Source organism: Paenibacillus sp. MDMC362 (genome assembly GCF_003269305.1).
Classification (GTDB): Bacteria; Bacillota; Bacilli; order Paenibacillales; family Paenibacillaceae; genus Paenibacillus_AQ.
On record NZ_QLYT01000017.1, the window covers coordinates 1 to 57,671 of the forward strand.

A 57,671-nucleotide genomic window follows, 5' to 3' on the forward strand; every position below is an offset into this window, starting at 1 on the left:
TCTGCTCACGAATCGTTCATGGCAGAGCTGTCGCACTTGGCTTGACAATCCGTCATATACATAAAAAGAAAAGCCACCCGCTAGGATGACTCTTCTGATGAAGCCTTGGATATCGGCAGCCGTTACGGTTTTATGCTCTTGTCGCAATAAAACGGTTCGCATAACGGTCCAACAATTTCTCGACTCCGAAGGAATCCTCGTATAACCCGGCAACCATAAATCCGGATTGGATCTGACCTCCAATTTGCTGTTAGAATCACGGGCATTATTCTATATTCATGGACCTTTGAACCAGCCAGGCCTGAAACTGCTCCGGCGTGCTTACGTTCTCTTCCAGAACCGCTGTATAAATATCAAAGCTTCGCACGGTGTTTCCATATTCAGCACGGCTTGCCCAGTTATTTTTGATTCTCAAAATAGCTTCCCGGCGTTCCCGAGTCAGCAGATCAGGCATCGTTATGATATGTTTCAAGTCGGGTTGTCTCTCCGGTTCATCCACGAACCATATGTCCATCTTCCACTCCTTCCCTTGCTGAGACTTATACTTTAGGCCAATGTACAATCCATCGGGATAAGCGGGATTCGTATTGTAAACTCCGGTATCATTGATGAACTTCAGCTCCCGCACACCAGCACGCAGCATGAGTTCCGATGCGATTTGTGCTATTAATTGTTGATTCAGCCGAGAACATTTTACCGTCATGTCCAGATCTCTCCATACCATCAACCCGAGTGCTGAGCTGCCGACTCGAACCGGTTCGCCTGCTTGACTTAATAACTCATGAAGTTGAAGTTCATCTGCTACCTCAGAAGCCTCATCCTGGAGAGCTTTTTGTTGCAGCAAAAGTTTGCTTTGTGCCATACGGTGTTCACCTCTAATCCTTAAGTTATATATCACATATGGTATCACCCGATCAGCGTGCTGACCAAGGGATTGAATGCTTATAAATATCTTTCACGAATATCGTCTGAGCCGAAATTAAGTTATACGGAATAAAATATGCGTTCACCCGACAAATAAGGCGTACAGTAATCGGCGCACAGCTTCGGCATTCGTTCACGCATCCATGCATGCACGGATTCGTTCTCCATCTGAAAGACATAGTATCCGATAATGGCCAGCAGCATGAAACCTTCTAACAGAACAAGCTTTTCTTCTCCCGTGTGATCATGGCCATAATACCCTTTCAGGAATATATCCCGAAGCTCTGAAGGAACCATCATGGCGCCCATTGCAACATCCGTGTAATCATACCCTGGTCCGAAAAAACCAAAATCGATAAAACTCAGTTCTCCATCCGGGGTCATGATGATATTCCCCAGGCTTAAATCACCGTGGATAATCCCCCAAGCCTCAGCGTTCCTATTGTCCTCAAGGCGCGCATTAACCAACGATATGGTTTCTTCAATGATGGAAACATCGGAGGAAGTAAACAAACCTTTTGCTAAACCTTGCTGTATAACCTCAATCATATATCGATTGTAGGCAATCCCCTGACTCGGACGCTTATCGAGGCCCTCCCGCTCGTATTTGCTATAGAATTTGTGCAGCTCTGCAATGCGTGCCCCAGCTTCTCGACCAATACCGGATCGCTTACGTCATCCTTCTGCAAGTCTCTTCCTTCCAGCCAGGTAAGCACGGAGCTGTTCCAACGCTTCCCCTCGTGTTCGATGACCGTGATCAGTTCACCTTCCCGATTACGCACAGGCCTTTGGACAAGCAGATGATTTCGGGTTGACAAGTGCTCCAGCATTTGCAGCTCACCCATTAGACCATCGTAAGTATGCTGCTGACCTGCCATGCCGTCTTTGATCGGTTGATGAATGCGCAGCAGATATGTACTTCCGTCATGGCTTTTTACCTTATAAGTTCGATTTTCATTATGCCGAATAAACGTAATCTCCGCATCACGGATATCGTATTCATTTAACATTTCCTGCAGCTGTTCATTTCGCATGTCATGATTCTCCTTATGGATAAAGATAAACGTTCAACCTTCCAGGAACGTATGGTCGAAATATGCCTTGAAATCCGGATATAAAAATATCAGCGACTCTTTAAGCTTGGCATGATCCGTTCGTTCCTCATCCAGATCAAACAAGGTTTCATGTTCGATCTCATAGATCGCTCCGTAACCCTCGCCTGCGTCCTCTCTTAGATCGATACACCATATCTTTCCGTACTCTTCGTCCCATGTAAAAGGAAGGTATCCCAGCCGGCACAGCAAGGGATTGTACATGTTCCTGACATTATCCAGCGGCTCGTCAACTGCTTGTTCAGGTATGATGTCAAAGTAATGATGATACGTGGAGATGAATGCTTTATACCACTCCGGAAAAGTCAATCCATACTCTTCTTCCATCGCCCCAATATGATCTTCATTCACAACGGAAGGGACCAATTTCCATATGGACCACTCCTCATCGGTATCAACGACTTTCATCTCTGCAGGAACGTCGGGACGCATCCACCTGCAGAATCCCTCCTCCGTAACTTGACTATATTTGGCGTAATAGGTCTCAAACCCTTGTTTAATATAATCGCGTATTTCCATCTAAAAAGTCTCCTTATGTAGAAATTTGTTATTATTTCATATCACTATAATCTATTTCTGGGTTATTATTAGATTCGTGCTATTCTATTTTGTTTACAATTCAGAAACAACTCCGAGATTCTACCGATATAACTCTCTTATATACTCAGAGATAGCTAACGAGGAGGGAATTCACATGCACAAAAAAATCGTAAAATCCATCATACCCACAATCATCATCGGTTCCGTTGTCACAAGCCTTGCCTTATCCAGTTTTCTAACCAGCACCGGCATTGATAAGGCGGAAGCCGCCGCTGCAGCTTCTTCCAGCTTATCATTTACCGCGTTTTTGAAAAACAACGCTCCTAACCGGACTATAAAAACGGTTCATGGTTTAAATACGGTCACCAATCTATCAAGCACCGTCGTACTCGTCAACAAGCAAAGAAATCTACCATCGAGTTATGTTCCGCAAGACTTGGTTGTACCCCGCATTCCATTCAGCTTCTCGGGACCCAGTCCTAAAAAACAGATGAAACGAGTAGCGGCAACCGCCCTCGAAAAATTGTTTGCGGCAGCCAAGAAAGACGGGATCGATCTCAAAGCCGTGTCAGGCTACCGATCCTATGCCACCCAGAAGGCCATATTCGAACGCAACGCTCGTAATAAAGGCGAAGCCGTCGCTAATAAAACAAGCGCTCGTCCTGGACAAAGCGAGCATCAGACCGGGCTGAGCATGGATATATCCAGTGCTTCCGTAGGGTATGCGTTGGAGCAAAGCTTCGGAAATACCAAAGAAGGCAAATGGCTGAAAGCCAATGCGCCGAAGTATGGATTTATCATTCGTTACGGAAAAGGCAAGGAGAAATTAACCGGCTATTCTTATGAGCCCTGGCATGTCCGTTACGTGGGCGTCTATATTGCAGGAGAAATCACGAGGCAAAACCTGACGCTTGAGCAGTATCTGGGTCAATCCCATTAATCGAAAAATCAAGAAACGGACCATAACGGGTCCGTTTTTTTTGCCTTGGTTACTTCCCGACTTCAACTATTGAGGTACATCCGCATATTTTTCGTTGGTTCCGACGGACAATGTACTTGGCGTGGACTATGCACGTACATTAACAGCAGTAGAAAGGTTCGTTAGCTTATGATTTTTGCAAATGGGGTGAACAACGTGCCTATTAAATCGGGAAAGCAGTATATCGAACGGATTGACCGGCAAAAGATCAACATTTGGTATAAAGGTGAGTCTATCAAGGGACCTTTATCCGAGCATCCTGCATTTCAAGGTCTTATTCAAACCCAGGCCGATTTATACGATATGCAATGTAAATCAAGCTATATCGAACAATTGACTTACCCCTCACCCGATACGGGAGAACGGGTAGGCTTGTCTTTTCTCCCCCCAAAGAATGCTGAGGATTTGCAGAAACGCCGAATCATGATGGAGTTATGGGCGAGGCGGCATCACGGCTTTTTAGGGCGCTCTCCCGATTATATGAACACCGCGATCATGTCCTTATATACCGCTGCCGATATTCTGGAGGAACATCATCCGAAATATGCGGAAAATCTCAGAAACTATTATAAGTACTGTCGTGATCATGATATTACATTATCTCACGCCTTCATCCAGCCCTATGCATGTAAAATGTCCGGTCAGCAGGATGCTGCTGATGACTCTATCGCGGCTAAAGTCGTTGAGACGAATCATGAAGGAATGATTATAAGCGGCGCTTTCTTGATGGCCACACAAGGGGCCACTTGCGAAGAAATGCTGGTATTCCCAACCCCTTCGCCAACAATGTCCCAGGATGTAAATCCTTCTGCGTTTGCATTTGCGGTTCCCAACGATTTACCGGGGATGACTTTTATTTGCCGTGAAAGCTATGGTGCCACTTCTTCCTATGATTATCCCCTGAGTGCCAGATACGAAGAGATGGATACGCTCGTCATCTTCGACCGCGTGCTGGTCCCTCATGATCGAGTATTTTACTACGGGGACGAGACTTACGCCGGACGTTTATTCGGGGAGAGTCACTTTCATACGCATATCGCCCATCAAATGGCCGTCCGTTTTATCGTAAAAACCGAATTCATGCTCGGCTTGCTGGAATCCTTGGCAGATGAACAGAACATTGGACTCGAGCCCCATATGGTCTCGAATGTTTCGAAAGTGATTACATTTCTGGAAACCTTCAAGGCATTAAGACTGGCCTCCGAACAGGGCGCCCGCCATGATAAATTCGGATATCTCGTACCAGCTGCCAGTCCTCTTATCGCATCCAGCATCCTCTTCCCCAAATTCTATCCCGAGATGGTAGAGATGATTCAACTGCTAGGCTCCAGCGGCCTGATTATGATCCCTTCCGAATTGGATTTTCGATCTGAGTCAGGCCCCTACCTTAATCAATATTTAAAAGGGTCAACGACGGATGCTCGGGATCGCATCGCATTGTTCAGGCTTGCATGGGAGCTTGGTGCAAGCTCGTTCGGTGGTCGCCAAACCCAGTTTGAACGATTCTTCTTCGGAAATGCGCAGACGGCTGCCTATCGGATGTATAACCATTTTGAACAGCATGAGCAGCTTCGGAGCAGGATCAGCGATTTTCTTTCCCAAGAGAAACCTTCTTCATAGCTTGACCGGGGGATGATCCAACAATAAAAAAGATGCGAGTTATAAACTCACATCTTTCGGTTTGTTTCATGATCAGATGACTCACGAATGAGAGTGCAGGCTCAATCTGAACCGATAATTCATATCATCCTCGAACCACATCATGAAATTCGTACCCCATACGTTGTTATGCAGATTGAAATGAAATCCTCCGGTCAATGAAGCATACGTATTGTCAAATTGCAGCAGCCGCGGTTCTCCCGGACAAACAAGCGGCGCGTCCAAGGTTTCAATGGCCGCCGTTCCGTCCGCTCCCTCATAATATAGGCCTGCGTTGATTCCATGCATGTTCCGGTTGCCGTCCTTTACGACGAATAGCGGAGATATGCGCTGTCCGAGCTTATCCATCTTCCAGGCGTTAAGGTTATCCACAAGAGGCGCAAACGAAAACCAGCTTGCTTCCGGAAGTCGGCATGCTGGTTTGCCCCTCCAGCTTAGACTTACCTCAATGACGGGCTCATTCGCATGGAACGTATAGATCGTTTTCAGTATGCGTGGAGCTCCATACTGATTGCCGAGATTCTCAGGCAGCTTCAGTTCGGCAGTTACGATATCATAATCGGCGTACCTCTCCAGATGCAGGGTCCGCAAGGATGCCGTATACTGCCGATGCTCCGGCCGCGGTTTGACATATTCAATGCCCGGCTTGCCGAAATCGTTGTCCGCCCAGCCATGATGAATTTCTAGATTGGTCATGTATTCCTTAAAGAAACGATCGTAGTTTTCTTTGCCGAAGGTTTCATACCTATACGTGCCAAGCCTCTGATGCTCGTTCGCCCATTCCTTCCCGGATCGATCCATCAATCGGTTGATCGATCCGTCGGCAGCGAAGCTTACCTGAAACTGCCCTAATTCGTAATGCTCGTTCGTTTCAATCGTCTGCTTATATTGCAACGGCTCCAAGTCTTGGACGGTATCATGCTGACTCATCCGATCCAGCTCCATTCTCGCTTCGGCTGCCAGCGCTTTCGGCAGCGACTGAACGGCCTCTTCAAGATAATCCCGCTGCTCCTGCCAAGCGCTCTCATAATGGCTGTACGACCTGGTATCATTCGCCTGATGGCACAGGTAATCGTATTTTCTCCGTTTATTGTCTTCTACGATATCCCGTGCTCTTGCAGCGGCTAAATCCGAGGAGGAATAATTAACATAATCGACGAGATAGACCGAATTGTTCAGCCCCCAGGTATGCTCGGGGATCAACATCAGACGGTTGCAGAATCGAGCGTACGCCTCGCTGTCCTTATCCAATTGACCGGATTCGATCCAGCGATCCCGAAGCCTTAGCAATTCACGGTAGCGAGCGATTTTCCAAGGATCCGAGGCAATCCCGTGTATCCACGAATCCCCAATCTCTTCACTCACGACAGGCAATCGATCTTTGACGGTACGCAGTCGCTGGGCAAATGCATCAAGTGTCGAGGCCATGATTTCCGCCCCTGGATAATCCCGCTCCAACTGTTCAAACAATGCCCGGATCTCCTCTAGCGTGGATGGACCATGGTTATCATGCGTATGGGCAAAATACAAGGCATCCTCCAGCCCTTCCATTTGAAACGGTTTACCGTAACTATCCGCATAATGGACGATGATCTCCGAGCCATCGGAAGCGCGCCATACAAATACTTCCGGCACCTTGGGATTCTTGGATACCATATTAACGCCCAAATGCAAATATTGTATGCCGTGTTCTGCCAGCAGAGGGACCATTGCAAGAGTATGGCCCGGAACATCCGTCATTTTAGCGGCGACCGTGGATTTTCCATACTTTCGGTCCAAGTCGCCCGAAATGGACATACCGAATTCGAATAGCCGGGCATCCATGATTTCCGTATGCGTTGTAAACGGCAGCCCATGCCAAGCAATGCGCCCGTCCTCTATCGCTTTTTCCATGCGCGCCCGCATCTCAGGAGAAGACGTTTGCAGAAATTCATGGATTAACCACGAGCCGGTTGTCCATATGAATTTTGCGTTCCCCTCTTCATCAGCCAGCTGTTCGGACAGCTCCAAGGCCTGGGGGATGAAATGCTTCATATAGCGCTCGATTACGATCTTTCCCAAATCGGTAAACCCGATGTCCAGATGGGTCTTAAATACGACATGAACTCTTTTGATTGATGCTGTCATGCTCACTGCCCCTTTCCATCATAAATGGCTAACGCCGAACTTTGAGGCCAATTTTACAAGAGTGCAACGAACAAGTCTTTGCATGAAAGGGTCATGCTTTTGCAAAATAAGGACACCTGATCGTAAATCAGGTGAAGACCAGACGTACGAATCAATCGGGCCAAGGAGGATCTGCGGAATACGGACATTTGCTGAACCTTGATTGAGCCTCGGCAGTTAGCTGAACTATCTTTAATTAAACTTATCATGTACGATAAATAGGAATAACACTTGCTCCGGAAGACCAAACGGACCCAAGGGAGAGATTGGAATCGATATGCGCTTATTCTCATACTTAAGCTCCTTTATAAACGCTTGGCGTGATTACCCGGCTGAAGAAAATACGGTTCTGGGGAATCGTTACATTGTTCAACAGAGGATTGGGGAAGGAAGTTACGGCATCATCTATAAATGCAGGGATCAACAGAGCGGAAACGTGGTGGCTGTTAAACAGTCGAGACCCAGCAAAGGCGATTACGCCAAAGAATTGCTGAACCGTGAGGCAGCGATATTACGTTCTCTCCAGCATCCGCAAATTCCGGCATATCGGGATTTTTTCACGGACAACCGCCATGCTTATCTGGTCATGTCTTATATGAACGGTGATACGCTTGAAGATTTAATATTTGAACAAGACATGAAATACGGAGAAGACGAATGCATCGAGATCACGCTGCAGCTTCTGAAGCTGGTCCGATACATACACGACCAAGGCTATGTTCATCTTGATCTGCGGATTCCGAACGTACTGTTCAAGGATGGCAGGATCCAACTTATTGATTTTGGACTCGCGAGAAGGATTGGGGAGCCCCCTCCGCTCCAAGTACCTGTACGGAAAAAGTTCAAGGCAGACAGCTCGGCGTCCTCTGTCCAATATAAGGACTCGAAGGAAAGCGAGGATCTCCGGGACATCGGTCACTTTATGCTGTTCATGCTCTATTCCACCTACGAACCGGATCGCAACCGTGGCGCAACCGTGGAGCGAAGCTGGCAGGAAGAACTTCATCTCTCGATTGGACTGCAGAACATGATTAGACGCTTGATGCAATTGAGTGAACCTTACTCAAGTTCTTTGCAGTTCATGCACGAGCTGCAGTCGCTCGCTAATGCAAGAAACCACCCCTCTGATAAGAAGGGCAGCCTTTAATTTGATTATAGGGTTTCATTTATGTTACGATCCGATTAAATTATATGGAATGATGACGAACAAGAAAGGAGGATGTTTCCACATGTTAAGAAAGATCATGAACAAGCTTCTCCACTCTACATCCCATAGTCATGGCCGAAAGCGTTACAGCAGTTCCGCGAAGAATTATGGAAGAAAATACAGCAGCAGTCATGGCTATTCGCGTCGTAAAGGTTCCTCATCCGATTACAAACACAGGCATGGCAACCAAGGTCATGGCTATTATAAGAACAGAAGAAGAAGCTCGAGCTAATCATTTAACAGTATCATGGAGTACTTCACTTCATCCCTCAAATTTTTTTGAGGGATTTCTTTATGGCTTCATACAGTAAGGAGTCTACGCTGCCCAGCATGTCATCTGATCGTGAAGTTAACCCCGTAATAGGACAACCCTGACTTATTGGCCACTCTCCGGGAAGAGCGATTTTCCCATAAAGTGCTGTACAACGCCAGCGCGCCCATCTTTTGCACCTCTTGGGCCCACCCGGCAACAACAGCAGCCGCATAACCTCTTCCGCGAAATTCCTCTAACGTTTCAAGCCCAGCTTCGTGAGCTCGTTCAGTAATCCGAACGCTGCGGCAAACCGATACCACCCTATTCTCATGAATAAGCCCAACACAAGGCTGGTCATAATCGATTTCCGTGATCAGCCATTCAAAACCGGTGAGCGAATATTCACGAATATTTTCCGGGTTGATCCTTACCGTCTGTTTGGCCTGCGTTGTTTGATCAGGTATCCGATAACAAGGTCCGCTCGTATAGTGCTCAGCGCGAAGGAGGTTCATATAAGCTGCAAAATGTTTAGGCATCGTCTGAACCTCTTCGGTTACGATCGGCTCATCTTCGACCAAAGCTCTCAATTGCCCGGTAGTTCTTTCGGGCACATCATGGCGAAACCTGCAGATCGAAGAGCCGTCTATCGTTCGACCCATGAAAAACCTCGGGGCAAGCTCCTCTCCCGGCCAAGGCTCATTGATGGTGCGAATTCGCATATTCCCGTCATGCGTAAACATCGCCCGAACATGCAATTCCATCAAGGCCGCAGCGGTTGGCTTGTTATGTTTCCTATGGTTCATGCTAATATCCCCTCCCGTAAGAATGAATCCGCGATGTTGGCTGCGCATCACTTTCCATCATATCAGTTGAATCGAATAACAGGCTGGGTATAAATTGCTTTAATCAAAAAGACCCTGTCTCCCCTATCCGGGAGGCAAGGTCAACTGAGGAACAATGTTTCTTCGGGAATCCTTAGATCTTCTTGCCCAGCGAGTTCCGCTGTAATCGCGGTATCAAGGCATAGGCAAATGTAACGAGCGGGCTTAACCACAAGAAAGTTGCATACGGCGCATATTCAATGACCGGAATTCCAAGCGTAGCAGCGAAGAAGGCACCGCTTACCCCCCATGGAATCAGTGGATTAACAAGCGTACCGCAATCCTCCAATGTACGGGACAACGTCTTCGCCGGAAGTTCTCGGCGGACATATTCCTCTTTGAACATTTGACCAGGCAAAAGGATCGATAAATACTGCTCACCAGTCATGCCGTTGACCGCAATCGCGGATGCCCCGGTCATCAGAACGATGCTGCTCTTCCGCTTCAGCGGCTGCATGACTTTGCGGAAGAACGCTTCAATGACGCCGCAATGCTGAAGCAGCCCTCCCAAGGATAACGCAATCAATATGAGCGATACGGACCCCATCATCGATTGCAATCCGCCGCGGTTGACAATGGAAGCAACGGTTTCGTTGGCGATCGTGCTCTTGTAACCGCTCTGCATGACGCTGAACCAGACATCGATTGCCGTCTGCTGCTGAACCAAGGCCGTTACGATGAGTCCGGTAACAATGCCGACAATGAGTGTAGGCAGGATCGGAATCCGCTTGATGGAACAGGCAATGACCGCAAGCGGCGATAGCAACGTTAGCCAATGAATATGGAATCCTTCATTCAGTGCAGCCTTGATTTGAATTATCGATGTTAAATCCAGGCCGTTCGCCGTTGGTGCCAGCAGGAAAAAGATCGTTGTCACGATCAGGGCCGGCACAGCAGTGTAGATCATGTTGCCAATGTGAGTGAACAAGGATATGCCGGCGACCGCCGGAGCAAAGTTCGTTGTGTCGGACAGCGGCGACATTTTATCCCCAAAACAAGCCCCGCAGATCACCGCTCCTGCTGCCAGTGCCGGAGAAGTCCCGGTCGTTACAGCAATCCCCATGAAGGCAACGCCGACCGTACTGATCGTCGTGAAGGAGCTTCCGGTAAACATCGATACCACGATGGTCACGTATAACGCACTCACGGCAAAATAATGCGGTTCAATATAATCCATTCCATAGAATAAAATGGTCGGGACGGTGCCGCTCATCATCCATACCGCAATCAAAATGCCGATGAGCGAAAGGATGAGAATCGGCATAATCGCCGTTTGAATGCCTTGAATGATGGCGGATTCTAGATGTTTCCAGGAAAACCCGAACAACCGCAGCAAAGAGGCGATACCCACGGTTGTAGCCAGAAGCGGTATATGCGGCTCTGCCTTAAGAAGAAAGATAGAGACAAACAGTACCGCCAGTATAAACACAATAAGAATGATGCTTTTTGAGAAACTGAGATGTCGTTCCATGGTGCTAAGACTCCTTATACTTGGTCGTGACAGGGCATCTTCCCGTCCACTTGTTTTATATAGATGAACTTTTTCGCTTTTATGCTTTTCGGCTTCTTTGCTTTTTTGCATTGAAGCGCGAATTACACTATATACGATAAACACGAACTTCGTCAATGTACGAACCATGAACAATGACCACAAAAAGGCGACTGCATCAGCAGTCGCCTTTACTTTAAGAAGCATAGTTATTATTTCGCTTGAATGTAACCTTCGGCTTTCAGCAGTTCAGCGATCAGAACAGCTCCGCCAGCCGCGCCGCGCAGCGTATTATGCGAGAGTCCTACGAATTTGTAATCGTAGAGGGAATCCTCGCGCAATCTGCCCACCGATACGCCCATGCCGCGCTCGATGTCACGGTCCAGCTTCGTCTGCGGGCGATTCTCTTCTTCGAAGTACGTAATGAACTGCTTAGGCGCACTTGGCAGATTCAGTTCTTGCGGTCTTCCCTTAAATTGCCGCCAGCGGTCCAGAATCTCATCCTTCGAAGGCTTGTTCTCGAACGATGCAAATACGGTGGCTAAGTGGCCATCGGTTACGGGAACGCGAATGCATTGCGTCGTAATCAATGGCGACTCGGCTTTCACGATCTCACCGTTCACGACGCTGCCCCAAATGCGGAGCGGCTCCTGCTCGCTCTTCTCTTCCTCCCCGCCGATATACGGGATCACATTGTCCAGCATATCCGGCCAATCGGTGAAGTTCTTACCGGCACCGGAAATCGCCTGATAGGTGGAGGCAACAACCTGGGTAGGTTTGCAATCAAGCAAAGCGTGAAGCGCCGGTACATAGCTCTGAATGGAGCAATTCGGCTTCACCGCAATAAAACCGGTGGTCGTTCCCAGACGTTTGCGCTGCGCGGCAATCACGTCAATATGACCCGGATTAATTTCCGGAATGACCATCGGAACGTCAGGCGTCCAGCGATGGGCGGAATTGTTGGAAATGACGGGCGTCCCCGTTTTGGCATAAGCTTCTTCCAATGCCTGTATCTCATTCTTCTTCATATCAACTGCGCAAAATACAAAATCAACCTCTGCAGCTACCTGTTCCACTTCCGAAGCATCCTGCACAATAATGCCCTTCACCTGCTCGGGAATTGGCGTTTCAAGCTTCCAGCGGCCCTGAACCGATTCTTCATACGTTTTGCCGGCTGAGTTTTTGCTCGCAGAAATGGAAGTGACTTCAAACCATGGATGCCCATCCAGCAGTTGCATAAAACGTTGACCGACCATACCCGTTCCACCGACAATACCGACTTTAAGTTTTTCAGACATTCGTTACTCATATCCTTTCAATAGTGGCGTCATGTTCCCCATACATCGACTTTGATCTACCGTACGGACAAAAGCATGCAGTAAATGAGCTTCTTCTAGATAACTATTCAAACCGGCGTGATTCGTGTAGGTATCCTACCTTGAACCATCATATTTCTTTTGATGTAACAAAAAAATCCCACCCCCAAGACCATAAGTCTTAGGGACGAGATTGTTATACTCGCGGTACCACCCCAAATTTGCCAATATGTCACCATATTCGCCTCATCGAGTACGGCATTACCCGGTAATGCAGATACTCTAGCTCTATAACAGGAGCTCCTGGCACACCATCCGCCTCTCAATGAGGGTTCCATGTGCTGCTCTGAGTCTTTTTTCAATAAAGAACGCTTTGCCCCTTTTCAGCTGCCGGAGCTCTCTGTACAAGAATTCGTTTATTTACTCATCTCTTCATCGCATTTGTTATGATTATTATATATAAAACCATTTCGGCGGTAAACCTTATTTATTAAATTTTCGGAAAACTCGGTTGATTTCATGAGCTGTTACATCGATCCACTCCTGTCAGAACCATTTTATGGATAGAGTTGCACGGCCTACAGTTCCAATTCCCGGCGGATCGCCATTTCCAACCTCTTTCTTAATACTATGTATTGATTCACCGCCGGGTGATCGTATCCCTAAGCATGTTGGATCCCGCCAATCATGGAATCATCTTCATACTCGTTGCTCCATGCTTGCAAGTTAAACGGCTATCGGTCTATCCGGACTTTCATTGCTCCTACATATTCTCCCCGCGGGCGATAACTCCCCGGTTTTTAGCACGGAGTCCTATAGGTAATTTTCCTACACCAAACCACAGAATCTCAACTAGTGCGATGGCACCCGCCACGTCCAGCAGGACATGCTGTTTCACGAATAGCGTGGACACAATGATCGACCAAGCAAAGATATGCACCGCCACCCGAACTTTATTCGTAAAGCCTGCACTAGCTGCTGCCCCTTTTATCATCAAGTAACTGGTCAAAACATGGATGCTTGGAAAACAGTTGTACGGATTGTCGGTGCTGTACACCAAATTCACCAACCGATCAAGAACCCCTGTGCCTATTAGCGGAGGCCGCTCTACCGTCGTCTGGAACAAGAAAAAGATAAGGTAACACGCGATGAGTCCAATACACTGGGTCAACAGTGTTCGATAATATACATTTCGGTCTCTGGCACAGAACAGAAACAGCATAATAATGATAAAAGGGTACCATACCAGATATGGTATAATGAATATCGGTACAAACGGAATTGTAGAGTCAAGATCCGTCATTAAGCTTTTTACCGGCGTATGTGCATGGTTTAAGATCCCATAAAAAATGTTGAGCACAGGAATGGCCAGGATCCATAGCAGCGGGAGATATGTTCTCCATTTTAAGTTCATTGGCTTCCTCCCTTCTTCGACTCTTCAGTCTCTTTAAATATATGAAACAACGACGCGATTGCGCCTGTTTTTTCACACTAACCAACGATTTAGCGTATATCCTATGGGTTGAATGTTATTCCGGATAACCCATGTTCTCTAATCTCCACCTGCACTTTGCTTAAATCATCCCCGCATGCTGTGCGACGTTTTTGCCGGCAACTTCACAATATACCATGTCGTCAAGTAAGGCTCAAGTCGATAACCCATCTTTGTATTATTAAAAATCATCATAAATACAAATCGAGCACGTCCTTTGCTGGACTGCTCGATTGGATAAGTTACTGCGTATAACCGATTTCCCCGTTCACAATCGTCATTCTGATCTTCGTCATCAGCAGTTCATCCGGATCCATAGCATCATGCAAGCAACGATCCACAACGGTAAAATCGGCATATTTCCCTATGGCTATCGTTCCCCGCTGACCTGATTCTCCCGCCGCCTTGGCGCCGCCGAGCGTAAACAATTCAATCGCTTCCGTTAAGCTCAGCTTCTCCTCCGGCAGATATCCATCATGTTTCTCTTCCGGCTTCCGTCTCGTCATTGCCGCATGAATCCCGAGCAGCGGACTCAGCGGCTCGATGGGAGCATCGCTTCCTCCGGAACAAGGCAGTCCGGAGCGCAGCCACTTCTTCCACGCATACAAATAGCTTGTCCGATCAGGGCCCACACGCTCCAGCACCCAAGGGAAATCGCTGGCTACAAACCGGGGCTGCAGGTCAACGGCCAGATTCAGCTTACTCATTCGCTTCACCGTATCCGGGTGTACAATTTGGGCATGGATAAATCGGTCCGGAAGTTTCGCATCCCGGCTTAATGGATAGAATTCAAGCACATCCGTCATTGACGCTGCCGCGCCGTCCCCAATCGCATGAAAAGCAACGGGAAAGCCCAGCTGACGCGCACTGCCAACAATCTCCCTTAGCTCTTCTAAAGTATGCATGGACAGCCCCCTAGTATGAGGCGCATCATGGTAAGGCTCCTTCAGCAGTGCCGTTCTTCCGCCAACCGCCCCGTCCGCGAATAATTTGACGGCCCCAATACGGTTCCAATCGTTGCCGCTGCCCGGCTTAAGGCCCAGCTCTTTCATTTCATCAAGATAACCATGAAACATCAGCTGATGGGTACGAAAGTGCAGTCCCTCCTCTCTTAGCTCTCTATGAACCCGCTGCATCGCTTCAACACTCCCAAGCAATCGGAGATCCTCCGTATGAGCTGCCGTAAGGCCTAAACGCAGCGCATCACGGCATGCCTCCAGCATCGCTAATTTCAGGCTGGCGGAATCAGGCTTCGGCTGCACCATGGCAAAAGGTATCGATGCATTCTCGTAAATGCGGCCGTTTAACCGGCCATCGGCATCCCGGCCAAAAGCGCCGGACTCCGGATCTGGCGTGTCTGATGTAACACCCGCTCTTTGGAAGGCTTCCGAATTACCCAGGTAAGCATGGAAACAGGTCCTGGTTAGATAGACTGGATGTTCCGTTGTAATGTCGTCAAGTTCCTGCATGCTCGGAATTCGATGGTCTGGAAAGTTGTGTTCATTCCAGTTCAACCCCATGATCCACTCGCCAGGCTGCGTAACCGCGACCCTTTCCCTAAGCATAGCCAGCATCTCTTCCTTGGAGGTCGCCTCGGTGAAGTCAAGCATGCCAAGCTTCAGTCCATGCATACCGAGATGCATATGCGCATCGACCAGGCCAGATAAAACGAAGGCGCCATCCCAATCCACCGTTCGATACTTCCGATCCGCCAGCTGAAGTCGCAGGTCGGCTGCGCTTCCAATAGCACGAATGATTCCGTCTTCCACATATATCGAATCCGCTGTTGAAGCGCTATGGGGTAAAAAGAGATTTCCGTTCGTAAAAAGAACTGGTTGCATGTTTCCTGATTCCTCCGGATTTTTCCATCCATTATACCAAACGGCATGCAGCTCGTCAGCCGGACAGGACTAAGCCAACCTTCTTCATAAAACAAGCAGCCCCTCACGGAGCTGCTTGTCCAAGTTAGTTAATTTTGGTGAACATCCATTTCTGCGCATCCGTACCATTATCCGTCCACTGCTGGACGACCGCCCCATCTGCTGTGGAGGCACTGGCTACATCGACTGCCAGTCCGCTTACTTTGGACACAAGTTTGTAATACCCTCCGCCAACATCAACGATCCTCCATCGCTGCGCATTCGATCCATTATCGTCCCATTGCTGCAGCTGAACGCCGGTGGCTGTGGACGAACTCGGAACATCAAGAACCTTGCCGCTGTGCACGGCTGTGAGCTTGTAGTACCCGTCTCCGGTGCTTTCTACCCTGAATCTTTGATTATTGGCGACGTAGTTGGTCCATTGCTGAATCTTGGCTCCGCTTGCCATGGAGACATCCACAACATCCATCACTTTGCCGCTCGCCTTGGAACCGATCGTGTAAATCCCATCACTGATCACGTTCGATGCGCCACTGTCTTGATACACGCGTACATAATCCACCAGCATCTGCGACGGGAACGGCGTGGAATTGTTCGGACTTCCAGGCCAATTTCCGCCGACTGCCAGATTCAATAATAGAAAGAACGGGCGCTGGAATTCCTCGGTATTGCCGGTTCCATTCTCAATATAGAATTCATTGAACTGCTGACCGTCTACAAACCAACGAATATATTTGGAATCCCACTCTATGCTGTAGACATGGAACTGGGAGAAATCCAAATTGCCGGATACTCGTCCATATTCGGCATGCCCTCCTGCATCCCAGTGTACGGTACCATTCACGTAAGGGTTATGGTTTACCCGTTCCATAATGTCAATTTCACCGCTTTTCGGCCAACCAACCGAACTGATATTGCTTCCCAGCATCCAGAACGCCGGCCATAGACCTTGACCCGATGGCAGCTTGATCCGCGCTTCTACTTTCCCGTAAGTAAAGCTCTTCAAATCCTGGGTTTTGATCCGGGCAGAAGTGTAATTCATCCCGCCGTAGGATTCCTTCTGCGCGGTAATGACAAGGTTACCGCCAGTTATCTGAACATTCTGTGCCCGGTCGGTATAATACTGCAGCTCATTGTTTCCCCATCCGCCGCTGCCGGTACCGATTTCCGGTGTCCAATTGGCTCTGTTGAGCGAGGTCCCATTGAACTCGTCACTCCATACCAAATTCCAGTTCGGTGCGGCATTAATTTTGTTGACAGGCAATAGAACGACCAGAAGACTGAACAGTATAACGACACTTATTCCTTTTCTTAGCATCATGTTCCCTCCTAATTATGATCGAATTAAAGGCTTCATGGATACCAGTGCACCTCATAGCTGTTCTTCTAGCGAACCGTCTACTAAGCTTCGTGTCACCTCTCTTTCTCGTTCTCTATGATTTGCCATACAACCTATCTATGATGGTGAATCCACTTGTTGTTCAAGGATATCACAAAAAATAATGCGCTTACATTTCCATTATAAGTTCATTATATACCACTATCAACCTCAATTTATATTTTTTTACATTTATAATTTGTATTCCATAGATCCTATCCTATCAAAAAAGCCGGTGCAAGCCCCGGCCTAAAGTTTCCCTCGATCTCATTCTGTTATTCCCACCAATGTTTTTTTCAGTGAATGGAACATCCCAAAGCTCAACTTACCCTTTTTAAGTAAATCGTAATCTCATGTATGGTTTCAAAAACGGGTTACTTATTCACGGCATATCATAAGTTTGTTTCCATCGGGATCCTTTATGACGAACCAATGATGATGTTCAATTTCTGTCACGAGTTCCACTCCGAGCTTTTTCATGTAAGCTAACGATTCTTCCAAGTCCTCTGTCAGCAGCATGAACGAAGGAGTATCGATAGATGGGGCTCCCCCCGGCTGATCTCCTCCCCACTTCGGCATGGTATCCAGAATCACGCCCGTTCCTTCCATGGGCAAAGGGCATAAATGACCATTCATCACCGGGCAATCATCTTCCGCTATTCCGAGTACACGGCAGTACCAGCTGCGCGACCTTTCGATATCCCGAACCGGGATGAATATGCTGCCCACTTTGTTCTTAATCGGACTTACCTCTGCATGGTTTTGATTATCCTGCACTTGTTCGCTCATATTTTTGCCTCCATGTATCATTTTTAACACGCGTGGCGTCGTAAACGGACGATACCCTTCCGGCTGCACTCTTTCGATAGGCAATCGGCCCATGAACTCCCTCCATTCTTATGCTCATGACATGATTTGAACAGGAACATAACACTTCACTCTGATCATCCCGAGATCCGCCTCTTCTTTAGGCAAATAACTCGCATACCAGAAGCGTCCTGGATCCGGCCTATACTCAGTTGACATATCGAGCCATCGATCCACTCTTTCAAGTACACCTGTCATCGTGCCAGCGGCACCTGACTCCAGACAGGCATACATTCCACCTTCCAGCTCAACTTGTAGATCTGCTTCTTCACAGGAAGGAAGAAAGTCCTCAGGAGGAGCTATATAAACCTCATAAGCAGAGCATTCGTCCAGCAGTCCACCGTCACAGTGCATGAATACGCGGATTCGCGAATCTTCCATCAATCCATTACGGCATAACCAGGCAATGGAGGCTTCATCCGCTTGTTTGACGCAATCTATACCCGTCCTTCGAAAGCGCATCACCTTAAGCGAAGACAACTGCACGATTTCAATGGGTTTCACCAGCTTGCTTCGTTCCACCGGAAGATAAAGCTTCATCCGACCGATTTGATCCCGGTTCAGCGCATATTCTTCAATGAACCCATGCTTACCTTGCTCAAACACACTGCGGGGCAGCCACTCGGAGAACAAACGGTTCCAGGTGTTTTTAATAATGTCTTGCGCTACCGACGGCGTTCTGACCACTGCATACAATCCGCCCTCAAGCGTCAGGGAATAAAGTTCCGAATGCTTCATGATCTCGGCTTGTTCCATCGTACCTACAGCCAGCAGTTGATAACCGAAGGGCTTGGTTTCACCTTCCATGTCCACGTTCCAGCCGAAGAGCCTCAGCCCATTGAGATCGATACGGTGTGATGACAACCGTTCGCGAAAATGATCGATTGCAGCGGTCTCTATACCCTCCTCATACTCGGAAACGAATAGATGGCCGATCCCTTGCTGAGGATTCAGACGGATAACCCTTACTTCAGGAAATCGTTCAGATAAGGCCCGCTCTTCCAAATAGCTTACATGCTCTTTCAGATTCATCCGTTCGAAGCTGTAAACCACCTCAGATCTTCGATATTGTCCTGGAGTCTGTCCCGTGAGTCTCTTGAAGGTTTTGATGAATGTCGGATACGACTCAAATCCGCAGCGGTACCCGATATCGAAGGTCGGCAAGTCGCTATCCCGCAAGCAGTTGGCGGCTTCGTTGATTCTGCGTTTACGTATGTATTCCTTAATGGGGTGTCCCGTCAGGCTATGAAACAAACGGTATAAATTGGGCAGCGACATGGCCGCCACGCCGGCAATCTCCTCAAGTGTCAGTGATTCCGTCAGATGATCCTCGATATAATCAATGGCGCATTGAACGATTTCACCGCTTTGCATGTCAAGTCTGTTGCCCCCTATCTATGTGGATTGGCTATGAGGTCATCATACCAAATTCCATGCAGCATGAACTGTACTTTTTTATCAAAAAAAGTGAGAAGAAGATTGTTTAAAACAGACTGCGATTTTATTCGTAAATTTGGTTACTGGATAAAAAATGCAACAGTCTTTCATCAAAATTACGAGCATGTTGTCCAATCCAAATCAAATGTCCCCACGAGTCGAGCACGTTAGCTTCTGCATGTGGAATACAAGATTGAGCTTGATCATCATGAGTTAAGGGGACAACGCTATCATTTTTACTATGCGAATCAGAGTTGGTGCATGTATACTCCTTAATTCGTTCGTATAATCGGTTTGTGTCTGTTCCAAATCAATGAGAATCCTGAATAGTAAAACGGAGCTTGGAAAAGGATGGCAGCATTAATTTGAATGTAGTCCGTGGCAGTATACTATTTATTAATGCAATCATGCTCCACGTTTTTTTCTCAACGCCGGGTTTAAAAATACGACGTACCAGTTTATATTCTTTGTCTTGGGTTTTCTCAAGTCCTGTACCGGTGAAGTATGGCCGTAGCCTGCTCTTGATGGAGTAATAACCGAATACCCGGAGGACAACAATGTCTGGTACCCGAATTCTTCAATGCAGCTTGAGTGTCCACCATGAAATACTAGTATCTTCACACCTCTACCAACAACGGTATATTCCAAAGTTATTTCCCCAACGCTCAGACGTTTCACTACCCGATCCAGAAGACTCACAACCTCTCAATACACCGTTCTTAATGAGATTATAGTCCATTTGTCCAATCATCTTCAGTGAGGTGCGCTTCCACCGTTTCGTTGATTCCATGGCAATGCCTTTGCACAATCCATCCTTGTAACACGCATGCAGCAAGCATGGCTTAAACAAATGCCATAACCTAAAAAAGTGCTGGCATTCACGCCAACACTTCCTCTCGGGATATTCTCTCATGATTGAGCATTAACAATATTAGAAGCAATTTAACGATCTCGATTTACCATGTAATTTAATAAGTGCTTGAGAAACGCAGTATTGCGCGGCATCTCCTGCAGCGCCTCCATAGCCAGGCAATAATGCTCCCACATTTCCCGACTGGCGCCTTCCTGACCCAAAATGCTCACAAAGGTCGATGTATTATTCTCCGCATCCTGTCCTCCGGGTTTCCCGAGCTGCTCCATATCGCCCTGCACATCAAGCAAATCATCCTGAATCTGAAAGGCAATGCCCGCATGGTAGGCGAATTTCTTCAATATCGCAATTTCGGTCTCCTTCACCTGAGCGAGGATAGCAGGCATAACGAGAGATGCCTCGAAGGCAATGCCCGTCTTGTAATAACATACCGTATTCAGTTCCTCCAAAGACAATGCCTTCCCTTTTGAATTTAAATCCATCGCCTGGCCCGAACACATATCTCCCGCTCGCTGAGACGAATATTGAATCAGCTTTAATACCGTTTGGGGATCAAACCCTTCAAGGGACGATTGCTCTTCGATAGCCTTCTGAATCAGGAACAAACCGGTGATTTCCGCCGTGGCGCTATCATGAACCCGATGCAGGGTCGGTCGTCCTCTACGGGTAGAAGCGTTATCCTGGGACGGCAAATCATCGAATATCAAGGAAGCGGTGTGCATGTATTCAAGCGACCTTAGCAGCGGCACGATGGCGGAAGCTTGCAGACCGTATTCGTTGACGGCCATGACCCACGTCAAGATAGGTCTTAGACGTTTGCCGTCCCCATCGAGCGTATAATTGGCGGCGTCAATCAGCGACTCTTTCATGGGTGGTATGCCAAGGGGCTTCGCGATTTGCAAGCTGTTGTTAATCTCATTTCGAACGGTTTTAATGGTATCGATAAAATAATCCTTTTCTTTCCGCTCGTTTCGAAGCACCGTAACCATCTGGTCACGCAGCAACTTATCGAAGAAATCCACCTGATCGGCTGTTCGAACCATTTGCTGGACAAGCCGATTGAATTCCGGGTTACCGGATGCAAAAATATCCATGATTTCGTTATATTTCTCAGCACCGACCCGTGCCTTACAACGCTTCAGGCCATTAATGGCCCGGTCCAGCATCACCTCTCGCGTCTTGGCGTCCGAATGATACACTTCATGAATCAGATGGGAAATAACCGCCCAGTACATTTCAAAAGGATTGATAAGATCCGTACGCTGCCTGCGATATTTTAAATAGTAAGTATACGGAGTTACCGCTCCGTCTTCCATATCCTGAAACATATCGGCAAAATCATCGGCCAGCTGGTTGTAGATCCCGTAGAAGAAGGTCCGGTCCTCAAAGCCTTCATCCGCCGAAGCGCTGATAACGGAACGGACGATCAAGCGGGAGGACGATGATTTCAGGATGATTGGCAGATATAGCTCCTCGTTACTGTAATGGGGATTGCCCAGATCTTTAATGCGGTCAATATGCTGGGAATGAAAAAACACATTAGACTGCTCGAAAAAAGCACGCTGCGTTTCCGGGCGTTGGTGTCCCTGAATATACTCAAATGCATCCCGAAGCTCTTTATGAATGAATTGAACGAGATCCATGTTGTTCCCGCTCCACTGCCGAAGCTCCGGTACCGTTCCAGTAAGGAGCGCCTGAGATATCATCTGAGAGTACTGCTCCTTCTCTTGAGCGTTAAGTACCCTTGAATCGAGCAGATCATCTATAAAAGGATAGGTCAACCCATAGGAATATCCCAGCCGGATAGCATCATCAAGGCGGGCTGAGCGCTCCGCAGGCGACGTCTCGACACTCATATCCTCGATGACGTGCATAACAACGCCTACGATAATTTTAATCAATTTGCGTTGAGCTTGGTCCGCATCCATCTCCTCCGGGATATGGGTCGCCACGAGCTTCAGTTTGTTAATGACCCAAATCACGGCATTCTCGATGCCTTCCTTCTGGGCCCATCGGTACAGCCCGGCCAAACTCATGTAATCCGGCGTACCTCCACCGTTCCTATTGGTAGGGCGAAGCAGAAGTTTTTTGGTATCTTGGGCAACGCGCCGAATTCGGGCCTTCGTGTCAGGCGAATGCAGGTCCATCCCCAAATCCCTCATATAAATATAGGAAATGCTTCGATCCAAGTAATCATCCAATTCACCTGTATAATGAAGCCAGCCAATATACTTATGATAATCCCGGCTATCCGGTTTCTTCTTTCCCCGCGATAAAAAAGACAGCCATGAAGGACGATGAATATGCTTCCTTTTCCATATTAGAATGTCCTCTGTCAGGGTCGGCACATAACTCTTTTCCTTAACCTGTACATAAAGTGATGCAAAATACTGAGCTGCCTTCTGCTCAGCCCGCCGATATCCCGTATCGGCATAGTCTGTATACGCCACATTCATATGATGGAATCCCTCAACTTCTTTAAGTGTTTAACATGTACCCATGTTTATAACCTATATACGTAGAAGTTTCAATCGGGTTACATTTCAGTTTCAGCGTTGAAACGAATCGAGGCCCTGAATCCAGAGGTCCATCGCTTCCGTCACCTCGATCAACTGCTCTGCTGGGGTTAAGGAAGCTTCGTTGTCTCCCTTTTGGAAACCGTAAGAACCGAATTGTCCGTGATTGCCTCCCGAGATATCCACGTATGTCGTATCGTCCGGCAGATTCTTTCTTGCAGCTTCCCACTCTGTTCGATCAAGAACGCCATCCTGCGTACCGGTGATTTGAAGCGCGGACATATTCAACCCGTTTAGCTTGCCTCCGTCATCCGCGTAGGATGCCATGAAGTAAACCCCGTCAATGACATCCGCATGTTCAGAAGCATATCTTGCAGCAAAAACACCGCCTAAAGAATGCCCGCCAATGACAAAACGTCTGTCTTGATGCTCCGATATGAAGGAATCCGCCTTATTCTGTCCGAAGAAGGCGAGATTCAAAGGCATGGATGCAATATACACGCGGTGCCCCTTCTCCGCCATTCTCTTGGCAAAAGGCGCATAACTTTCGGGCTCCACCAATCCACCCGGATAAAAAATAATGTCGGGCTGGATCGCCTCCCCGCCCAACGGCTCGAAACGATAGCCGTCCTTGAGGTGTTCGACAGCTACTTTCGTATCACTTTGAAACACCGCTTTCGCTTCATCGAGCGGTTTGCAAGTAAGCGATTCCAGTAGGACACTTGCTGCTATGATCATAATGGCTAATATAGACAAGGTCCATAAGCCAATCCTGAGCCCTCTTTTGCTCCTTGGTTTATTGGTTTGCTTCATTTCCATCACGGTCCCTTCCATCCATTATGCCGATTATTTAATTATACCGCAGGGTTAATTAAAATTCTATCGGTCCGTTCAGATGAACCTTACCTCGATTCATAACAAAAGAAGGCTGCCGATTGGATCAGCAGCCTCGATCACCCCTTGCATTATGGACCGGATCGTACAAACCGGAACCAGCCAAAATCAAACTGGCTTCCCGGCAGGAAGATGAACGTCACTTTCTGTTTGCCGTTCACATGCTCCAGATCGAACACTTGCGCTTCGTATCCATCAGTCTGCGTAAATTCAACAAGCTGATTGCTTTCTCCAGCCGAATTGGCAAACCGGATATGAATCGTATTCTTGTCTATGGCCGAGCGCCCGTACACAATCAGTTTTGAAGTGCCTGCTTCTGAGAAATCCATTAGGTCAAACTCGAGGGAAACATTATTTCCTATACCTTCAACCGCCTTGTCATCCTTAATCGTAAAAGTATCTCCGTAGATTCGATCACCATCTGCGGCATAATTCTGCTCGAAGGCTCGATTCCCCGCTTGAAAATAAAACCCTTTGATGTGCACCTTCTGGCGCAGGACAAAGCATATTGACGTGATGCCGCGCAGCTTTTTGGATAACCGGTAGGTTTCTTCCTGATATACGTTCCACTTGGACTCTTTCTGATATATGCAGTCGGCCAGCAAGGAGCTGCCCTCCTCACCCGGCATGCCTTCCCAGATTTGCAGCGAGTACGCTTCGCTTGAGAGTGCAAATATCGGAATGGTGATCGTATCGGAGCCATAGGGACCGAAATCGATGTCCCGAAATCCGACTTGCGTCTCGCCGTCTCTGCTCGTAGCTACACCTCTTTCGTTCCCGTTTCCCACATCCCCTTGACTGTAATCATACAGTCCTGCGGAAATGAAGGAGTATGGGTCTTTGTAGGCCGCACCCAAACCGTCAACTCGAAATTCGAGCTGGGAGATGAGCTTGGTTTTATCCGTCCCGTTCCGACTCGTACATCTCAAACGAAACTCGCCGTCGCCAAGAGCAGTTACGAGGGCTTCATGACCATTGGCTTCCACATTGGCGATATTGGATTGAATGCCGGCATCATTCACGACAGCCCATTCGACCTCTTGATAAGAGGTTTCCGGCGGATGTAACATGGAACGCACCACCATTTGCCGATTGGTCGGATGAAATGATCGCCCCCCTTTGCTGATCAATTCAATCTTGCGAAGCGGAAGCTCGGGCATGTTCCCCGTGAGGCAAGGCCCCTCTTCGTTATTCATGCTTGCCGATATGCCCTTTATCATTCCACCCTTCGCTGGGATGGATGTCAGATGTAGACATCGGCTCTCCAAGCCATTGGAAGACACTTCGATTCGAATTGGGCCAGGCTCCGATGTGGCCCCGATGATTGCCATCAGCTTGCCGCTGAACAATCTTCGGCTCCTGCCTTTGTACGGATCGTCATCCGTGCTGTCTCCGTTATCGAGTCCAAGCAACCGCCCGGCACCCGTAACGTGGACCTCCACCCGGTTATTCGCGTTCTCGACGGCATGGCCGTCCTCATCTTCCATCGCAATTTCCAGGAAGATGAGGTCTGTTCCATCGGCTGTTAATTCTTCTTTATCCGGGCACAAAACAATACGCTTGGCGTCGCCAAAAGAGGTTCTTGTACCCACAGCCACGATGCGGCCAGCTTCGTCATAAGCGATCGCTTTCAATTCGCCTTTTGCATAAGGAATCTTCCACCAACCCACCAGCTGTCTTCCGTGTGCATGGTCAATATCATGCTTACCGATGGTTTCCCCATTAAGCTGCAGCTCGACGCTTGGCGCATTGGAGCAGATGCGAACATCGATCATTTGACCGTCGTTGAAATCCCAGTATGGCAGCAGATGCACCATCGGCTTCGTTTTGTAATCCGTCCAGGCTGCTTGATAGATATAATAAGAATCCTTCTTGAAGGTTGCCGTATCAATCTGTCCGAAATAAGAGTTTTTGGTATGATACGGCGTAGGTTCTCCAATATAATCGAATCCGGTCCATATAAACTGTCCAAGCGAGAAAGGCATATCTCGCTCAGCCAGAATGCAGGCCTCCGCCGATTTCGCCCCCCAACTTGTCGAGCTGTTTCCAAGGGAGGAACACTGCTCGTCGTCATCCGCCAGAATGGACTTTTCAAACGGGAAATGATAGATGCCTCGGCTCTGTACAACCGATGCGGTCTCGCTGCCATAGATGATCCAATCCGGATGTTCCTGATGATGCTTCTCGTAATACTTCTCGGCATAGTTATAACCTGCCACCTTTACGATATCGGCACATCGCTGAGCGTTCTCCCAAGGCATATAATTCGATCCGATGGTAACGCTTGCATTATACTTGGGATCGTATCGCTGGACCTCAGCCATTAGCATCCTTGTTAATTCCTGACCCCTCTCATCCGCATGGGTATCATATATTTCATTCCCGATGCTCCACATGATAAGGGACGGATGGTTCCGATCCCGTTTGACCCAGCTCTTCACGTCGCGCTGAACCCAATCCGGGAAAAACCTTGCATAGTCATAAGGCGTTTTCGGTCGTTCCCACATATCAAAGGCTTCCGATACGATCAGCAGCCCCATTTCATCCGCAAGATCCATCCATTCCTTAGCAGGCATATTATGAGCGGTGCGGATCGCATTAACTCCCATGTCTTTCAGAATTGCAAACCTTCTGGCTAAGGCCGTTTTGTTAAACGCCGCACCCAGAGCTCCGAGATCATGATGCTCGCATACCCCGTTCAATTTCAGTTTGCTGCCATTCAGGAGGAATCCCTGATTCGGATCAAGCTGGATATGGCGGAATCCCACGTTATGCGATACCGATTCTACAATTTCATCGTGCAGATCTGTCCGACGATCTATTCCAGCTACCTGCATCTCGGTAACCAACTGATACAGATGAGGTTCATCCGGGCTCCAGAGCCATGGACGCTCAACAGCTAGCGTTTGTGTATTCGTTATTTTGCCAGTGCTGCTAGCGTTGACGCGATTGCACGCCTCCGCGATCCTCTCACCACCCTTCAGGAGCGTGTGGTTGATGACCATATCATCTACGATATTCATTTCTGTGTCGACTTCGACCAACCATTCATTTTCCTGACATTTTGTTGATATATAAATGCCGTCTGTTGCGATATGGTTCGCTTCCCTAATCTTTAACCACACATTACGATAGATGCCCGCGCCTGAATACCACCGGCTGTTCGGACTTTGAAACACTACCTTCACGATGAGGTCATTCTCATCTTCTACCAGGAAATCCGTGATTTCGTGTTCAAAGGAGGAATAGCCATACTTCCATTCACCCACGCAAAGACCATTGACATAGACGGAAGAATCCATATACACCCCGTCAAAACACAGCAGAACCTGAGCTCCTTCGCCATTCCACGACCATTGCTTCCGGTACCAGCCCATGCTGTTTTCATACAAATTCTCCGTGTTATAAATAAGCCAATCATGGGGAATGTCCACGGGTTGGAATTTAAGATTCGCCGAATCCGTAGGGTCAAGACTGCTTTTTGCAAATGTCCATCCATCATTAAATAATGTTTTTTTGTTCATGGGTGGGTATCACCTTCTTCATTTATTTAATTGATCCAAGTTGGCACATACTGAAGCCAGTCTATCCAACTATAGCAGGATGTTTTAACATTTGAGCCCGCTCTTACGAAAGTTCTAAAGTTTTCAAAGGATATTCTTTAATCCCCCCTGCTCTGTTCACCCATACAAAAAGGAGCCCCTTGACTGCAGCAAACGTCAGAGCTCCTTGCTTGTTATGGTGTAACTATAAAAAAGGGGTCAAGCTAACTTGATCTCCTCGTTAACGCCGAGTATCAGTGCAAGTACCCTGTCTCCACTTCATCCAAGACTTTTCGTGCTTGTTCAATCCACATCTCGTCCACCGATGCGTCCGGGTCGATCGGAGCCTGGAATTGATCAAAGAGAGCTCCTAATAAACGAGGTGCTGCATGCTTGTCGGTTCCCGTATTGTATATATGTCTAAATACGAATGGACGGCCGAGTTTTATCGTAGCATGGCAACCGCCGCATTCGCCATCCAAGCTGCCTTTGGTTACCAGAAAAGGGATGCGAAGCCACACCATCCGCTCCTGATCCAAGCGCCTGTCCAGATAACCATGCTTATAATCCCAATTGCCGGCTAACGTAAACTCATGTTTACATAAATAGGTATCTATATTCACAAAACGGTCTTCGATATTCTCCAATCTCGATTCCAAATTAATCATGTGCTCCCACCTTATGTTTTTGTTCTTAGGATGGACTTGATTTCCAAACCGTATTCAAGATGTGGTTTTCGATCTCATGATGTTCATCATTATAAACAGTGACACAAGGCCATATCGAAGCCAAAAACACAACTTTCTTCCTGAGTAGTTAGCCTTAAGCTTGTTCAAATTCATATAATTTATATGATTTAGTTATATTTCTCCAAATGTAGCGTAGTTCCTTTTAAACCGATCGTTTGTTCGATGTATCTCTTGCCACCTGTCCCGTAAGAACAAGGTCTCATCTTTTTTTGAGGCATCAATGCTATAATAACCCCGTTTACTAAATAGAGAATACGTGGAGTTCTCGCAGAGAAACGGAGGGAAAACATGAAAGCAAAAGGTTACCCGATGCTTGCCGGCCTGTTGGCTGTCATGCTTCTGGTGGGGCTTCAAACCCCGGCTTATGGAAAAAATGCTACAACAAAAGCAACTTGGATCTGGCAGACGGATCTGATTCAGGATGGCGGCGAAGAGCTGCTTGATTTTTCCCGCGAAGAAGGAATTAATCTAATCTTCCTACAGATTGATCGTCAAATGCCGTCCGAAGTTTACGAGGCTTTTATACAGCGTGCGCATGAGAATCAAATGGCTGTGCATGCTTTAGGAGGAGATCCAAGATGGGCCCTCACCGAGCATCGGGAGGATATGCTCGGACTCGCCGATTGGGTGATCAACTATAATGGCAAGGTTTCGATCGGCTCCCGATTTGACGGCATTCATCTTGATATAGAGCCGTATGTACTTGCCGAGTGGGAGGATGAACAGGACATAATCATCAACACCTGGGAACAAAATCTTATGGTGTTCCTGAATCAAGTATCCGGGAGCGACCTGGAGCTCGGAATTGACATCCCCTTCTGGTTTGATCAATATACCTTGGCTAATGGAACCGGTCTGAATGAATGGCTGATCGGTACATTTGACCATGTTACCGTGATGGCCTACCGGAACGAAGTAGAATCCGAACATGGCATTCTGGATCTGACGCGAGATGAGCTTGAGCTTGCCAACAGGCTGGGCAAGCAGATTCTTATCGGGGTTAACACGAAGGAAATGCCGGGTGAGCCTCACACCAGCTTTTATGGACATGGTAAGGAGAGAATGAACGCGAAATTAGAACATCTGTCCGGTGCGCTCAGTTCCTATGCTTCCTTTGCCGGAATCGCTATCCACGATATTCGCAACTGGCAAAGCATGTCTAATGATGGGAGCGTACCGCCAGACGATAAGGAGCCTGATTCCCCAGCACCGGCACCGGACAACGATCCTGAACCGGGAGAAGGCCGCGTGCCCGATGCGGATCCCGTTACACGGGACTCTATCGTAAGAGGCACATATATATGGGAAGCCCATGAAGTAATTCAAAACAGTCAGGAAATTCTTGATTTTGCGAAAGAGAAAAACTTGAACTGGCTGTATGTAAGGCTGGACCTGGAGCAACCGTACAGTTCGTACTCGTCATTCGTTAAACAAGCGGCTGCAGCCGGAATCGAGGTCCATGCCATGGGTGGCCATCCGATATGGGCACTTGAGGAGAACCGGCCCAGAATGATGCAATTGGTCAATTATGTGAAGAACTACAATCGTGCTGTGGAAGGCAATGAACGTTTTCATGGCATTCATTTGGACATTGAGCCTTATGTGCTGCCTGCATGGAGGGAAAATTCGCAGCAGGTTATTTCCGAATGGACCGCGAATTTGGATGCCTTTGTTACGGAATTGAATAAAGATTCCAATCTGGAAGCCAGCATGGATATGGCCGTGTGGCTGGATAAATACAAAGTTCCCGGACAAGATATGTCACTCAGCAAGTGGATGATCAACCGAATGGACCATGTTTCTCTCATGGCCTTCCGGGATACAGCGGAAGGATCGAACGGAATTGTTGGCGTCGCTAAGGAAGAGATTGCCTTTGCCGATGAGCTGGGCAAACCGATCAAGATTTCCGTAGAAATCAAAGCCAGCCATGAAGGCGATCATATTACCTTCTATGAAGAAGGAGCAGCTTACATGGAGAAAGAGCTTGCCAAGCTGCCTGATTTATTGAAGGATTCACCTTCCTTTACCGGTAGCGTTGTACATGCGTATGCTTATTGGAATAATGCCAAGCCTTAAGAAAATAATCAGCCCCATTGCTTATTTCTAGCAATGGGGTTATTTTATTGACGCTCCAGGCGGCGTGATTCGCTTCTATTAACCTGAATCATAATCCAGGTGATTCAGGGCAAGGCACTTTTATTACACTTTTCGATATGAGCACATCTATAAACCAAATCTAGTCCCCCCTCTCTATTTTATGAAATATAGAATGTCACAGTACCGATCTAGTTCACATGCAGGTCAACAATCGCGGAATATCGCGCGATCAAGGCAAATCCATTAGAGCAATGCCAGTCCTCGATACATATAAATAGAGTATATCTATCTACTAATTATGAATGGTAGGTATCATCACGAAAAGTGAATAAGTCAAAGCGAGGAGTGATATTTGTGATCGTACTCATTGTTATTTTACTGGCAGGCTGGGGGCTTTACACTCTCCTAACGCCTCCTAAACAACTCCCTATGGAGTCTGTTAAGGATGAGGCTACAAGAGAGCAAGTTGCTTTTATTAGTGTCGTGATCCCCGAAAAGAAAGATTCCTAATTAACTCTTACCATCAATGATAGAAGGGAGTGAGACACCCCATGCTCAGTCCAGCAGTGATCACACTGACAATTGCAGCTTTTATTATCGCAATGGTTCTAATCATATGGCGTCCAAATGGCTTAAATGAAGCCATACCCGCTTCCGTTGGTGCTGCAATCGTTGTACTATGCGGGAGCGTATCGTTACCGGACCTCCTAACGATCGGGTCAACCATTAGCAGTGCTGCCATCACGATCATAGCAACCATTGTCATGGCCATCATACTTGAGAGCTTCGGTTTTTTCAATTGGGCTGCCGAGGGCTTGGCAGCCAGGGCACGAGGGTCGGGAATTCGCCTTTTCTGGTATGTCAATTTATTATGCTTTCTAATGACCCTGTTCTTTAACAACGATGGAAGTATTCTCATTACGACTCCGATCCTGCTTATTCTGCTCAGGCGACTTGGACTCAAAAATCATGAAAAAATCCCTTATCTACTCTCAGGTGCACTCATAGCCACTGCATCAAGTGCACCTATAGGTGTGAGTAATATCGTAAATTTAATTGCTCTAGAAATTGTAGACATGGATCTTTATATGCATACCGTTATGATGTTTGTTCCAGCAACCCTCGGGCTTTTGTTACTCGCAAGCCTGCTATTCCTCTGCTTCAGACGTCAGATACCGCGTAAGCTTCATGTGAAAAAACATATGAGCAGTGGAAAGCATCCTCTTAGCGGTACTATGATTTCTCCAGAAGATAATCACAAGCGCAATAAGTTTATGCGTAATGTTCTGCTGTTTGTTTTTACTGTTCGAGTCGCATTGTTTGTCGCTTCCTACTTCGGGATACCTATCGAAATTGTAGCTATCCTTGGCTCAACCATTCTATTGTCCTGGAGATGGGCTGTTTTGAAAATCCCCCCAACAGATTTATTAAAAAAAACACCCTGGCATATCCTCGTTTTTGCGTTTGCAATGTATGTGCTCATCTATGGACTTCATAACATCGGTTTGACGGAACTGTTAATCCAATTCTTTGAGCCTATCGTTGCAACAGACCTATTAAACGCCAGCTTGTTGATGGGCGGCCTTCTTTCTTTATTATCGATCCTATTTAACAATCACCCCGCTCTGATGGTAGGCACCATCACGTTAACCAATATGAACCTTGATCCGCTAACTCTCAAGATTGCTTACCTGGCTAGTGTAATCGGCAGTGATATTGGAGCGCTGCTTCTCCCGATGGGCACCCTCGCTTCCTTAATATGGATTCATATTCTGAAACAGCACCATGTCAAAATCAAATGGAAGGATTATATCAAGGTCACGATCTTGACCATCCCTCCCACCCTTTTATTTACGCTGGTGGTTCTGGCCTTTTGGGTTCAATGGCTATACTGATGCTTATGCGACAACTCGAGGAGAGCATTGAAAATGATGTGCGCGCCGTTCATCGTTCTTTATGAAAGATGAAGAATACGCACATCATTCATTGCTCTCTCTTTTCTGTCCAATTAGTTCCGCTGACTATGTACATATCATGATTCGAACGAATATCTGCATTCCGTGTGTGTTCGTACAGACCTTTCCACAACCCTATGAATAATGTGTTACTAGAAAGGAGTTGATAGAATATGAAACAACCCCGAATCGTTATCAGCATACTTGGTAGTTCTGGCGGAGTCGCTAAAGCAATCCTCTCGGTATTAGAGAAAAGCCTTGGAGATATCCATGACCCCATTCATTCCTTTATAAAGCACAGCAAGATTCATTTAGTAGACCTGAATCAGAGAGATGCGGCTCATTATCGATCATTCATGCCGAAACTGCTAAAGCATGCCACACTGCACCAATTCGATTTGAATCATTTGGAACTGTTCCGTCAGCATTTGCGAAATACCAACACCACGCACGTAATCGATGTATCCTGGGCTGATACGGTCGATATGCTTACCTGCTGCCAAGACACCGGTGTGCACTACATTAATACCGCGCTCGAGAATCCGAAAGTGGATGAGAATGAAAGTCTTGCAGAATATTCACTTTTGGAACGTTACCGGATTTTTCAGGAAGGCCGGCAGCAAACCGCACAATCAGCAGCTATTATCGGCTCCGGTATGAATCCTGGTGTTGTACAATGGATGGCCATCAAGTTAATGAACGAAACACCTGACGAGAAACCGATTGCCTGCTATATCGTTGAACATGATACTTCACTATATAAAGACCCTTCACTCGTTAAAGATCGTACGATTTATTCGACCTGGTCACCCGAATGTTTTCTTGATGAAGCCATACTCAACTATCCGATGTTTATGAAACATCACTTTCCGTTCACAATGCATCTTCCAGTATACGAGCTTGAATTCAAGGTCACATTGGGAAATAAACAATTCTATGGCTCATTAATGCCACATGAGGAAGTATTGACCCTCGGCAAAGCATTCGATATGGAGACAGGTTTTATCTACCGCGTGAGCGACTATACCATTCATTTAATCCGTTCCCAACTTGAGGATATCGACGAAATATGGGAATGGGATCACCAGGTGCTTGATCCAGCGAACGGCGAAGTCGGAGGAGAAGATTTAGTGGGGGTCCTGCTTGTTTATCCGGACAAAGAAAGGTATATGTATAATGTTCTAAGCAGCGACGACATTTTTCCTCAATATCATACCAACGCCACCTATTTTCAGGTTGCGTGCGGCCTATATGGCGCATTATGCACGCTCCTTAAAGACGAAATCTCAAATGGAGTTTATTTCGTGGATGAGCTGCTCCTTCAGACTGAAAGTCGATACGGTGACTATCTGTCCTACTACATGAAGGATTTTGTGAGCGGCGAGAACCCGTGCACGGATGGACAACTGCTTGATCGCATGAGAAGATACGCCCCCCCCTCTGAATGAAAGCTCCGTTGATTAAATAGCGACTTCATTATATTAGTACCCGACGATACAATATGATGTTTCTCAGAGGCTAGGCAAATAACAACCCCACCGCCAGATAAACTGTCAGTGGGAAGTCTGCAACTTTCTAAAAGTTTAGATTTTCAGCTTTACGGCAGATGGATGGATTTAACGTGATCCATATGCAGGTAAATGTCGTCTCCGCCTGCGAGAACCAATTGAATGATTTTATCATTGACGGATTTCAGCAATCCTTTTTTGTGGGGATGTTCGCCGAGATCGAATATGACGAGCTGCCCCTCAAGCTTTTTTAATTGTTGGTCCAAGGTGCGGGACAGCGCAACACCGGAAGGCTGTACTGGAAAATGTTCTTGACTGAGACTGTAAGGGGTCATGTTCGGCGGATACGGTATAAGATATTTAACGTGGTTAACCGGAATATAAACCGCCTGATGCATCGGTGAGTGATACACAAAGAAATCGTTCATAATGCCCGTCACATAACCATGCAATGAGTGTGAGCCTCCCAAGTAAATTTCAGTAAAAATGCCCCTGGAATTCATCAGCATTTTGCGATATGAAATATTGGTGAGATCGATCTTAGAATCAGGACCGTTATCCATCGCAGGGTTTTCCCATTCTTCATATAAACGTAAATGCTGCAAATGGTGGATTGGCGTATATATATATTTTGAATTGGAATATAACACCAGAACGTCGCTTCCCATATCAATGAATTCTCCATGAAGCATCGTCTTGCAGCCCGAAAGCTCCAACTCAACACGTTTGCCTATCATTGAGCGTAATGGTTCCATCTCTTCCCTCCTCGCAAAATAACTTCGCTGTGTCATGATGGCTTGCACATCAAATAACTTCACTTAAGCATCAAAAAAAAACACCTAACGCCTACGTTTGCATATATTGTTGATATCGAACTACAACGTGCAGGCTTACAACGTCGTACTGGATAAACACTCCCCTGAAGGAAGCATTGGATGCCTTTGGCAGCCAATGCTCATTCAGAGGCAGACATCAATAATGCTCGCACAATGATATCGGTAAGGGGCTGAATCGGTGGAATATTCATGCAACTCACCTTATTAAAGAGGAGAACACGCAATGATTCAATGTGAGGTGTTTCGCTGCGGAGGACTAACATACTTTTAAATTTCTATTGCTTTATATATAACATGAGTGAGCAGAAGATGGCTGGACTTGGATATAATTGCACCGTTTGTTTTGGACCGATAAGTTACTCGCCGCCACTTCTCCGTTTCCCGCTGCGATTTCGGTTGCCGGAGCGGTTATTGGAACGGTTGCCGCTGCGATTGCGCTTGCCGGAACGGTTTTTGGATTGGTTGCCGCCTGTCCAATTCATCCAGTCTCCGCCAGTCTGGTTACCTCTCGTTTGGTTACCTCTCGTTTGGTTACCGCCTGTACGGTTTCCTCCCGATTGGTTACCACCTGCGCGGTTTCCTCCCGATTGGTTGCCTCCCGATTGGTTGCCGCCCGCGCGGTTTCCTCCTTGGTTGCCTCCCGATTGGTTACCGCCTGAGCGGTTGCCTTGCGATTGGTTGGATTGGTTGCCTTGAGAGTTGCTATTTTGATTTTGATTGCTGCCGGATTTATTATTCCCTCCACCACGAACAACCGTGATCGATTTGATATGGCTAACAGGGATGTGAACGACCTCTTGACCTTTTACGGTTAAGATCAGATAGTTCTGGTTCACGTCGACGATGATACCCTCCAGTTTTTCTGGTCCGCCTCGATTAATTTTAACAAGGCGATACCGCAGGGCTTGCATGACTCCCACGAAGTTGTATGCCGTAATCGGATTTACAATGCTTTCTCTAGCTCCACCGGATTTACCTGTGTCCGTAATACTCTTGACATGATCGTCTTTAACATAAACGAAACCGCCATCAGCAACTGCAATCAGGTAGTCCGACTGAGCATCGAGCAGAAGACCTTCAATTGAATCCGGTCCACCGCGGTTGATCTTCACTTTTCTACCAACCAAGTTCCCGAAACCAAACCTGTTATAAGCCATGTTGATTCTCCTTTCATGGATTCATATTTCGACAGATCAAGAATGGTATGATTTCGGGTGTTATTTGGACCACATTTGATACCCCTCAATTGTCCATCAGGTCTATCGGTAATATATTAATATGTTTCACGTAATAGAAAGGAACTGGTTTAATATAATCAAACATACAAAATCAACCATAGTCTACCAGTTTGAAGGAGGTAGCTTCATGCCCTTGCCTGTGTATCGCGTAACTATCAAAGACAAGGATTATGAACAGTTAAAAAGCAATATTTGGTCCAATCATTTTGTGCCTGCACAACTGGTTAGCGGGGGAAAAAGAATACCGATACGTATTCGCTATCGCGGAGGGCATACACGTGAATACCCGAAAAAATCCTATGAAATTAGAACCTCAAAATATACCTACCATTTCAATGCCGAATATGATGACCCTTCCTTGATTCGAAACGCCCTCTCCTTTCAATTTTTCAATTCGATCCATGTGCCAAGCCCGTCGACCCGCCACTGCGTGCTGAATCTGAATAATGAGAATCTGGGGGTCTACCTTAATATTGAGGCAGTCAAGACTCCCTTTTTTCGTAAGCGTGGACTTCCCGTGCGCAGCATTATTTATGCCGTTAACGACAATGCCGATTTTACGGATAAGCGTTCATCCGGTAAATCCTCCTTCTCGGGTTATAACCTGATCAAAGGTTCCGAGCGCGATCGTATGAAGCTGTCCAACTTCGTACAACAGATTCATCTCAGAGTGGGTGCTGAATTACAGCAGTATCTCCGTAAGCACCTGGACATCGAAAATTATTTGCGATGGTTATGCGGCGCGGTATTAACCGGGAATTACGATGGCTTTAATCAGAACTACACATTGTTTGAGCATGGAAAAACTCGAACTTACCGCATGATCCCGTGGGACTACGAGGGAACTTGGGGAAGGAATTGCTATGGAAAATTAGTAGATTCTGACCTTGTGAAAATTCATGGTTATAATAAGCTGACCGAGAAAATATTATCCTTCCGTCCGTACAGGCAGAGGTATAAAGCTCTCCTGTCAGGGTTTCTTGATTCGGTATTCACCGTGAGGCGCCAATTGCCGATCGTATACAAAATGCACAATGCGATTGCGGACCATGTCTATAAGGACCCTAATCATAAGTGGAGCGACAAGGTGTTTGACTCCGAGCCGGATACGATACGAAAATATATTGACCAGAGAAGACAGGACATTTTGAATCAATTAGGCAGTTTGGATTAAACGTCAAATAACAAGCTGCCTTAATGATGATATTATCCCCTTCAAATTTCTCCGAATGGAAGCCCGACCCTTCTAGCATCGCATACAGCGCTGCCGATATCTTGAAAAATCAATATGTTTCCACAGCACATAACAAACGATGCTGCCGATCATTCACTTCGGCAGCATCGCTGTTTTCGAAATATGGGCTTCACCATCAATGCTACAAGGCCGACTGGTCCAGCCGTTTACGTGCATTCCGGCATTCGGTCAAACACATCTCGCGCTTCAGTCTGCTTCACTATCCGTCATATGCAGAATAGGTGTGAAAGACTCGATCGCCGACCCGGAGAAACCAGCTTCTTCCCGGCAGCTCAATCGACTGCTTGCCTTCAAAATCTAGTGGATTACTTGCCTGCTCATACTCCGCTTTGGTGCGGTAATTATATTCTACAGGAGTTACAGCCTCAACCAGCGTAACGTGGAAACCTTCTATTTTCGATATATAAAAATAAAGAAGCCCGATTTCAGGCTTCTTTTCGGAACGTGCGTTATGTGTTTGCTTCTATATTCCATTCTGGTTTTACGAGGCCCGCCGTCTCTTTTCGAACAAATGCTCGCCCCTGAGCCACATATGATACAGATACTCAAAGCTTCCCGCAAGAACCGCAATCAGCAGGATCTCCGAGAATTCGATAGTCCAGTTGGCAACTCCACCGATGATCCACAGCATCACGAAGACTAAGCCGGCATCCGCAATCGTTGCCATCATATTGCTGGTTCGGGGCAGAATATATAAATCCCCCACCAAATAAGCGACGATGCCAATTCCTAATGCCGTCAAGATCGCGCCAGTGAACGAAGCATCGGTAAGCGCAGCCAGCAGTGCCGTAATCAAGACTCCATGTACCAACAACTTAACAAGTAGTTTCATAAGCGACACACTCCTTTTGCGGTAGTGTATCCCTTTTTCGTATTTTTACTCCTGCCCATGGTCCCTAATATCCATGGAAAACGATCACTCCTATTTGGCGCTGTTCGGTTCCAGTATGATTTCAAGAACCGTGCCTTGGCCAACCGTGCTATGAACCTGAATACTCCCTCCATGCGCGATCACAATGTCATGCGTAATCGCCATGCCAAGACCTGATCCCTTATGGAGTTCTCCCGTATTGGTCCCACGGTAATAGCGATCGAAGATTCTTCCGAGTTCCTCCTGCTTAATGCCCTTTCCATTGTCCTCTACGCGAATCAGGGTAGACTCTTCATTCTTCTCAGCGTGGACCTTGATCGAAATATCCTCGTGGTTATGAACTATGGCATTATAGATCAGATTGCTGATTGCCCGGCGTATCAGAATATCGTCAACCTCGATTTTAATAACCTCATGACTGCTGCTAAAATCAATGTCCCGGTTGGCATACCTGGGGTCATTGAGGGTATCGATGACGACATTGCGTACCAGGCTTACGATGTTTACATTTTTCTTATTCAACGTCAGCTCTTTATTCCTCAAGCGGGTCGACAGATTCAAGTCCTCGATCACGTCTCGCAAATATTTGGACTTTCCTTCGATAATCCCGGCGTAATCCCGTATTTCATCCATGGAGAATTGATATTCCGTGTCCTTTATCATCTCCGCATAGCCTTGAATCGAAGCCAGAGGCGTTTTGATATCATGCGAAATATTTCCGATCCACTCTTCCTTCATCGCATCCAATTTCTTTCGTTCCTTCTCGCTGGATTTCAGCTCTTGGGACAAAAGATTGATATTGGCGAACACGTCCTTATAAATCCCCTTGGGTTGATGATAGACGTTATAATCACGACCAGCTAAACGCTTAATGCTGTCGATGAAGATAAACATGGGTTTGGTCAGCCGCTTGCTGAAGATATAAGCGATGCATAAGGCGATAAATCCGTCAATAATGATGATGGATACGCTAAAGACCTTAAACATTTGAGCAAAGTTCCGGGAATCGAAGGTTAACACTTGCCGCTCCAGGTACGGAGTCGTAAATCCAACCAAGTAACTGTAACGATGCTCGAACCCCTTCTTTTCGCCAACGAAAACGGTGGACAGCACTTCCTTCTCGACATACTTATAAATTTGCACGATATCGATGGGGGCGTACTTCGTTTTGGCCTTCTCCGGAGCAAGATAGCGGTAGATTTCCCCGCCATCCTCATCCAGAATTTGAATCCACGCTTGTTTCTTCTTCAGAATCTCCTTGCCCTTCTCGCTTATCGAAGCACCCGATTCCGTTATTATGATATGTTCCTGAAAGGATCGGGATATCGATTCTGCTGAGGTTTGCCTATTTAACAGTGGAAGATTCTCATTCACCGATTGCAGAATGAATAGGCCGATAACCACCACGATGTTCATAATAATAACGATGACAACGATAAGAACCACGGAGACCAAATACCTGCCTGTCAGCTTCCACTTCATCCCTTATTCATCCTCTACGACAAGCTTATACCCAAGACCTTTTACCGTAAGGAGATACCGGGGATTGGAAGGGTCTTCTTCTATTTTCTCCCGCAGCCTCCGGATGTGAACCATCACGGTATTATCAAAACCGAAGAATTCCTCACCCCAGACCTGATCATATAAACTTTCCTTGCTGATGATCTGGCCCGGATGCTTAAGCAGCAGCGTGAGCAATCCCAGCTCTTTCGGTTTTAGTGGTATGACTTTGCCGTTCTTCTTCAGCTCTACCTTCTCTTCATCTAATTCAAAGGGGCCTTTCTTCATCACGCGATTCGGTTTGTCCTCATGCTCGGTCATATCCGGTCTCCGAAACCGGGCTTTGATCCGGTAAGCCACTTCCTTGGGACTAAATGGCTTGGTAATGTAATCGTCGCCGCCGATGGCGAATCCCAGAATTTTATCGATTTCTTCTGTCTTGGCCGATAAGAAGAATATCGGAACATTGGAGACGCTGCGAATTTTCTTGCATACTTCGTATCCTTCTCCGTCCGGGAGCATGATATCCAGAATAACAAGATCAGGCTGCCATTTCTGGAATTCAACCCATGCTGCTTCCGCTGTTCCTGCAGTATACACATGATCGATGCCTTCTTTGATCAGCACGGTTTGAAGAAGCCTGACAATATCCGTCTCATCATCAACGACAAGTACCTTTTGATCAAACGCCAATACGTTCACCCCCTGCTATAACCAACATTTTTCCCACCAGCCAGGCTGCTATTCAACAGAGCATGGCTCGGGAAGGGGACAAACATCAAGCTTACTCCTCCGCAAAAAACTTCGATAGCGGATTCCCCTCCAGTTTATCTAACACCATCTTGCCATTCTTGTCCAACACATAGTAGTGATAAAAAGCGCTCGTGAATCCTAGAGATTCCTGCATTTTTGCCATGTACGTCTCCAAGGCCTTGTCCTCTACATGATCTCCATTCCAGAAATAGTGCAGCATTAGGCGATTATGATTGAATGGATGCTTGATCGCATACGCTCCGGAAGCACCTGGTTGATTCATGGTATCCTTCCAGGCAAAGCCCATTTTGTTGGCCCGCTCGATGATACCGGATTTCAGCGCCTGGATCACCCCATTCGATTTACCGTTGCCAATCACGATCAGATTGCTTGTCCCCAGTTCTTTCTTTAATTTCTTTTTCAATACCTGGCGGTCCCGAATAACGTCATATTTCACTCCGCTGATATCAAAGAGCATCGTGAGCTGGTTCACCATGGCTTCTTGCTGCTTGCGTGCTGAACTGCTTACTTGATCACTCAGAACGATCGATAACGGCTCTCCCTGGAGAGCCTTCTCCATGATGCGGCTCATCGTTTCGTAAGGCAAGTCTGGAATTTGGTTTAAGGATGTTTGATACAACAATTGAAACTGGTCATGCATATAAGCTGTTTTCTCTTCTTCTGACAGTTGGTATTCAGGCTTAAGTACAAAGCCCGGTTCGTATAGAGCCGTGGCCATTTCGTTACGGGCCTCTTCTCCCAGCACGTCTTCAATTGTTTGGAGGAGTCCCTCAATCGTGGCATTTTTGTGAACATAGCGTTTGAAATATTCCCTCATAAACTGATCGAACTTTTCTTCGCCAACAGACCGGTACAATTGGTAAATCGCTTGGCGACCTTTATCGTAATAAACCGGGCTAGCCATATCCCCCACCTCGTCATTGCTCGACGCAATGGCAAGTTCCAGCGGGGAATCGTCAAATTGAATGGATCTAAAGCCGTTCAGCTTATCCCCCTGCTTCTCGGCAAAATACACCTTGGAAAAATCGGCAAAACCTTCGTCCAGGAAAGATTCGTTCTCCGAATCGTTCCCGATCAGAGCATGGAACCACTGATGTGCAATTTCATGAACGAATACCGTGTCCTGCGCGGGATCGGCCTGGCTGTCAACCTGTCCCATCTGAATGACCCGTGAATATTCGATAGCCACGCCCTCGACGTAAGACTCGACGATTCGGAAATCCGGATAAGGATACGCACCATATTTATCACCAAAAAATTCAATCGCTTTAAATGCCTGATCGATATACCGATCGATGACCTGTTTCTTTCCCGGTTCATTATCAAAATAAAAATATTCGATCGTCAAGCCGTCGCGGGTAACACTGTCCACTTTGAAATTGGGACTGGCAAAAAATACGAATTCCCTTGTATTGTTGGAAACAGCGGAAACAACCTTACGGCCGGGTTCCACGTCATTCCGTGTCGTTATCGTACCTGGCATCGCCACCTGATAACCAGCGGGAACGTTAAACTCCACTTCATAATCTGCAGAAGTATAATAATCGGTTTCGAATGTTGGACTGTAGGGGGTTGTGTCCCATTTATGCTTCTCCTCATCATAGACCGACATGACCGGAAACCAGTGAGCGCCATTCACAATATCCTGGTAATACGATAAACGCTGCGAACCATACGGAATGTTCAGGGAGAAGTCCATATGTACCGTGATTGTTGCGCCTGGTTTCAAGGGCTCCTTCAATTGAATAGTCAAAGCCTGATCTTTATTATCGAACTCGAGAGCTTGGCTGTTAGCGTTCACTTCTTGAATATCAATACCTCCAAGAAAATCTTCCGGCTTCTTCTCCGGATGGTTCTTGCTGATTTCTTCATTCGATCGTTTAAACATGGACGTCTGCGTCGATTTCGAACGGTTGGCATCGGCATAGGTATGGAATACCAGCTGATTCAACGTATCCCGACTGGTGTTTTGATACGTAACCTTGCTGCTTCCCTGCATGGTCATATTCTTCTCGTTCAGTCTTGTCTGGATATGATATTGAATAGGTGCATGCGTTTCAACGCTGGCTGAGATTTGCGAAATGGCAGTAGGGGAAACGGCTTTTGCCGATGCATGCCCCGCGCTGATGAGCGGGCATGCAGTCAATGTCAAAACAAGTGAACTAATGATAGCCTTCTTCGATAGGTTCGTCGTACTTTCTTTTATATGAGTCATGTTATTCTCTCCCTCTGATATCGTCCTTATTTTCCTAACGTTTCAAGCTTCATCTTGGCTTTTTCCGGAATTTCGGTTGCCTGTACCTCTTGATAGGAACTGACACCCTTTTCTTTCACATATAAACGCAAGTAAGCTTGCTTTCGAAGCTCTTTGTTTGCCCTAAAGGTTAACGTCTTTGCGCTGCCATCTTTGTCGAATCCCTCCAAGTTGTACTCATAATAGATGTATTTCTCCCCGTTATCCGCTTTGTCTTCCACACGGGTCCCATCTTGAATTTGCACATAATAGGAATCTGTACCGAGACGATTGATGTTTACATTTTGAATGAATACAACAAATCCAATAAGGATGGCGATAAGAATACCGCCGAAGATCATCGTTTTTTTCATGACTGTACTCCTTTATGATTGGTTATTTTGTTTTGGTTACGATTTTATAGTAGGACCTAACGGTAACAACGTAATAGATCAAATAAACACAGGTGTAGACGGCCATACAGATCACGACCGGAATCACGAGATTCATATGAAGAAGCTTGGACAAAGCAGACAGTGCGACAGCGCAGTGGGCAATGCCGGCAACGAGCGGTAAAGCAAAGATGAACAGCACTTGCTGGGCAATACTCTTTTTAACCTCACGCCGATTTACGCCGATTTTGTATAATATCTGATATCTTGCCTTGTCCGAATTGGCCTCGGTCAATTGCTTGAAGTAAATGATACTGCCGGTCGCCGTAAGGAACACAAGTCCCAGGAATCCTCCCATAAATATCAACAGGCCTGAAGATTCCATGCCTCTCGCATAAGCCTGATAATAGCTTGAGAATGACGCGCTTTCCGGCAAGATGTTTACCAGATCCTCTGTAAGCTGCTTCGCTTTATCTTGATTCGATATGCCGTAAGCCTCCAGCAATATCGTGTTGGTCTGGTTGTGCAATTGCATAAACAGTTCATCGCTTACGACCACTGTAGAATAGGCCGTTCCCATATTCAGCACGCTGAATTTCTTCAATTCCTTAAAGAGAATTTGCTGCACCTGCTTGTCTGGGTTAAGTCTGACCGTAGAACCCACATACGTCGGTGATATTCCTTCGTAATAGGCTGGGTCCAAGACAACGGCCTCTTCTCCGCTTAAAGTGATGGAATCCTTGCGACCCTGCCACTTCGCCAGCTCGTTAAAGTCATGCTGGGAGATGACGCTGTATGTTTGGATATCATGCGAAAAAGTATCGTTCAGCCCACTGACATCAGCATCCATTACAAGGACTGGGATGGTCGCATGATACACCACCTCGTGATGCGGAGCTGTGTCTATCAAGTCGTCGGCTCGCTTGGTCACGCTGCTGTCAAGGGAAATCCACATCATGCTGTTGGGATTCGCTTGCCGGGCGCTGCTTGCATTGCTGTAATAAAAGCTGTAAGCCGTCCCAACAGCCGTAAGTGTTGTCGCGCTAAGGACGGCAATGATTGTGAGCGTGCGCGCGTTGCCTTTGATCCGATAAAGAAGCTGGGAGACACCGACCATGTTCATCCCATTCCAATATCTGTTCTTGTTTGTTCTGGATATTTTCAACAATGTAACAGTCAAGGTACTGAACAGCAGATACGTTCCGATAATCACGGTCATCAGGATGACAAGCGGCGTTAACATGAATCCCATCGCCGCCCAAGCCTTGGATTCCAGCAGATTTTGCAGAGCAAGCCAATATCCGGTGCCTATGAATACCAGAGACAATATAGCGGTGATCCATGAAGCCTTCGGTTCCCGTTCTCCCTCCTGATCCGCATGAAACAATTCAATCAATTTGAACCGGTAGATCAATCGGTAACCCTGCAGCGATGTGATAAGCGTAATAATCATAAATACGATGGTGGTATTGATGATGGCCGCAGGCGAGATCGAGAAATTCGACACCGCATCATATCCCATAACCTTCATTAACAGGGATACAAAGAATCTCGTCAGCACGGAGCCTAGAACCATCCCGGCTAGTAGAGCCAGCACACCCATCAGAAAGTTTTCATAAAATAACATCCGGCCGATTTGTTTCTTCCGAACACCGAGCAATGAATACAATCCGACTTCTTTCTTGCGCTTGCGGGTAAAGAAGGAATTGGAATACCAAATGAATATAGCCACGAAGATGATCAGCACGACGGCGGCACCGCTAAAGGCTGAACTTATTTTTGTCGATCCCTCCGTTGCGGACTGAATGGCAGTATCATATTTTAATGAAACAAAAGTAAAGTAAATGACGATACTAAAAATCATCGAAGCAAAGTACAAAAAGTAATTGGTGAAATTTTTACGGATATTTTTTCTGGCTATGCTAAACAGTGTCATCGTGCTCACCCCCAAGTGCAGCCAGTACCTCCAGAATCTGTTCAAAAAACACCTTGCGAAGTTGGTCTTCTCTATGAAGCTCCTGGTACAGCTGTCCGTCTTTTATAAAAATGACGCGTTTGCAGTAGCTCGCAGCATAAGCATCGTGAGTGACCATCATGATGGTGGCACGATCGATCTCATTTAGTTTCTTTAAGCTTTGCAGCAGGCTGGTTGCCGACTTGGAATCCAGCGCCCCTGTCGGTTCATCCGCCAATATGAGGCTTGGATTGGCAACGATAGCGCGTGAAGCTGCGGTACGCTGCTTCTGACCACCCGAGATGTGATAAGGATATTTGTTCAAGATATCGCGAATGCCGAACGTATCGGCAATCGCGTTAACCCGATTCTCAATCTCGTCTGCAGGCACCTTGGATAACGCCAGGGGAAGCAAAATATTCTCTTTGACCGTGAGTGTGTCCAGCAGGTTGTAGTCCTGAAATATAAAGCCGAGCTGGTTCCGGCGAAAATCCGATAACTGCTCCTCGTTCATTGACACGATATGCTGTCCGGCAATGGTAATATCGCCTGCCGACGGTGTATCGATCGTCGAAAAAATATTCAGCAGCGTGGATTTGCCTGCCCCCGATGGTCCCATAATGCCGACAAACTCGCCTTCCTGAATTTCAAGATTGATATCTTGCAATGCCGTATATTGAATTTCTTGACTACCGAATGTTTTTTCTACATGCTTTGCTTGTAATATGGTTGTCATGTGGTGTTCTCCTTTTAAATCGTCGTTAGTTAAGCACAGATGTAATTATAAAAGGTGAACCTTACACGATTTTTATACGAACCTTACATAAAGCTTAACAAACTTGTTGAGTACACAACACGAACATCGCTTGACTCAGAACAAAGCAAAAACCCGCAGCATGGGCACGGCCATGGCGGGTTTATAAGGTGTTTAACACCAAGAAAGGGGTTTAACAGATGAGGTCACCCGAAATCGAAGTCATCCGGCAGAAGCTCCCGGGCTGGGTGAAAGCCAGTTTGCCCTGTGTCGGCAGAGGCAAAGTTGCCTCCTACATTCCCGAGCTGTCCAAAGCTCCCCATGCTGCTCTGGGCATCACCCTTCTGAACACCATGGGCGAATCCGTCACAGCCGGGGACTGCGGGCTGCGCTTTACGATGCAGAGCATCTCCAAAGTGTTTACGCTAATATTAGCACTGATGGACAATGGAGAGGATGCCGTCTTCGGCAAGGTTGGCATGGAGCCGACCGGAGACAACTTCAATTCCATGCTGAAGCTGGAGTTAGTAAGGCCCGGCATTCCCTTCAATCCGATGATTAACGCAGGTGCGATTACCGTTTCTTCCTTAATTCACGGAGACAGCCCGAGCGAGAAATCCGACCGAATTCTTCAGTTTCTTCAAGAGCTATCAGGCAACGCTGGTTTGGAATATGATTTGGACGTTTACCGCTCAGAATCGGAAACCGGGAATCTGAATCGGTCCATAGCATTCTTTTTGAAGGAAAACGGGGTCCTCAGCGGAGATGTCGAAGAGGTGTTAGAGGTGTATTTTCGGCACTGCTCGATCGCTGTGAATTGCGCCGATTTAGCAAGAATGGCATTAACGCTGGCCTGCAACGGTATGGATCCGCTTACCCGCAACACGCTCATACCTAGAAGGTATGTTCAAATCGCCAGGACGTTCATGACGACGTGCGGCATGTACAACGCGTCAGGAGAATTCGCCATTCAGGTAGGGTTGCCCGCCAAGAGCGGCGTTTCAGGGGGAATTTTAACATTTGTGCCGGGACGTTATGGAATCGGTGTGCTGGGCCCAGCACTGAATGACAAGGGCAACAGCTATGCGGGCGTGCATTTGCTGCAGACCATATCCCGAGAGATGGACTGGAGTATCTTCTAATGACCAAAATCCCCCTGGTGCCGTTACAGCTTCAGGGGGATTGAATTCGCCGTATATGTTCTGATGATAGCGCTTCGTTTGCTAAGCGGGGAATGCTCCTACTCCGTTTGGAAAAGTTCCGGTCATCCTATTTTCTGAAGAACAGTCGTCCAATCCGGTCCGCAAATTCCTGCATATTCACACTGGAGGGGTCTAGACGGTAATATCCGTTCTTCACGGCCTCCAATACCCAGAGCGGTAACTTCTTGCCCTCAAGCAGCGGATATACGTTATCGTAAGCCCACACGAGATGCTCCCATCGTTTATCGTTTCCATCCTGAATATACTCCGATACATCGAGTACCTTCCCTCTGCCTTCCTGCAGCAGGACATTCTTCAAATGAATATCCCGTGGGTTTAAGCCCTTGCTCCGCACAAAGGTGCGTGCTGCTTCAACATCATCGATGACCTGCCTCGGAACGGGCAAACCATAGAGCAAACAGTCGTACAGGGTGAATCCGGATTCATGGCTGATCGCCACATAACGCTCACCTGCTCCATAAAATACGGGAAAGTAGGGGCTGCCCACCAACTCTTGGTAGACCTTAATCTCCGCTTCCTTCTTAGGCTGCGCCTCCGCAGCGTACAGTTTAAACGCATAAGCAGGCAAAGGTTCATATACGAATACAGCAGCATCCGTACCGATTCCGATGCAGCGCAGGTCATCCGATTCGCCTTCAATCGTTACAGGGTCGTTCTCGCCGTTCTTAAAAACTTCCATGCAAGCCAGTGCGGTCTCTGCCTGCTTCCAATGTTCGTGATTCATGGGCCACCTCATTTGGTGTTACTGGACTTAAATCAGTATGATCGTACCACACTCTCGCTACAAAAAAAATATTTGCATGGCTGTACCTGATCCTGACCACAAAAAAACCGCGAGAGCTTCCCGCGGTTTCATGCTTGCTGCTTGCCTATGATTACTCCGGTTTCACGAAATATCCAATACCTGCGGCATATTCAATCATTTTTTCGAATAACAGCTGGTCCGGTAAAGCGCATTTCACGCCCGTGTGCTTGAGGTATTCCGAGGTTTGCGGACAAGTATACCGGTAGATGGAATTCTTGGCTCCGTCGCCTTCGAATTGCGCCATCGCCAGCTCAAGGCCTTCCTTATCCTTCGGCTGCTGAGGATCCAATAACCATGCCTCGTATTCCTTCCAGTCCATCACTGAAATATCATATCCATAGGCTTTGAAATACTCCACCATCTCCTCATAAGGAACGGCAACCGGGTTGCAGATATGGAACACCCGACCGACCGTTTCTTGCTGAAGCAGCAGAGCGGTAATGGCTTCCCCGGCATAGTTAATCGGCGTAATGTCCACTTCCCATCTCACACCCGGTGCTTTCTTCAACAGCAGCATCGCTTTCAGCATACGGTAAAAAGCGTTGTTATCGATGTTTTTCTGGAAAATTCCATTCTCCGAGTTGCAGGACAAATTCCCCACGCGGTAAATCGATGATGGAATGCCTCGATCTGCACCGGCTTTAATGACCAGCTTCTCAGCCTCCAGCTTGCTGTTCGTATAGACATTCTCAATGGACGACTCTTCGTATCCCGTTCCGGCAATGATGGCTTCCCACTGACCGCCCAGTGCCAAATCTTCAGGGATCCCAAGCGTAGAAATAAAGTGAAAGCGGATATGCGGTCTTCTCTGAGCCAAAGACAACAAACGGTCCGTACTCTCCACATTGACTCTCGCAAAATAGTCGGAATCGCCAAAATGCTTCACTTCGGCTCCGCAATGAATGATGGAATCGATGCGCGCTTCAATCATGGCACGGTCTTCAGCTCCGAGCCCGAGATATTCCTGCTCCAAGTCGCCCTGAATCGCAATCACCCTTTTGTCCATTCGAGACTTGACCTCTTCGCCAAAATATCCGGTCATGATCTGCTCAAGGCGGGCATAGGGCTCCAACTGCTTTGTTGGTCGAACCAGACAGTACACGGTAGCGGTCGATTGTTTCAGCAGTTCATACAGCAAATGTGACCCCAAATATCCCGTGGCGCCTGTCAGCAAAATATGCTGCTGGTTATAGATGGGTTGTTCCGAACGATGGTTGATCGGGAAAGAGATCGGATACTCAGCCAAATCCTGAATAGGTAGATCCCTATCGTCTAATTGATCGGCTGGGATCGGTACTTGCCCCATTTCCTCTACTCGCTCCGCTAACTTTGCAATCGTCGGATACACAAAGAAATCATTGATCTTCAACCGTGGATACTGCGGCTTAAGGAGCACCAGAATCTCCAGTATTTTCAGAGAATACCCGCCGATATCGAAGAAATCGTCGTGAATGCCGATCTTGGTTTGTCCTAGTGCTTGTTCCCAAGCCGCAGCAACATCCCGCTGAATATCGTTAACCGGTGCCTCGTAGTGGGAGTCATCCTCTTCCATCTCCATCGACAATTCGTACATCGCCAGCTTCTTACGGTCAATCTTACCGGTCGGGGATAGCGGCATTTCTTCCACGAAACACATGTATTTAGGAACCATGTAACCAGGTACTTTCTGACTTAAAAATTGCGCCAAATCCTTAGCGGAAGCTGCTTGTCCATTATGGGTTGTATAGAATGCCGCTAGCATTTTGGTTCCGTCCTCGTCCATTCTCGGAATAACCGCGATATCCTTTACTTGTTCATGCTTCGCCAGATTGTCCTCGATCTCCCCAATCTCGATCCGGAAGCCTCTGATCTTCACCTGCGAATCTTTGCGTCCCCGGTATTCCACCTGTCCGTTCGGCAGCAGGCGAACCAAGTCTCCGGAACGGTAGTATTGTTTTCCGGATTCCGGTGTTATCGGATCCAATATGAAGGCTTCTTTTGTTTTCTCCGGCTGATTCAGATACCCTTTGGCTACGCCGACCGAGCAGATCAGCAGCTCTCCGGTTACGCAAGTTGGGCATAACTCATTATGTTCATTCACAATATACAACTCATAGTTGGCAAAAGGCGTCCCGATATACACGGTGGCCAGATCGTCCGGAACCGGATAATTCACGACATGCCCTGTTGCTACAACCGTCGTTTCCGTTGGGCCGTATAGATTCACGATTGGAAGTTGCAGCTTTTTCTGGAACATCCGAACGGTTTCTCCGGCCAGCGCTTCCCCTCCGACGACGATCGTCTTGATATTCCGGTATTTATGCGTGTCTTCCACAGGCAAATACGCTGCCAATTGATTAAAAAACACCGTAGGCAATATGGCGACACGGGTTGCCTTGGTTTCTGCCACGGCCTCCGTGAAGGCGTCTATGGAGAAACGCTGTTCATCGGTAAGAAGATGCAGTCGCGAACCGCAAGCCAACGATCCGAATATATCGTATACGGAAGCATCAAAGCTGAATGTGGAATATTGAAGAATGATATCCAGTTCACTCATCTGTAAATTCTCTTGATTGGCCAGTGCCAAATTCACGACGCCTCGATGGGCGATTAAGGCCCCTTTCGGTTTGCCCGTCGAACCGGAGGTATAGATAATATATGCCAGATCATCGCCCTCAACGCGGACGCCACAGGCTTCATCCGAGTACGAAAGGAATTGTTCATCCAGACAGAAGCACTCTGGCCTCGGTTGAAAACCAGCCAGGAGTCCATCCAGCTTGGCCGTGAAGTCCTGATGCGTCAGAATGATCGCCGATTCGGTATCCTCGATAATATAGGCATTTCGTTCATCTGGATGTGATGGATCCAGCGGGATATAGGCTCCGCCGGCCTTGAGCACACCGAGCACACTGACAATCGTATCCAGGCCCCTCTTCATAAATATCGAGACAAATTGGCCTTTACGCAGTCCCTTGTCTATAAGCATGTGTGAAATTTGGTTTGACAACCGGTCAAGCTGTTCATACGATACTTGCTCATCACCTGTCGATAGCGCGATTCGCTTCGGAAATCTCTCCACAATGGTAGAAAGCATCGACACAATGGTAGGATCCTTCGGGAGCACCTTCTTCGTATCATTGAGTTTCAAGTATGCGTTCTTGTCCTCTTCTGTCAGCATAGGCAAACGGCTAACCGGAGCATCCATATGTTCAAGAGCCGCATTTGCAAGCAGCTCAAAATGCCTGCTGAATTTTTCGATCGTTTCTTCTCGATACAATGGTCGTGCATAGGATACATAGAGTGTCCACTCGTCCTTCTTCTCCTCCTGAACCATCCAGTTCAGCCAGCTGGAGCTATAAGCATAACCATTCCCATTATGGCCATAGACCGTTTGGAGCGTGAGCGGTTGACCGGTGAATCCTTCTATATCCTCAAGCGAATAGCTGCTTATTTCAATGTGATCCATTTTGGCGAAAATTTGCTCATAGATCTGTGCGAACGAATCGTTGCCGCTTAAATTAACTCTCAGCGGAAGGAGGTTGCCCTTCTCATTGTTTACGCCGATCAGTAAATCGGTATCGTGAGTCATTCGGTATAGAAACACCACATAGCTTGTTAGCATCCACGCCTTCATGTCATATGAATCGCGGAACCGCTTGATTTTACCGGTTTCGATACGAAGCTTCATCGCCGTGCGATCAAGCTCTTGCTGCTGAAGATGCGCTGGACCATCGGTGTACAGGTAGAATCCCGGTAAAGGTAGCTGCAGTTCGTTCAACCAATATTCTTTGCCTTGTTCGATCATCAATGTTGTATTCAAAGGTTTCAGCTCCATCTTTTTTTCTCTGCAATTTTGTTCTCGCAGTGCTACACGTTACACACGCAGTTTGTGTACAAGGGCCTCCAGCTCAGCGGAAACCTGATTGATCTGTTCTGCAGATTCGAAGATTTTGGCGAAAGAAGCCTGCTGTTCCTGGGCACTGATCCGGATCTCACCCGATACGGACGAGTTTCTCTCTGCGAGCTCTGCCAATTGTTTAATCGCTGCGGTAATCTGTTCGGTCTCGGCAACCATTTGCTGGGTAGCCGCAGACACCTCTTGAATTTGACTTGTCACCGTATCGGTTGCCACCAGCATCCCTTTAAACAGCTCACCTGTTTCTTTGACAACCTCAATTCCCTTAGCGACGTTGTGTTCTCCTTCGCTGATGGCTTCTACCGCGGATGCTGTTTCATCTTGAATGTATCGAACCAATTCAATGATTTGGTCCGCCGATTTTCTGGATTCCTCCGAAAGTTTCTTCACTTCGCTGGCGACGACAGCAAAACCGCGGCCCTCTTCGCCGGCCCTTGCCGCCTCGATTCCGGCATTGAGTGATAACAGATTCGTCTGAGAGGCAATTTCGGTGATCACCTGCACGATCTGACCTATCTCATGCGAACGCTTTTGCAGCTTCTCGATGATATGCACCGAGTTTTTGACCGAATGATCGATGGAATTCATCTGCTCGATAACCTGCTCCACATTGTGGTTACCACGTTCTGATTGTTCCTTCATCTGTACCGATATCTCGGACAGATCCGATGTATTGCCGGCAATCGTTGATACGCCGGATGAAATTTCCTCAAGCGAAACCACGCTTTCGGTAATAGAAGTGCTTTGCAGAGCAACGCGTTCCGACATTTCCTCCATATTTCTAGTAATGGCTGAAGAGTTGTTATTATTGACTTCCACAGCCGAGAAGAGGAATTTAGACTGCTCTGCAGACTGCTCCGATACCGTTTTGATCGTTGTGACAAGTTCATTAATATGATTGACGGTTGTATTGAACTTGGCATTGACCTGGCCCAGCTCATCTTCACCTGCTTTTAATTGGACGGTGAAGTCACCTTTGCTCAGCTTGTCCAGCGCCCCCATTAATGCTTGAATCGGTGCGAATGTCCGTCTAATCGTGAAGTATTGCAGTGCTAATACGATCAGCAAGGTGATCAGCAGCGCAAAAACCGTATTGGTGATCAATTCCTGTTTCCCGGAAGCGATTAAGCTTGCATCCACGTCGATCCCCATGTAAGCAAAAATTTCCCCGTTGGCATCCTGGAAAGGATGCAGCACGGTGATCCAGGTACCATAATTATCTGTATAACCTTTGGTGGAGACGGTTTTTTTCGTTTTCAGCATCTCTCTTACGGCATCGGCATGGATCTTCGGTTGTTCGTATAAGTCCCCGAGATTCAAGCCTTCTTCGGCAAACATATCGAGCACTGCCGTTGGCATGGCAATAATCGAGGTCTTGTTTCCACCCTCGAGCTCCGGTCCAAAAATATAGCCTTGTGCAATGTTTGGATGACTTAGGGATAGTTCATCAAACGTTTTGGTGAGTTTTTTCTGGATATCCGCATTGCGGTCGGTAGCGCCTTTCACTGCTTGCGCATCTTCCACCGATACGGACTTAACCAAGGTATCCATAATTTTTGCCGAATCGGATTGCAGCTGCTTCGTCAGTACGCTGTCCTGGATATAATAACTAGATGCAATAACAACGGCACCCGTAATAATGATATACAGGCTCGTCCATAACATATTTTTTGTAACAATGCTCAAATTTTTAAAACGCAGTCCTCTTGATAACGGTTTTGGCTCACTCACTTGGTGTCTCTCCTTTGATATCTCTTATGTACTTTCCATTTAAATAGGGATTTCTTTAGCGAACCTGCCGCATCACCTACTTTCCTGGAAACATTAAATATTTCCGGAATTTTTCATGAATACATTACAATTTTCAAAAATGTTCATCTTGAATGAACCGCCTTCCCCCTCCATCATTCTTCTGACATAGGTACATTTCACATAAAGTTCTTGTTATGCGAAATTTCAGTTCAATAGATCCATATTCATGATATTCCGTAACGCTACATCTTTTGTACTATTAATAAATCGGCATTTCACCTTGTAATCTTAATACTTTAGTAATATTTGTATGCAAAATCGTCCTGGTTTTCGACAATTATTTGAACTTTTCATGACTGCTATTGCCTAAAACTTCCGCTTCTCAGCTCCTACGGAAATGGAAAAGGCGACATTCCTTAAGTCTTGTGACTGTGGGAATATCGCCTTTTGGTACATTGCTCTTTCGCTGACATCTAGCTAAAGAGCTCCATCAAGTTTTTTAATTTCTTTTCTAACGCGCCAAACTGTACAAAACGATCCTCTCTAAGATGCTCTTTCCCCTCTACGAATAAGAGGAGTACCGGTGCGGTAAATATCAAATATTTCGAGGCGATTTCCCCGACGGCTTCGCCTTGGATATGTCCCAATGAGATGCGAGGGAACTGCTCTAACAATTCTCTGAGTTTGGGTAAAATCGCGTGGCATACGCTGCAATCTTGTCTGGATACATATACAAAACTGAAGGTGTGATCTTGAATAAACCGCTCGATGGCCTCTATCGATCTTAGTTCTTCCAGTTCTTTCATCTTTTACACCATACTTTCAGGCGCGACAAAGGATTAGGCTCAGTCCAGAACCGCTGTGATATGCGCAGATGTAACCGCCCAGTGTGAGGCCGTCCAATATTTCGCTTGGTCCTTCACGTAGATAATTTGCGGCGATTCATGCTTTACGTTCAAATCCTCGGCAATCTTATTGGAAACCGGCCGGGACTCAATGACTTTAACCAGCGTGTAATCCACATCACTGTTTGGCGTCTTTTTCAAGTAAGATTCAAACTCCGAAAGAGCATTGGAGCTAACCGGGCATGTCGTGCTATGCTTCAAAATGACTTGGCCGCGTTCGGAGGATTTTTCCAGAATCGCATTCCATTCTTCTAATGTCGTGATTTCATTCCATTGCATATGATATTCTCCCCTTGGATGTGATGTAATGCATTGCATTGCTTCTATTATACAACCAATCGCTTTGATACACATAGGCTGTAATGCTCTTTCATGCGTAGAAAGTCGGCTCCCCCTATGAATATGTATGGATTCGAAGTTATCATTTCAAGGCTTTCACAATCAAAAAGTGAGGGTTCGTCATCAGCCGCTCATACCATTTGGCCATCCATTCCTTAGCTTCCGGGTTATCTTTATCCGCTAAACTGGGCTGCGGCTCGATGAGCTGATCGATTCGAAACCGTGAGGAGGTTACGTTGATGATTTCCTGAATCGGTCTTCTATAAAAGGAAACCTCAACGGGTCCGGACTCCGGTTTGTTCCAAACCTCCGTCAATAACTCACGAGCAAAGTAATCTTGACGATCAAAATGTTTAACATCCATAAAGGGATGATGAACGGAGTAAATCAAACTGCCTCCAGGTTTCAGCACGCGCTGAAATTCGCGAAAGGTCGGCGCCCAATCCTCGATGTAGTGAAGCGTCAATGAACTTACGATCAGATCAAAAGCCTCATCTTCAAAGGGCAGATCCTCGGTTATGTCGCATGCGAATACCGTCGCTCCATTGCCGACTCGTCTCGTACAGGCTTCTACCATCGCCGGACTCAGATCAACCGCTGTGACCCGCGCCCCTCGTTTAAGGAATTGCTCCGTATACCACCCCGCGGCACAACCAGCATCGAGGACGGTCATTTGCTCCATGTTCGCCGGCAACAAATGGATCATGGCCGGCCTTTCGTAATACGCATTATGTCCGCTCTGCGAATCCACATGCCGCTCGTAGTCTCCGGCCAGCTTATCATATGCTTTAATGACCTTCTCCTTCATGGTTCATCCTCCCTCTAGTGACAGAACTTCATTAAGCAAATTCTTGAACATCCGATGAAGATTAACGTATCGATTTCTGCTAAATCCGTTCCCGATCCTCCAACCAAGAGCCAATGCAAGGTGCCTTTATTACACACTCCCTGTTAGTCAGCTTGAATACAGCGAACAATACGTCCTCTCGAAATTTCTGGCTATCAAGTCCTCTTTTCGCATGTAAAATTGCAGTTCACCCGCATCCCACCAGCAAAATCCTACATCGTCGTCCGAATCGATCGCCAGCAGCAGCAGTGTATCCCGAATTTCCTGCTGGGCTTGCTCCGAGTTGCCGCCGCAATGATCGGTGATCTGCTGCATGGCCGCCTCCATGGAATAATTGTACTCGGATCCGGTTAGCAGCATTAAAGCAGCCTCATGCTCACAATCTCCGTGCTGGGTAGAGGGATAGCCAAAGATCATTGCAATGTCGTCAGATTCCAATCCAGTCAATTGATGACACAGGTCCTCATAAGATTCAAAATCGTGCTCCTCATCCTCGACGATTTCGTCATCCACATATGCGTAATTAGGAGGCTCAAGCGTAGCTCTGGCTTCAATACGGTAGCCGGTGAACTCTTCTTCTAACGTGGTTTCCTCAGGAGCCTGGCGTCGAACCGCAGCCGCCGTCTGATCCTCTGTCAGATACAGAACCCGATGCTCAATATTATAGGCAGGCTCATCAACGCCAATGAAGAAATACAGCATTCCGCCCAGTGGAAGCGAAGCGGTGGCATCATGAGCTGCCACATCCCTCAATTGCAGCTGTGCCAAAAAGGTCATCGGTGTTCCATCCGAAGTCAGTGGCCATTCCATTTCTTCGGGAAGATCCGGATCGCCGCCAATCCGTGAATGGCACGGCCTGGCATAGTCCTCCACTCCCTTTTTGGATAACCGTATGCCTTGGCGCGTATGTTCGATTAAATAGTCAGCTGCATGTTCAAATTGGTGTTCCTTGATGATGCTTTGCATCTTAATCAAGTTGCGTTCGTTCAACTGCATGTCTTGCCCCTCTTCTATTCAAAGTTTAGATAATAATCATAACAAAAAACGGGGTTTTGCACGATTCCCTACTCATCCTTAAAGAGAAAAAAGCGGCAAATCGAACGCCTATCGTTCAATCTACCGCATCGCGAAGAATAAATAGGTGGTCGACGATACCTCAGCCTTTACTTGAATTCGATTATAAATGGCTGATGTTCTGTCGGTTCGATCGCAACAGGCCCCTGCTCTTTGGCATAATTTTTGCGGCCGTTCACGAGAAGCCGGCGATGGTCCAGACTCCAATACATCTTAGAAGGTATGACCCCATGATAGATGGGTTCTGCGCTCAGTATATTCTTCCCTTGAAGCTTACCTGCATAAATTGTATTCTCCCCGTTCTGGGAATAGGCGACATACTTGCGATCCTTCGAGAACTCATAGCTATCCACCTTCTCCAGCAGAATGGACAGCTCATGATTTCTGCGGTCATATACGTACAGGGTTCCCTCCGTTCCTAAGAATACGAATTGATCATCGTTCAACCATGCGGCTTGGTCTGTGCCGATATCATGCTCATACTGAACATCAATCGCATTGCCGTTGACGGCTCCCATAGCAATTCGACGACCGTGACCGTATTCGTCCAGAACGATGAGCGCCATTTTCCCGTCATCCGAGACGATCACCTTGAAGGGAAGGGCTTCCGTTTCAAGACCCTGCAGCCGATAAACACGTGCCGATTCCGCTTCCGTATCAAAAATCCCGATGCTGTATTGCCTTTTGTTTGATTCCATCACCATATAGCTTACAAACCGGCTGTTGCCGGACCAAGTCGGTTCCTCAAACCATAGCTCCTGATTGGCATCTGTCGTAGCTTCGAGGCTTTCCACCTCCCCGCCCGGATATGCTATCATTTGCAGAAAAACGCCCTCCTCCGTTTTGGCAATTCCCGAAACATATTTTCCATTGGGGGACAATTGATAGGAAAGCTTATTCATTTCAATCTCTAATGAATGGTCAACTCGCTCGTATGGGGATGAAAAACGCTGCAAGCTCAATTTCGCCACGTCTACTGCTTCGGTTTCATAAAAAAGACCGACCACCGACTTGGATGATGACCAGCCGAGCCATTCAACTGGATCCTTGGATTCTGGCATTCGATAAATCGTCTTCACTTGGAAAGGCCGGCTTCCCTCGTCCACGGCTTGATCCGATTCCGCGCTGGGGATAATGACGGTCTCCGATTGCAGTCCGCTTGCACAGCCGGTCAGTAAAATGAAAGCAAGAGCATAGCATAATTTAAAACGTTTATATCGATATCTCATTGGACAGCCTCCGCCTTTACATAAGGAATTTCAACATAGACGACAGTATGGAACTTCTCGCTGACGATACGGATGGTTCCGCC

At 47.1% G+C, this 57,671-nt stretch carries 44 protein-coding genes, 1 pseudogene and 1 other annotated feature (1 of these 46 running past the window's edge); of the genes and pseudogenes, 11 read left to right on the forward strand and 34 right to left on the reverse strand.

From position 1 onward, the window contains the following. Positions 1-265: 265 nt before the first annotated feature. The 3 genes and pseudogenes from DP091_RS08950 to DP091_RS08960 form a co-directional block, all read right to left on the reverse strand. Positions 266-862 carry a hypothetical protein gene (locus tag DP091_RS08950; RefSeq protein ID WP_113058007.1) on the reverse strand — a complete coding sequence of 199 codons (597 nt, stop codon included), beginning with the start codon at positions 860-862 and terminating at the stop codon, positions 266-268. A gap of 122 nt (positions 863-984) precedes the next feature. Further along, positions 985-1,958 (reverse strand): annotated as a pseudogene (locus DP091_RS32320) (phosphotransferase enzyme family protein). Positions 1,959-1,991: 33 nt separating this feature from the next. Beyond that, the gene (locus DP091_RS08960; protein ID WP_113058008.1) at positions 1,992-2,555 is read right to left on the reverse strand and encodes an SMI1/KNR4 family protein; all 564 of its coding nucleotides are present in this window, start codon (positions 2,553-2,555) and stop codon (positions 1,992-1,994) included. A 175-nt stretch (positions 2,556-2,730) separates the two neighbouring features. On the opposite strand from DP091_RS08960, the gene DP091_RS08965 reads away from it, so the two are divergent. Both DP091_RS08965 and DP091_RS08970 read left to right on the forward strand, forming a co-directional pair. Beyond that, on the forward strand, positions 2,731-3,516 hold the full coding sequence (locus DP091_RS08965) for a M15 family metallopeptidase (RefSeq protein WP_113058009.1): 786 nt from the start codon (positions 2,731-2,733) through the stop codon (positions 3,514-3,516). A gap of 195 nt (positions 3,517-3,711) precedes the next feature. Then, entirely contained in the window at positions 3,712-5,175 is a 1,464-nt protein-coding gene (locus DP091_RS08970; protein ID WP_113058135.1) for a 4-hydroxyphenylacetate 3-hydroxylase family protein, read from the forward strand. 81 nt (positions 5,176-5,256) lie between these two features. Here the strand turns inward: DP091_RS08970 and DP091_RS08975 are convergent, their stop codons facing one another. After that, on the reverse strand, positions 5,257-7,341 hold the full coding sequence (locus tag DP091_RS08975) for a DUF5054 domain-containing protein (protein ID WP_113058010.1): 2,085 nt from the start codon (positions 7,339-7,341) through the stop codon (positions 5,257-5,259). A gap of 316 nt (positions 7,342-7,657) precedes the next feature. On the opposite strand from DP091_RS08975, the gene DP091_RS08980 reads away from it, so the two are divergent. Both DP091_RS08980 and DP091_RS08985 read left to right on the forward strand, forming a co-directional pair. Further along, a complete protein-coding gene (locus DP091_RS08980) occupies positions 7,658-8,527 on the forward strand; it encodes a serine/threonine protein kinase (RefSeq protein ID WP_113058011.1) in 870 nt (289 codons plus the stop codon). 82 nt (positions 8,528-8,609) lie between these two features. Beyond that, the gene (locus DP091_RS08985) at positions 8,610-8,819 is read left to right on the forward strand and encodes a hypothetical protein (protein WP_113058012.1); all 210 of its coding nucleotides are present in this window, start codon (positions 8,610-8,612) and stop codon (positions 8,817-8,819) included. Between the two features lie 101 nt (positions 8,820-8,920). On the opposite strand, the gene aac(2')-IIb is transcribed toward DP091_RS08985, so the two are convergent. The 12 genes from aac(2')-IIb to DP091_RS09050 all read right to left on the reverse strand — a co-directional run bounded on the left by aac(2')-IIb (position 8,921) and on the right by DP091_RS09050 (position 28,071). Beyond that, on the reverse strand, positions 8,921-9,643 hold the full coding sequence (aac(2')-IIb, locus tag DP091_RS08990; protein ID WP_258394451.1) for a kasugamycin N-acetyltransferase AAC(2')-IIb: 723 nt from the start codon (positions 9,641-9,643) through the stop codon (positions 8,921-8,923). A gap of 172 nt (positions 9,644-9,815) precedes the next feature. Continuing rightward, positions 9,816-11,192 (reverse strand): Na+/H+ antiporter NhaC, encoded by a 1,377-nt coding sequence (gene nhaC, locus DP091_RS08995; protein WP_113058013.1) that lies wholly within the window; start codon positions 11,190-11,192, stop codon positions 9,816-9,818. 230 nt (positions 11,193-11,422) lie between these two features. Continuing rightward, entirely contained in the window at positions 11,423-12,508 is a 1,086-nt protein-coding gene (asd, locus tag DP091_RS09000) for an aspartate-semialdehyde dehydrogenase (RefSeq protein ID WP_113058014.1), read from the reverse strand. Between the two features lie 198 nt (positions 12,509-12,706). Then, positions 12,707-12,971: a binding site (T-box leader), on the reverse strand. A gap of 318 nt (positions 12,972-13,289) precedes the next feature. Continuing rightward, on the reverse strand, positions 13,290-13,940 hold the full coding sequence (locus tag DP091_RS09005) for a phosphatase PAP2 family protein (protein WP_113058015.1): 651 nt from the start codon (positions 13,938-13,940) through the stop codon (positions 13,290-13,292). Between the two features lie 320 nt (positions 13,941-14,260). Further along, complete coding sequence (locus tag DP091_RS09010) at positions 14,261-15,859, reverse strand: amidohydrolase (protein WP_113058016.1); 1,599 nt, start codon at positions 15,857-15,859, stop codon at positions 14,261-14,263. A gap of 124 nt (positions 15,860-15,983) precedes the next feature. Then, positions 15,984-17,216, reverse strand: coding sequence for an RICIN domain-containing protein (locus DP091_RS09015; RefSeq protein ID WP_113058017.1), 1,233 nt, complete (start codon positions 17,214-17,216; stop codon positions 15,984-15,986). A 438-nt stretch (positions 17,217-17,654) separates the two neighbouring features. Further along, on the reverse strand, positions 17,655-18,086 hold the full coding sequence (locus DP091_RS09020) for a VOC family protein (RefSeq protein WP_373456908.1): 432 nt from the start codon (positions 18,084-18,086) through the stop codon (positions 17,655-17,657). A 93-nt stretch (positions 18,087-18,179) separates the two neighbouring features. Beyond that, a complete protein-coding gene (locus DP091_RS09025; protein ID WP_113058018.1) occupies positions 18,180-19,517 on the reverse strand; it encodes an AraC family transcriptional regulator in 1,338 nt (445 codons plus the stop codon). 1,005 nt (positions 19,518-20,522) lie between these two features. Further along, complete coding sequence (locus DP091_RS09035; protein ID WP_113058019.1) at positions 20,523-22,907, reverse strand: polyprenyl synthetase family protein; 2,385 nt, start codon at positions 22,905-22,907, stop codon at positions 20,523-20,525. A gap of 93 nt (positions 22,908-23,000) precedes the next feature. Then, entirely contained in the window at positions 23,001-23,786 is a 786-nt protein-coding gene (locus DP091_RS09040) for an alpha/beta hydrolase (protein ID WP_306438102.1), read from the reverse strand. 146 nt (positions 23,787-23,932) lie between these two features. Next, complete coding sequence (locus DP091_RS09045) at positions 23,933-27,385, reverse strand: glycoside hydrolase family 2 TIM barrel-domain containing protein (RefSeq protein ID WP_113058020.1); 3,453 nt, start codon at positions 27,383-27,385, stop codon at positions 23,933-23,935. Positions 27,386-27,657: 272 nt separating this feature from the next. After that, positions 27,658-28,071, reverse strand: coding sequence for a YugN-like family protein (locus DP091_RS09050; protein ID WP_113058021.1), 414 nt, complete (start codon positions 28,069-28,071; stop codon positions 27,658-27,660). Between the two features lie 369 nt (positions 28,072-28,440). On the opposite strand from DP091_RS09050, the gene DP091_RS09055 reads away from it, so the two are divergent. The 4 genes from DP091_RS09055 (at position 28,441) to DP091_RS09065 (ending at position 33,652) form a co-directional block, all read left to right on the forward strand. Continuing rightward, positions 28,441-30,228 carry a hypothetical protein gene (locus DP091_RS09055; RefSeq protein ID WP_113058022.1) on the forward strand — a complete coding sequence of 596 codons (1,788 nt, stop codon included), beginning with the start codon at positions 28,441-28,443 and terminating at the stop codon, positions 30,226-30,228. A 375-nt stretch (positions 30,229-30,603) separates the two neighbouring features. Further along, the gene (locus DP091_RS31300; RefSeq protein WP_181469763.1) at positions 30,604-30,759 is read left to right on the forward strand and encodes a hypothetical protein; all 156 of its coding nucleotides are present in this window, start codon (positions 30,604-30,606) and stop codon (positions 30,757-30,759) included. A 41-nt stretch (positions 30,760-30,800) separates the two neighbouring features. Next, a complete protein-coding gene (locus DP091_RS09060; RefSeq protein ID WP_113058023.1) occupies positions 30,801-32,144 on the forward strand; it encodes an arsenic transporter in 1,344 nt (447 codons plus the stop codon). Positions 32,145-32,377: 233 nt separating this feature from the next. Beyond that, entirely contained in the window at positions 32,378-33,652 is a 1,275-nt protein-coding gene (locus DP091_RS09065) for a Rossmann-fold NAD(P)-binding domain-containing protein (protein WP_113058024.1), read from the forward strand. 149 nt (positions 33,653-33,801) lie between these two features. Here DP091_RS09065 and DP091_RS09070 read toward each other — a convergent pair whose 3' ends face one another. Together DP091_RS09070 and DP091_RS09075 are read right to left on the reverse strand one after the other, a co-directional pair. Continuing rightward, positions 33,802-34,467 carry a DUF2642 domain-containing protein gene (locus DP091_RS09070; protein WP_113058025.1) on the reverse strand — a complete coding sequence of 222 codons (666 nt, stop codon included), beginning with the start codon at positions 34,465-34,467 and terminating at the stop codon, positions 33,802-33,804. A gap of 437 nt (positions 34,468-34,904) precedes the next feature. After that, a complete protein-coding gene (locus DP091_RS09075; protein ID WP_113058026.1) occupies positions 34,905-35,705 on the reverse strand; it encodes a hypothetical protein in 801 nt (266 codons plus the stop codon). Between the two features lie 208 nt (positions 35,706-35,913). Between DP091_RS09075 and DP091_RS09080 the strand changes: the two genes are divergently transcribed. Together DP091_RS09080 and DP091_RS31115 are read left to right on the forward strand one after the other, a co-directional pair. Beyond that, positions 35,914-36,960 (forward strand): CotH kinase family protein, encoded by a 1,047-nt coding sequence (locus tag DP091_RS09080; RefSeq protein WP_113058027.1) that lies wholly within the window; start codon positions 35,914-35,916, stop codon positions 36,958-36,960. A 199-nt stretch (positions 36,961-37,159) separates the two neighbouring features. Further along, complete coding sequence (locus tag DP091_RS31115; RefSeq protein WP_146746992.1) at positions 37,160-37,342, forward strand: hypothetical protein; 183 nt, start codon at positions 37,160-37,162, stop codon at positions 37,340-37,342. A 180-nt stretch (positions 37,343-37,522) separates the two neighbouring features. On the opposite strand, the gene DP091_RS09085 is transcribed toward DP091_RS31115, so the two are convergent. The 7 genes from DP091_RS09085 to DP091_RS09115 all read right to left on the reverse strand — a co-directional run bounded on the left by DP091_RS09085 (position 37,523) and on the right by DP091_RS09115 (position 45,501). Continuing rightward, entirely contained in the window at positions 37,523-37,873 is a 351-nt protein-coding gene (locus DP091_RS09085; protein WP_113058028.1) for a DUF2512 family protein, read from the reverse strand. A gap of 90 nt (positions 37,874-37,963) precedes the next feature. Further along, entirely contained in the window at positions 37,964-39,394 is a 1,431-nt protein-coding gene (locus DP091_RS09090) for a sensor histidine kinase (RefSeq protein ID WP_113058029.1), read from the reverse strand. 3 nt (positions 39,395-39,397) lie between these two features. Next, the gene (locus tag DP091_RS09095; RefSeq protein ID WP_113058030.1) at positions 39,398-40,105 is read right to left on the reverse strand and encodes a response regulator transcription factor; all 708 of its coding nucleotides are present in this window, start codon (positions 40,103-40,105) and stop codon (positions 39,398-39,400) included. Positions 40,106-40,196: 91 nt separating this feature from the next. Further along, complete coding sequence (locus DP091_RS09100; protein ID WP_113058031.1) at positions 40,197-42,401, reverse strand: M1 family metallopeptidase; 2,205 nt, start codon at positions 42,399-42,401, stop codon at positions 40,197-40,199. A gap of 26 nt (positions 42,402-42,427) precedes the next feature. Continuing rightward, the gene (locus DP091_RS09105; protein ID WP_113058032.1) at positions 42,428-42,793 is read right to left on the reverse strand and encodes a YxeA family protein; all 366 of its coding nucleotides are present in this window, start codon (positions 42,791-42,793) and stop codon (positions 42,428-42,430) included. A gap of 22 nt (positions 42,794-42,815) precedes the next feature. Beyond that, complete coding sequence (locus tag DP091_RS09110) at positions 42,816-44,747, reverse strand: ABC transporter permease (protein WP_113058033.1); 1,932 nt, start codon at positions 44,745-44,747, stop codon at positions 42,816-42,818. Next, positions 44,734-45,501: an ABC transporter ATP-binding protein gene (locus DP091_RS09115; RefSeq protein WP_113058034.1), complete on the reverse strand. Its 768-nt coding sequence runs from the start codon at positions 45,499-45,501 to the stop codon at positions 44,734-44,736. The genes DP091_RS09110 and DP091_RS09115 overlap by 14 nt, the downstream gene beginning before the upstream one ends. 218 nt (positions 45,502-45,719) lie before the next feature. Here DP091_RS09115 and glsA point away from each other — a divergent pair, with 218 nt between their 5' ends. Next, positions 45,720-46,661 carry a glutaminase A gene (gene glsA / locus DP091_RS09120; protein WP_113058035.1) on the forward strand — a complete coding sequence of 314 codons (942 nt, stop codon included), beginning with the start codon at positions 45,720-45,722 and terminating at the stop codon, positions 46,659-46,661. A gap of 127 nt (positions 46,662-46,788) precedes the next feature. Here glsA and DP091_RS09125 read toward each other — a convergent pair whose 3' ends face one another. From DP091_RS09125 to DP091_RS09165, 9 genes are all read right to left on the reverse strand, one after another. Next, positions 46,789-47,466 carry a serine/threonine protein kinase gene (locus DP091_RS09125; protein WP_113058036.1) on the reverse strand — a complete coding sequence of 226 codons (678 nt, stop codon included), beginning with the start codon at positions 47,464-47,466 and terminating at the stop codon, positions 46,789-46,791. A gap of 151 nt (positions 47,467-47,617) precedes the next feature. Further along, positions 47,618-51,346, reverse strand: a complete 3,729-nt coding sequence (locus DP091_RS09130; RefSeq protein ID WP_258394452.1) for a non-ribosomal peptide synthetase family protein — start codon at positions 51,344-51,346, stop codon at positions 47,618-47,620. Positions 51,347-51,400: 54 nt separating this feature from the next. Then, on the reverse strand, positions 51,401-53,173 hold the full coding sequence (locus DP091_RS09135; RefSeq protein ID WP_113058038.1) for a methyl-accepting chemotaxis protein: 1,773 nt from the start codon (positions 53,171-53,173) through the stop codon (positions 51,401-51,403). 494 nt (positions 53,174-53,667) lie between these two features. Next, positions 53,668-54,000, reverse strand: coding sequence for a thioredoxin family protein (locus tag DP091_RS09140; RefSeq protein WP_113058039.1), 333 nt, complete (start codon positions 53,998-54,000; stop codon positions 53,668-53,670). Positions 54,001-54,039: 39 nt separating this feature from the next. Beyond that, complete coding sequence (gene ytxJ, locus DP091_RS09145; RefSeq protein ID WP_113058040.1) at positions 54,040-54,378, reverse strand: bacillithiol system redox-active protein YtxJ; 339 nt, start codon at positions 54,376-54,378, stop codon at positions 54,040-54,042. A gap of 142 nt (positions 54,379-54,520) precedes the next feature. Then, on the reverse strand, positions 54,521-55,246 hold the full coding sequence (locus DP091_RS09150) for a class I SAM-dependent methyltransferase (RefSeq protein WP_113058041.1): 726 nt from the start codon (positions 55,244-55,246) through the stop codon (positions 54,521-54,523). A 147-nt stretch (positions 55,247-55,393) separates the two neighbouring features. Beyond that, positions 55,394-56,281 carry a YwqG family protein gene (locus tag DP091_RS09155; protein ID WP_113058042.1) on the reverse strand — a complete coding sequence of 296 codons (888 nt, stop codon included), beginning with the start codon at positions 56,279-56,281 and terminating at the stop codon, positions 55,394-55,396. 167 nt (positions 56,282-56,448) lie between these two features. Beyond that, complete coding sequence (locus DP091_RS09160; RefSeq protein ID WP_113058043.1) at positions 56,449-57,588, reverse strand: hypothetical protein; 1,140 nt, start codon at positions 57,586-57,588, stop codon at positions 56,449-56,451. Beyond that, positions 57,585-57,671 carry the 3' portion of a sensor histidine kinase gene (locus tag DP091_RS09165; RefSeq protein ID WP_113058044.1) on the reverse strand. The gene runs 1,371 nt beyond the window's last position, so only the last 87 of its 1,458 coding nucleotides appear in the window; the start codon falls outside the window, past its right edge; its stop codon occupies positions 57,585-57,587. The genes DP091_RS09160 and DP091_RS09165 overlap by 4 nt, the downstream gene beginning before the upstream one ends.

Excerpts from the sequence above, each read along its gene's own strand:
- DP091_RS08950 (WP_113058007.1), bottom strand. The coding sequence starts at position 862 with ATGGCACAAAGCAAACTTTTGCTGCAACAAAAAGCTCTCCAGGATGAG.
- DP091_RS08960 (WP_113058008.1), bottom strand. The coding sequence starts at position 2,555 with ATGGAAATACGCGATTATATTAAACAAGGGTTTGAGACCTATTACGCC.
- DP091_RS08965 (WP_113058009.1), top strand. The coding sequence starts at position 2,731 with ATGCACAAAAAAATCGTAAAATCCATCATACCCACAATCATCATCGGT.
- DP091_RS08975 (WP_113058010.1), bottom strand. The coding sequence starts at position 7,341 with ATGACAGCATCAATCAAAAGAGTTCATGTCGTATTTAAGACCCATCTG.
- DP091_RS08980 (WP_113058011.1), top strand. The coding sequence starts at position 7,658 with ATGCGCTTATTCTCATACTTAAGCTCCTTTATAAACGCTTGGCGTGAT.
- DP091_RS08985 (WP_113058012.1), top strand. The coding sequence starts at position 8,610 with ATGTTAAGAAAGATCATGAACAAGCTTCTCCACTCTACATCCCATAGT.
- nhaC (WP_113058013.1), bottom strand. The coding sequence starts at position 11,192 with ATGGAACGACATCTCAGTTTCTCAAAAAGCATCATTCTTATTGTGTTT.
- asd (WP_113058014.1), bottom strand. The coding sequence starts at position 12,508 with ATGTCTGAAAAACTTAAAGTCGGTATTGTCGGTGGAACGGGTATGGTC.
- DP091_RS09005 (WP_113058015.1), bottom strand. The coding sequence starts at position 13,940 with ATGAACTTAAAATGGAGAACATATCTCCCGCTGCTATGGATCCTGGCC.
- DP091_RS09010 (WP_113058016.1), bottom strand. The coding sequence starts at position 15,859 with ATGCAACCAGTTCTTTTTACGAACGGAAATCTCTTTTTACCCCATAGC.
- DP091_RS09015 (WP_113058017.1), bottom strand. The coding sequence starts at position 17,216 with ATGCTAAGAAAAGGAATAAGTGTCGTTATACTGTTCAGTCTTCTGGTC.
- DP091_RS09020 (WP_373456908.1), bottom strand. The coding sequence starts at position 18,086 with ATGATACATGGAGGCAAAAATATGAGCGAACAAGTGCAGGATAATCAA.
- DP091_RS09025 (WP_113058018.1), bottom strand. The coding sequence starts at position 19,517 with ATGCAAAGCGGTGAAATCGTTCAATGCGCCATTGATTATATCGAGGAT.
- DP091_RS09035 (WP_113058019.1), bottom strand. The coding sequence starts at position 22,907 with ATGAATGTGGCGTATACAGACTATGCCGATACGGGATATCGGCGGGCT.
- DP091_RS09040 (WP_306438102.1), bottom strand. The coding sequence starts at position 23,786 with ATGGAAATGAAGCAAACCAATAAACCAAGGAGCAAAAGAGGGCTCAGG.
- DP091_RS09045 (WP_113058020.1), bottom strand. The coding sequence starts at position 27,385 with ATGAACAAAAAAACATTATTTAATGATGGATGGACATTTGCAAAAAGC.
- DP091_RS09050 (WP_113058021.1), bottom strand. The coding sequence starts at position 28,071 with ATGATTAATTTGGAATCGAGATTGGAGAATATCGAAGACCGTTTTGTG.
- DP091_RS09055 (WP_113058022.1), top strand. The coding sequence starts at position 28,441 with ATGAAAGCAAAAGGTTACCCGATGCTTGCCGGCCTGTTGGCTGTCATG.
- DP091_RS09060 (WP_113058023.1), top strand. The coding sequence starts at position 30,801 with ATGCTCAGTCCAGCAGTGATCACACTGACAATTGCAGCTTTTATTATC.
- DP091_RS09065 (WP_113058024.1), top strand. The coding sequence starts at position 32,378 with ATGAAACAACCCCGAATCGTTATCAGCATACTTGGTAGTTCTGGCGGA.
- DP091_RS09070 (WP_113058025.1), bottom strand. The coding sequence starts at position 34,467 with ATGGAACCATTACGCTCAATGATAGGCAAACGTGTTGAGTTGGAGCTT.
- DP091_RS09075 (WP_113058026.1), bottom strand. The coding sequence starts at position 35,705 with ATGGCTTATAACAGGTTTGGTTTCGGGAACTTGGTTGGTAGAAAAGTG.
- DP091_RS09080 (WP_113058027.1), top strand. The coding sequence starts at position 35,914 with ATGCCCTTGCCTGTGTATCGCGTAACTATCAAAGACAAGGATTATGAA.
- DP091_RS31115 (WP_146746992.1), top strand. The coding sequence starts at position 37,160 with ATGCTACAAGGCCGACTGGTCCAGCCGTTTACGTGCATTCCGGCATTC.
- DP091_RS09085 (WP_113058028.1), bottom strand. The coding sequence starts at position 37,873 with ATGAAACTACTTGTTAAGTTGTTGGTACATGGAGTCTTGATTACGGCA.
- DP091_RS09090 (WP_113058029.1), bottom strand. The coding sequence starts at position 39,394 with ATGAAGTGGAAGCTGACAGGCAGGTATTTGGTCTCCGTGGTTCTTATC.
- DP091_RS09100 (WP_113058031.1), bottom strand. The coding sequence starts at position 42,401 with ATGACTCATATAAAAGAAAGTACGACGAACCTATCGAAGAAGGCTATC.
- DP091_RS09105 (WP_113058032.1), bottom strand. The coding sequence starts at position 42,793 with ATGAAAAAAACGATGATCTTCGGCGGTATTCTTATCGCCATCCTTATT.
- DP091_RS09110 (WP_113058033.1), bottom strand. The coding sequence starts at position 44,747 with ATGACACTGTTTAGCATAGCCAGAAAAAATATCCGTAAAAATTTCACC.
- DP091_RS09115 (WP_113058034.1), bottom strand. The coding sequence starts at position 45,501 with ATGACAACCATATTACAAGCAAAGCATGTAGAAAAAACATTCGGTAGT.
- glsA (WP_113058035.1), top strand. The coding sequence starts at position 45,720 with ATGAGGTCACCCGAAATCGAAGTCATCCGGCAGAAGCTCCCGGGCTGG.
- DP091_RS09125 (WP_113058036.1), bottom strand. The coding sequence starts at position 47,466 with ATGAATCACGAACATTGGAAGCAGGCAGAGACCGCACTGGCTTGCATG.
- DP091_RS09140 (WP_113058039.1), bottom strand. The coding sequence starts at position 54,000 with ATGAAAGAACTGGAAGAACTAAGATCGATAGAGGCCATCGAGCGGTTT.
- ytxJ (WP_113058040.1), bottom strand. The coding sequence starts at position 54,378 with ATGCAATGGAATGAAATCACGACATTAGAAGAATGGAATGCGATTCTG.
- DP091_RS09150 (WP_113058041.1), bottom strand. The coding sequence starts at position 55,246 with ATGAAGGAGAAGGTCATTAAAGCATATGATAAGCTGGCCGGAGACTAC.
- DP091_RS09155 (WP_113058042.1), bottom strand. The coding sequence starts at position 56,281 with ATGCAGTTGAACGAACGCAACTTGATTAAGATGCAAAGCATCATCAAG.
- DP091_RS09160 (WP_113058043.1), bottom strand. The coding sequence starts at position 57,588 with ATGAGATATCGATATAAACGTTTTAAATTATGCTATGCTCTTGCTTTC.